Genomic DNA, 56024 nt, shown 5'->3' with positions numbered 1-56024 from the left:
TTGCCGACGCCGGCGCCGCCCAGCTCCTTGGGCGTGCCCAGGGCGACATCCAGAGCGCCGTCGGTGGTGGCGGCGCGGCCGTCGCGGCCGCCCGTGGCGACGGCGGTGGTGCGGTACAGGGTGTTGATGGACATGGGGATCAGCTCCGGGAGGTCATAAATATCGCGCGCGATTTAATCGCTTAACGCTATTTAGTGCGTCGTGTCAGAGGCGTCAAGCTTGCGATTGTATCGCGTGCGATTATTATTTGCCTATGACCTCACCCGCCCCCTCCCCCGCCGCCATGCCCGTCGATGACATGCTGTGTTTCGCCGCCTATTCGGCGAACCTGGCGTTCAACCGGTTCTACAAGCCGCTGCTGGACCGGATGGGCCTGACCTATCCGCAGTTCCTGGCCATGGCCCTGCTCTGGCGTGAGGACGAACAGACGGTCGGCCGGCTGGGTGAGCAGCTGTTTCTCGAATCCAATACCCTGACCCCTCTGATCAAACGACTGGAGGCGGCCGGGCTGGTGACGCGCGCCCGCGACAAGGCGGATGAGCGGGTGGTGCGCGTCAGCCTGACCGAGGCAGGACGGGCGTTGGCTGTCGAGGCCGCCTGCCTGCCGCAATCGGTATTGGACGCCACCGAGATGACGCCCGAGGCCCTGACCGACCTGCGCCAAGGCCTGGGGGCGCTGCGCGACAAGCTGCGTGCCGCCCAGCCGCCGGCCGAGAGCTAGGCCAGGTCTTCGATCTCGTCTTCGGTCAGTTCGCCGGGGACGATGGTGACGGGCAGTTTGCGGCCGCCGATCTGCGCACCCTGTTTGATGATGGCCGAGACCAGCGGGCCGGGGCCGCGCGAGCTGGTTCCGGCGGCCAGGACCAGGATCTTGATCTCAGGGTCGGCGGCGACGACCTTCTTGATTGCGGCCTGGGCCTCGCCCTTTTCAATCAGGAAGACCGGCGCAGCGCCGGAGCGGGTCTGCGCCTCCTCGCCCAGGCGGTTGAGCAGGATTTCCGCCTCCTGGCGCTGCTGGCGTTCGATTTCCTCGCGCACGCCCGACCAGTGGGCGTCGCTGTCGGTCGGCAGGACGCGCAGCATGACCACGCGCCCGCCCGTCGATTTCGCCCGGCGCGAGGCGAACCGCAGGGCGGCCTCGAACTCCGGACTGTCGTCGACGACGACGAGGAACTTTCTCGGCATTGCGGCCTCCCCAGCCTGATCAGCGGTTGAAGAGGCCGTGCGACGACGGCTTCGTCAAGCGAAGACCCGCTGCTCAGCCATTCACGGCCGCCGTCGCCAGATCGCGGATCGTCGCGTTGGCGATCGTCAGTTTGGCGAAGGTCCAGCCCGAGCCGGACTGTTCGATCTCGTCCACCGAGGCGCGCACGCCCTCGACCGTCGCCTGTTTGGAGCCGATCCAGGCGTCCACGGCGGCCTCCGCCGCGTCCTCGCTGACGCCAACCGACGGATCGGAGGCGCGGGCGACGGCGCGGGTCAGGGCCGCCTGCTCGTTCATCAGGTCCTCGATCAGACGACGGACGGCGAGACGATCGAAATGATCCGCAGACGGAATGGAGCCGGCGGCGGCGCGCAGACGGTCGAAGTCGAAGGCGGCCCCGACCTGGTGATACAGGCGCGCCATGGCTGCGACAGGCCAGTTCGCTTCCTGCGCCAGATCCCCGATGTCGGAGGCGGCGACGAGGGGGCGCATGATGGCGATGCTGCGGGTCAGATCCTCAGGCGCGCCATGGTCGGCGAAACGTTTGACGCGCGCATCCAGGCGCCCCTGTTCGAAGCGCGACAGGACCGGCGCGCCCTCGGCCTGCAAGGCGTCGGCGATCGGACGATAGCGCTCGATCAGGGCCTGAACCGACAGACCGCCCTTGGCGCGGCTGGCCAGCCAGAAGGTCTGACGACGCAGGACGACGGCGATCTCCTGATAAAGGGCGATCTGGGCCTCGGCCGAGATCTTCAGGTCCAGGGCCGAAACGGCGTCCCAGGCTTCGTCCAGACGGAAGACGCGGCGGGCCGCCTCGAAGGCGATGATCAGGGCGGTGGTGTCGCATTCCGCCGAGCCGCGCAGGCGGTCGGGGAAGGTCGGGCCGCACATGTTGACGACTTCGTTGGCCATGACGGTGGCGATGATCTCGCGCCGCAGACGGTGGCTCTTCATCTCCGGCTCGAACCGGGCCAGGGCCTCTGGGAAGTAGCGGACCAGGATCTGTTCGAAGAAGGGATCCTCGGGCGCCTGAGAGGCGACGATATCGTCCGACAGCTCCAGCTTGGCGTAGGCCATCAGGACGGCCAGCTCCGGCCGGGCCAGCGGAATGCCCGCCGTCATCAGCTCCTTGACGCGGGCGTCGCTGGGCAGGCCCTCGACCTTGCGGTCCAGCTTTCCACGCGCCGACAGGCTCTGCATGAACCGCTGCTGGGCGTTCAGGGCGCCGACGCCTTCGGCCTGTTGCAGGGTTAGGGCCAGGGTCTGGTCGTAGTTGTGAGCCAGCACCTTGAGGCCGACCTCGTCGGTCATGGAGGCCAGTAGCGGCGTGCGCTCCTCGGCCGGCAGGACGCCGTTGGTCACGGCCGAGCCGACCAGGATCTTGATGTTGACCTCGTGGTCGGAGGTGTCGACGCCGGCGGAGTTGTCGATGGCGTCGGTGTTGATGCGGCCGCCGGCCTGACCGAAGGCGATGCGTCCCGCCTGGGTGAAGCCGAGGTTTGCGCCCTCGCCCACCACCTTGACCCGCAGTTCGTCGGCGTTGATGCGCAGGGCGTCGGTGCCCTTGTCCCCGACCTGGGCGTCGGTTTCGGCCGCCGATTTCACATAGGTGCCGATGCCGCCCAGATAGAGCAGTTCGACCGGCGCCTTCAGGATGGCGCGGATCAAGCTGACGGGGTCCAGTTCGTCCTCGGCGATGTCCAGGGCCGCCTTAATCTGCGGCGTCAGCTGGATCGACTTGGCCGAGCGCGAGAAGACGCCGCCGCCCTCCGAGATCAGCGCCTTGTCATAGTCCTGCCAGGACGAGCGCGGCAGGTCGAACAGACGCTTGCGTTCGGTCCAGCTGGTCACATGATCCGGGTTCGGATCAATGAAGATGTCTCGGTGATCGAAGGCGGCGACCAGACGCGTGGCCTTGGACAGGAGGACGCCGTTGCCGAAGACGTCACCGGACATGTCGCCGACGCCGACCATGGTGAAGAGCTGGGTCTGGATGTCCTTGCCCATCTCGCGGAAGTGGCGCATGACCGCCTCCCATGCGCCGCGCGCCGTGATGCCCATGGCCTTGTGATCATAGCCGATGGAGCCGCCCGAGGCGAAGGCGTCGCCCAGCCAGAAGCCGTAGGAGGCCGAGACGCCGTTGGCGATGTCGGAGAAGGTCGCCGTGCCCTTGTCGGCGGCCACGACCAGATAGGGGTCGTGGCCCTCCCAGGCGATGACATTGGCCGGATGGGTCACCGAACCATCGGCGGCGATATTGTCGGTGATGTCCAGAAGGCCGGACAGGAAGGTGCGATAGGCGCGGATGGCCTCGCCCTGGATGGCCTCGCGGTCCGTCGTGCGGGGCAGTTGCTTGGGATAGAAGCCGCCCTTGGAGCCGACCGGCACAATGACCGCGTTCTTCACCTGCTGCGCCTTGACGAGGCCCAGGACCTCGGTGCGGAAGTCGTCGCGACGGTCCGACCAGCGCAGACCGCCGCGCGCGACGGGACCAAAGCGCAGGTGCACGCCCTCGACGTGCGGCGCCCAGACGAAAATCTCACGATAGGGTTTGGGCAGGGGCAGATCGTCCAGCTCGCGCGAGGCGATCTTGATCGAGATGTGCGGCTTGGGCTGACCGTCGGCGTCCAGCTGGAAATAGTTGGTGCGCTTGATCGCGCCGATCAGGGCGGCGATGCGGCGCAGGGCCCGGTCGTGATCGAGGCTCTTCACGTCCTGCAACAGGGTGACGATCTTAGCGTCCAGCTCGGCGACAGCCGGCGCGCGGTCGTCAGCCGAGCCCCCTTCGGGCGCGAACTTGGCCTTGAACAGCGACAGCAGGGCGCGCGCCACGTCGGGATATTCGCGCAGGGCCTCTTCCTGCACCGTTTGGGAGGGGTCGAGACCCGTCTGCTGGCGATAGTGGGCCAGGGTGCGGATCAGGGCGGCGTCGCGCCATTCCACGCCCAGTTCGATCACCAGGCGGTTGAAGCCGTCGCTTTCGTTGCGGCCGGTCCAGACGGCGGCGAAGGCGTCCTCGAAAGGCCCCTTCACGTCATCGAAGACCAGCGCTTCGCCGCGCGGATCCTCCATCAGGAACTCGTGGACGTGAATCTCCTCCTCGCCCATCGGACGGATCGGATAGCCGTATTCCTCCAGCGTCTTCAGGCCCATGTCGGCCAGGATCGGCAGGACGTCGGACAGGGGAACGGCGGGGCCGCGACGATAGAGTTTGAAGCGGAACTGCAGGCGGCTGTCGTCCGGCGTGCGGAAGGCGCGCACGGCGACGGCCTTGCCCTCGCCGGGCAGACCGGTCTCGTTCAGCCGGTTTACGTATTGCAGGTCGGTCGCGGCCTCATCGGCGTCATAGCGATCGCGATAGGCGGCGCCGAAGGCGCGGGCCCATTGGGCGCTCAGCGGCCCGACGGCGACTTCCTCGACGCCCGAGCGACGCAGAGCGCCTTCGAAACGATCGACCCAGCCGCGACCGGCCTCGGCGACGTCGGCCTCCAGCTGGGCGGCATCCGGGATCGGGTGGGCGCCGGGCTCCACGCCGATGATGTAGTGGATGCGCACCAGCGGCGCGTCGGACAGTTGCGGATACCATGCCGAGATGCGGCCGCCCCAGGCGCGGGCGACGATCTGGCCGATGCGTTCGCGCACGGCGGAATCGAACTTCTCGCGCGGGATGAAGCACAGAACCGAGACGAAGCGGTCGAACGGATCCTGGCGCGAGAACAGGCGGATGCGCGGCCGGTCGTAGAGGTGAAGGATGCCCAGGGCGATGGACAGCAGCTCGTCCTCGCTGACCTGGAACAGCTCGTCGCGCGGATAATTCTCAAGGATGTTCTTGAGGCGTTTTTCGTTGTGGCTGCCGGGCGCCTTGTCGGCGCGGGCCAGGGCGTTGGCCACCTTGCGACGCAACAGCGGCACTTCAGTCGCAAGCTGGTCGTAGGCTTCCGACGTGAACAGGCCGACGAAACGGGTCTCGCCCGTCGCCTTGCCGTCCGGGCCGTAACGCTTGACCCCGACATAGTCCATGTAGGCGCGGCGGTGGACGCGCGAGCGGGCGTTGGCCTTGGCCACCGTCACCGGTTCGCTCAGATCCAGCTGGCGGCGCATCTGGCGCGTCAGGACGGCGGGTTCCGATGCGCGACGCAGCACCGTGCGCTCGGGATCGGCCAGAATGCCCAGGCCGTCGGTGGACAGGCCCAGCGGGGCCTCGGCCTCGTAGTCGCCGTCGGCGTTCAGCGGATAGTCGTAGTCGCGCGCGCCCAGGAAGACGAAATGGTCGCTCTTCAGCCATTTCAGGAAGGCGATGTTCTCGGCCAGAACGGCGGGATCGACCGGGGGCGGGGTCTCTTCCAGACGCTGTACGGCCTGGCGCATCAGAGACGTCATGGCGTCGTGATCGGCGACGGCGGCGTGAACGTCCGCCAGGCTCTGGGCCAGGCCTTCGCCCAAGGCGTCGCGGCGCTCCTGAGGCACGCTGTCGATGACCAGCATGATGATCGACAGGCGGCGGCCGTCCAGCTCGACCACCGGGTGGAACAGGGCGCGCACGGACACGGCGGCCTCAGCCAGGGCGCCCATGACGCTGTCGACCAGGAAGGGAGCGTCGGACTGGACGATGCGCACCAGATCGTAATCCAGCACCTTGTCCGATGCGCCGTGCAGCGGGCCGACCGTGATGGCGGGCGCGGCCGCGTCGGTCGGATAGGACTTGGCGGCGGTCCAGGAGGCGGCGAGCAGGGCAGCCAAATCCTCGCCGCTCAGCTCAGGCGTCTCATCGGCGGAATAGTCTTCGTGCGCCTGGGTCAGATAGGTCTGTTCGACTGCGCCGGGCCCGGTCCCCACGATCTTGGCGAAGGCCGCCTCCAGCGCGGCCTTGGTGATCGGCTGAACGGGTTGGCGCAGATCGTGGGCGGTCATGGACGAGCAGTCTCGAACGACGCGGCAGGGCCGCAAGGGATGCGGCGCGACGGGGCGCCACCCCCGCTGACTAGGCCAGGTCCGGTCGCTCGGGAAGCCCCTGGCGACCGTTCATTGTAATGATCAGTGATCAGGTTGGAATTATTGTGCAGCGCCACAAAGCAGAAAGCCGCCGGACTGGGGGAGTCCGGCGGCCTGCGCGAGCGGCGCCTGGAGGGGAGGGGAGGGCGCCGGCTTCGCTTCGCTGCGGTTCGGAGGGGGAGTGTCCCGCAGCGTCGAAATCGGAAATGGGAAGCCCCCTGCGCCGTTCAAGAGTGGATCGGCCGGAATCTTTCGCGACATTTTGGCGCCTCTGAGCGGCGATGACGACGTCGGCGAATGCGGGCGACAACGGATTCCGATGCTATGCGTTAGGATGGGTCAACGGTGAAGCTGGAGCACCCGATTACATGCGTCGCTTTTTGATGGGTTCGATCGTGGCGGCCGTGGTCGGCCTGCTGCTCGCCGGCGCCGGATACTGGGCCTATTGGAACTTCTATTCGCGGTTCCAGCCGGTCACGATCAGCCGCAATCAGGCCGAGGTGCAACAACTGCTGGACGAGGCATCCTGGGTGTCGGACGGCAGCGGGGGACAGGCCCTGTATATCGTCACCTATCGCGACAGCGCTTCAGCCCTGCGTTACGCGCGCGACGAAGCGCCCAAGCTGAAGGCGGCGGGGATCGAGACGCGCTACATCCTGTTCGCCCGCCCCGATCTGGAAGGCGCGGCGCAATCGACGGCGGCGGAGCGGGCGACGGTCGCGGAGCTGTGGCTGACGCGGGATTGGCCGCTGTATCAACGCTGGATGGCGACGCCGGCGAACAGCTGGACCGCCGCCGGCGTGCCGCAAGCGGACGGCAATCTGGCGCGCACCGCCGTGGTCGAGGCCGGACGTCGCTTCAACGAGCGGCTGAGCCAGCTGCTCAAGGAGTCCGGCGTCGACATCAGCTATCCGCTGATCCTGTGGCGTGACAAGCAGGGCTTCCTGAAGGCCTGCGGCTGCTCGGACCGGCAGGCCTGGGCCTTCATCCGCGACGATGTCGGCGCGCCCGACCGGTTGGGCCAGTCCGATGCGGGACCGATCGCGCCCGATGAAGCGGCGCCGGCGCAGGACGCCCGCCCTTCGGCCATGCCCTATCCAGATTTGCCGGCGATCCCTCCGGTGGATGCGCCGGCGGGCGGGACCACGCCGACGCCGCCCTCGCCTCAAGCCCGCCCGGCGACCCCGCCCGCATCGAACCGTCCGACGCCGCCGCCGCGCACGGCCCCGGCGCCCAGCAAGCAGGACGACACGACCTTCTACTGATCAGAGGGATCGGCAGGCCGCGATCAGGCGATCGACGTCCTCGGCGTCCTGATACAGACCGAAGCCGAAGCGGATGACGTCCTCGCGCACGTCGGTGACGATGTTCGCCGCCCGCAGACCCGCGCACCAGGCCTGGGCGTCGGGATGACGCAAGGCGAGGAAACGGGCGCGCGGCGCATCGCCCTCGACCGGATTGAGGATTTCGGCCTGAGACAACAGCCCCGCCTGTCCAGCCTGAACGGCCTGCTGGAACGTGGTCGCCAGATCGCGCGCATGGGCGGCGACGGCGGCGGTGTCGATCCCCTGCTGATCCAGCATTCGGCGCACGGCGTTGAAGCGATACAGCGGCGTGCAGTCGAAGGTGGCGCCCCAGAAGCGACCGCCGTCGCTGCGGTATTGGACGCCGCCGGGAGGCCCCGACAGGTCGCCGAACTCCGCGAACCAGCCGGTGACGACAGGACGCGGGCAGAAGCCGGGCGGGGCGTGCAGAAAGCAGACGCCCTCGCCCGACATGGCGTATTTGTAGCCGCCGGAGACATAGAAGACCCGGTCCGCCACCGCCGACAGGTCGGTCGGTGTCGCCATGAAGCCGTGATAGCCGTCGATCAGCACCCAAGGCCCTTCGGGTCTCGCCAGGGCGGCAAGCTCCTCGATCCGGTTGAACAGCCCCCCGGTGCGGAAGAAGACCTGGCTGACCACGATCCAGTCGTAACCGCCCCTTGACGCCTCGGCGATAAAACGCTCGGCGAAGGTGTCGAAGGGCGCGAGCGCAACGCGCGTGACCACCGCCGCCCCGACCTCTTCCCACCGTTCGGCCTGACGACGGAAGGAGTGGAACTCGCCATCGGTCGCCAGAATACGGACCGGCGTGGTCTCCACGCCCGAAAACAGGCGCAGCAGGAAGTCGTGGGTGTTGGAGGAAAAGACGATGCTGTCGGGCGAGGGCAGGGCCAGCTCGGCCGCGACATGGGCCTGGGCCTCGGGGATCACCTGACCGAAGACGAGATCCCACTTGTGGTCGGCATGCAAGTTGGCGTCGAGCCAGGTCTGCTGCTGCGCCTCGAAACTGGCGTCGGGCCACAGGTGATGGCTGTGCGCGGCGAAATGCAGCCGACCGGGCGCCGCTGACAGGGCGCGGGAGAAGAGGGACTTGTAGGTCATCCCTCTTCTTTAGGACATCTCACCCAGCGCTCAAGCAGCGAGCCGCCACGCGGCGAGCGATAGCGCTGCGAGTCGCGCGCCTCTTAAACGAGAGCCCCGTGGCAGTGTTTGAACTTGCGGCCCGAGCCGCAGGGGCAGGGGGAGTTGCGGCCGGTCATTTCCCAGCCGGGCGGCAGGGCCTCGATCGGCAGTTTGGACCGGTCGTCGCCGATCAACGTGCCTTCGGGGTTCTGCGCCGACGGATCAGCCATCTCGTTCTCGCCGGTGCCGGGGTTCAGGTGGATTTCCTGGAACTCGGGCAATTCGGGCGGAGCCTGGAAGCGGAACTCGACCGTCATCAGCCAGCGGGTCACGTTGTGGCGCAGGTCGTAGAGCAGGTTCTCGAACAGCGAGAAGGCCTCGGTCTTGTACTCGTTCAGCGGGTCGCGCTGGCCATAGCCGCGCAGGCCGATGACGCCGCGCAGGTGGTCCAGATGGACCAGGTGCTCGCGCCACTGCATGTCGATCATCTGCAGCATGAACTGCTTTTCCAGACCGCGCGTCTGGTCGGCGCCGATCTGTTCCAGGCGTTCGGCGGCGCGGGCGTCGGCGGCGGCCAGCAGCCGCTCCTCGATCTCCTCGTTCGACACGCCTTCCTCGGCGGCCCAGTCGTGCAGCGGCAGCTCCAGACCCAGGGTCGAGCGGACCTTTTCGTCCAGGCCGTCGATGTCCCACTGCTCGGCATAGGCCTTGGGCGGCATGTAGCGTTCGACCAGGTCGGACACGACGTCGCGGCGGAAGTCGCCGACAAGCTCCGACAGATCCTCGGAGTCCATGAACTCCTGACGCTGTTCGAACACGGCCTTGCGCTGGTCGTTCACGACGTCGTCGTATTTCAGCAGGTTCTTGCGGATGTCGTAGTTGCGGGTCTCGACGCGCTTCTGGGCGGTCTCGATGGCGCGGTTCAGCCAGGGGTGGGTGATGGCCTCGCCCTCCGCCACGCCGAAGGTCTTCATGATCGAGTCGAGGCGGTCGCCAGCGAAGATGCGCAGCAGGTCGTCTTCGCAGGACAGATAGAATTTCGAGGTGCCGGGGTCGCCCTGACGGCCGGTGCGGCCGCGCAGCTGGTTGTCGATGCGGCGGCTCTCGTGGCGCTCGGTGCCCAGAACGAACAGGCCGCCGGCCTCCAGCGCGATCTTCTTCTGGACGGCGATCTCGGCCTTGAACTCGGCCTCCTTGGCCGCTTCCATTTCCGGTGTGACCTCGACGGCCATGTTGCGTTGTTCCAGCAGCCACTTCTGCATCTTCATCTCGAGGTTGCCCCCGAGCTGAATGTCGGTGCCGCGGCCCGCCATGTTGGTGGCGATGGTCACCACGCCCGGCAGGCCGGCGTCGGCGACGATGTAGGCTTCCTGTTCATGCTGGCGCGCGTTCAGGACGCTGTGCGGAATGCCGCGCAGCTTGGTCTCGTAGGTGATGTCATAGGCGGCGTCGCCGATCTTCTCGGCTTCCTTGGCCTTGCCCGCATATTCCGGCTTCAGCGTGCGCGAGGTCTCGACCTTGTATTCGAAGCGGCTCAGCAGGTCCGACAGCTGTTCCGAACGCTCGATCGATACGGTGCCGACCAGGATCGGCTGGCCGGCGAGGTGGCATTCGGCGATCTGGCGCGCGATGGCCTGGTTCTTCTCGGCGTGGGTCCGATAGACCTCGTCGTCATAGTCCTTGCGCTGGATAGGCCGGTTGGTCGGCACTTCCAGCACGTCCATTTTGTAGATGTCGCCGAATTCCTGGGCTTCGGTCGCGGCCGTGCCGGTCATGCCCGACAGCTTTTCGTACAGGCGGAAGTAGTTCTGGATCGTCACCGAGGCCAGGGTCTGGTTCTCGGGCTGGATCTTGACGTCTTCCTTGGCCTCGATAGCCTGGTGCAGGCCTTCGGACAGGCGGCGTCCGGTCATCATGCGGCCGGTGAACTCGTCGATCAGGACGATCTCGCCGCCCTTGATGATATAGTCCTTGTCACGCTGATACAGGGTGTTGGCCCGCAGGGCCTGGTTGGCGTGGTGAACCAGGCTGATGTTGGCGGCGTCGTACAGGCCGGTGGTGTCGGCGGCGAAGTGACCGCCGGCCTCCAGGGCCTCTTCCATCCGCTCGGAGCCCAGCTCGGTCAGCAGGACCTGCTTCTGCTTCTCGTCGAGCTCGAAGGTGTCCTTGTCCTTGATCAGATCTTTAATCAGGCCGTCGAGGATTTTGTAGAGATCCGAACGGTCCTCGGTCGGGCCTGAGATGATCAGAGGCGTGCGCGCCTCGTCGATCAGGATGGAGTCGACCTCGTCGACGATGGCGAAGTTGTGCGGACGCTGCACCATCTCGCGCCGGTCATAGACCAGGTTGTCGCGCAGATAGTCGAAGCCGAACTCGTTGTTGGTGCCGTAGGTAACGTCGGCGTTGTAGGCCTGCTGGCGCTGGCCCTGGCTGAGGCCGTTGACGATGACGCCGACCTCAAGACCGAGGAAGCGATAGACCTTGCCCATCGTCTCGGCGTCGCGGCGGGCCAGGTAGTCGTTGACGGTGATGACGTGCACGCCCTTGCCGGGCAGGGCGTTCAGATAGACCGGCGCCACGGCGACCAGGGTCTTGCCTTCGCCGGTCCGCATCTCGGCGATGCCGCCTTCATGCAGGATCATGCCGCCGGCCAGCTGAACATCGTACTGGCGCTGGCCCAGCACGCGCTTGGAGGCCTCGCGCACGACCGCAAAGGCTTCGGGCAGGATCTTGTCCAGGGTCTCGCCGTTCGCCAGCCGATCGCGGAAGGCGTCGGTCATCATCCGCAGTTCGTCGTCGGACAGGGCGGCGAACTTGGGCTCCAGCGCATTGATGCGCTGGGCGTGGTCCTGGAAGGCCTTGACCTTGCGGTCGTTGGAAGAGCCGAAAAGTTTCTTGGCGAAGCCGAGCATATTGGATCCGGTAAGCGGTCGAGCGTCTGCGAGCTGAGCGGCTCTGAAATCCCGTGAGGGGCGGCGATACGGACGCCGTGAGAGAGGCCCTGACCGACCGCAGCCCCGGAGCGCCGCATCAGGCGCGCGCGAAGGGCCGCGCAGACGATCAAAACCCCTCGACTTGGGCGCAGGCGGGACTTAAGCACCGGCCTAACCCCTGTCAACGCGAGGGGCTTTCGGCCGCCTTCGACGGAGCGCCCCCTTGACCCCATTCCGGCGATCTTCACGCATTCTTACGGCGGCCTTGCTGACGGCGGCGCTTTCGACCGCCGCCTGTTCGCGCGGCGGCGACAACCGGCCGCCGGAACAGGGGGACCAGGCCGTGGCCACGGTCCAGGACGAGACCATCTGGGCCTCGGACGTGAAGCGCGAGGCGGTGGCCCAAGGTTTGATCGGCGAGGACGAGGCGCTGGATACGACGTCGGATCTCTTCCGCCGGGTGCTCGACGAGGTGATCGACCAAAAGCTGCTGGCCGGAGAGGCGCAGCGGCGGCGGCTGGACTCCTCACCCTTGGCGCAGCGGCGTCTGGAAGCGACGCGCGAGCGCATCCTGGGCGACATGCTGGTCGAGAGCGTGGTCAACAAGGCCGTCTCGGACCAGGCGGTGCAGACCCTGTATAATGAGCAGCTGCGGCTGGCGAAGACCTCGGAAGAGATCCGCGTGCGGTTGATCCTGTCGCGCACCAAGCCTGAGGCGGACGCGGTGATCGGCATTCTGGGCCAGGGCGCCGGCTTTGAAGCGGTCGCGGCGGAACGGTCGATCGACGAGGCGACGCGGTTCTCCGGCGGGGATCTGGGCTATTCGACTCTGGACGTGATGCCCCAAGCCTATGCCGACGCCCTGCGCGACAAGCCGGCCGGTTCGACCGTCGGGCCCTTCCAGACCGAGGGCGGCTGGGCCGTTCTGAGGGTCGAGGACCGGCGCAAGGAAAACCCGCCGACGCTGGAACAGGCCCGACCGCAGATCGTGCGCTATCTGACCTATGAGGGCGTGCGACAGTTGCTGGAACAACTGCGCGGCAAGGCCAAGGTCGATGTCCGCCTGCCCGCACAGACGCCGCCCGCGTCGCCTGCTCCTTCCGCCCCTTCCGCCCCTTCCGCTCCTCCGGGCGCCTGACATGACCAAGCCTCCCTCCACGACCGGCCAAAAGATCGAGCATGCGTTCGAAAAGGCGCTGGACCCGTTCGCTACGGCGCTGAAGCGCGCCACCCGCACGCCGGGATCGGATGCCGCCCCGGCCGCCGCGCCTGCGCCGGCCGCCGCCGGCAAGCCGGGTCTGGCCATCTCGCCCCTGGCCGTGCCGTTCCCGACCATTCCGCCGATCGGCGGGGTCGAGATCGCGACCGCGCGCGCCGGCTTCTACAAGCATGAACGTGACGATCTGGTAGTGTTCCGGTTCGCGCGCGGGACCAGCTGCGCCGGGGTCTTCACCCGCCACAAGATCGGCTCGGCGCCCGTGGACTGGTGCAAGAAGCATCTGGCCGGGGCCGAGGGCGGCAAGGATGTGCGCGCCCTAGTGATCAACGCCGGATGCGCCAACGCCTTCACCGGCAAGGCCGGCGCGGACGCGGCGCGGCGCACGGCCTCGGAGGTCGCCAAACGGTTCGGCTGTCGCCAGCGCGACGTCATGCTGGCCTCGACCGGCGTGATCGGGGTGGTGCTGGACGACAAGAAGATCGTCGCCAAACTGCCTGAAATCGAGAACGGGCTGGAGGCGGACGCCTGGGCCCGGGCCGGTCGCGGCATCATGACCACCGACACCTTCCCCAAGGGCTCTTACGCCGAGGCCGAGATCGAGGGCTACAAGGTCCGGATCGCCGGTATCGCCAAGGGATCGGGCATGATCGCGCCGGACATGGCGACCATGCTGGCCTTCATCGTCACCGATGCAGACATCCATCCGAACGTGCTGCAGGCGCTGCTGGGCCTGCACGTGCGCACCACCTTCAACAGCGTGACCGTGGATGGCGACACCTCGACCAACGACACGGCCCTGCTGTTCGCCACCGGAACCTCGGGCGCGCCGCGCATCGGGCGGGTCGGGGATCGCCGGCTGAAGAGCTTCTCGGCCGCCCTGGACAAGGTGATGCTGGACCTCGCGCACCAGCTGGTGCGCGACGGCGAGGGCGCGACCAAGTTCGTCAAGGTGACGGTGGACGGGGCCGCCAGCCCCGCCTCGGCCCGCAAGCTGGCCAAGTCCATCGCCGACAGCCCCCTGGTCAAGACGGCGATCGCCGGTCAGGACGCCAACTGGGGCCGGGTCGTCATGGCGGTGGGCAAGACGGAGGAGCCGGTCGACCGCGACCGCCTGGCCATCAAGTTCGGCCCGCACCAGGCCGCCATCGACGGCGCCCCGTCCCCGACCTACGACGAGGCCAAGATGACCGCCTATATGAAGAACCCCGAGATCGACATCACCGTCGATGTGGGTTCGGGCCGGGCATCGGCGACCGTGTGGACCTGCGATCTGACCAAGGGCTACATCGAGATCAACGGCGACTATCGCTCGTGACCGCTGCGCCCCTTCCGACCGTCCTGGTCGTCGCCGTCGCCCTGATTGACGTGGATGGGCGGGTGCTGATCGCCAAGCGTCCCGAGGGCAAGAAGCTGGCCGGTCTGTGGGAGTTTCCGGGCGGCAAGGTCGAGCCCGGAGAGCGGCCGGAACAGGCCCTGACCCGTGAGCTTAAGGAAGAGCTGGGCATCGACGTCAGCGAAAACTGTCTGTCGCCGTTCGTTTTCGCCAGTCACGCTTACGATTCGTTTCACCTGTTGATGCCATTGTATCTGTGCCGACGGTGGGACGGCGTGGTCACGGCGCGTGAACACGACGGCCTGGCCTGGGTGAAGCCGAGCAAGCTTTCGGACTATCCCATGCCGCCGGCGGACGAACCTCTGGTCGCCTGGTTGCGCGACCTGCTCTGACCACCGCCGACCAGGGAGGCCGGCCATGCGACGTCTTATCGACCGGTTCCTGCGCAATGAGAGCGGGGCCACGGCTATCGAATATGGTCTGCTCTGCGCCCTGATCTTCCTGGCGATCGTGACCTCGATCAGCGCCTTGGCGAACAGCCAGAACGGCGGCCTGGCCGCGACGGTGAACAAGCTGAGCGCCGCCATACAGGCCGCGATCAGCTAGTCCGGCTCTTCGCCCGTCATTTCCTTGACGCCCAGCGCATCGGCCAGCCGCGTCTTGGCCGAGCCGCGCGGCAGAGGCTTCTGCTGGCTGTCGTGAGGTTTCCAGCCGGCCAGATGGATGATCTCGAACGTCGCCGGGATGCGGCCGTCGTCGAGACCGTATCGCTCGGCATAGAGGGCGGCGGCGCGCGCCACGATGCGGCGGCTTAGCGGCCGAACGGGTCCGTGCAGCACGTTGGTCTCGCCCATGGCGCGCAGGTCGCGGATCAGGGCGAACAGGTCGGTGTAGCGGACGGTGAAGCGGTCCACGTCCGACACCGGCAGGGCGAACCCGGCGCGCTGCAACAGGGCCGCCCCGTCATAGCCGTCAGCGAAGGGCGAAACACGCGCCTGGGCGCCGCCGCGCTCCTCCAGTTCGACCTCGGTCAGGACGGCGCGTAGCTCTTTCAGGGTGCCCGCGCCGAACAGCGTGCCGATGAACAGGCCGTCCGGTTTCAACGCGCGCCGGATCTGGGCCAGGGCGCCCGGCAGATCATTGGCCCAGTGAAGGGTCAAAAGGGAGACGATCAGATCGGTCGAGGCGTCGGCCAGCGGCAGCGCGTCCGCACCCGGCGCTGCGCGCTGGGCCAGGGAGACGGGCGTCTGGATAGGACCGACGCGTCCGGCGGCGTCGCTGGAGCGAACCGCCACATCGAACACGCCTGAATGGGCGGACAGATCGACCGCAACGGGAAAATCGCGCAGTATGGCTTCCAGGCTCTCGGCGGCGTTGGCGGCGGCGCGGGCGTGCAGGAAGTCGGCTTGGGGGAACCGGGCGGCGGACCGCGCCAGCCGCGCCTGACGTCGAACGGCGTCGAAGATGCGCGGGGGGGCGTCGGAATGGGACTGGGGGGCGGTCATGGACGCACAGGATGGGGGCTGGCGGCGCGCCTGGGAAGGGGCGGGCCGTCACTTGCGCGGAGCGGGGCGGGGACTGGCCGACCTGATCCTGCCGCCGATGGCGCATGACAGCCGAGAGGCGACGGCTGCGGCCGGCCTGACGCCCGACGCCTGGAGCCGGATCAAATTTCTGGAAGCGCCGGTCTGCGACGGCTGCGGGGCGGCCTTCGACTTTGACGGCGGCGCCTTCGCCGAGGATCGCTGCGCCGCCTGTATCGCCAAGCCCTATGCGTTCGAGAGAGCGCGGGCGGCCTGCCTGTATGATGAGGCGTCGCGCAGTCTGATCCTGAGGTTCAAGCACGGGGACCAGCAACAGTTCGCGCCCCTGTTCGCGCGCTGGATCGAACGCGCCGCCGCCGATCTGGTCCAAGGCGCGGACGTGATCCTGCCCGTGCCGCTGCATCGGTTGCGCCTGTTGTCGCGACGGTTCAACCAAGCGGCCGAGATCGCCCGGCCGCTGGCCCGGCACGCCGGCCGCGACTATTTGCCCGACGGTCTGGTCCGCACGACCCACACGACCAGCCAGGGCGGCAAGAGCCAGCGCGGGCGGCGGCTGAACGTCAAGCAGGCCTTCGCCGTGACCGAGGCGGGCCGGCGTCGGATCCGGGGGCGACGCATCCTTCTGATCGACGATGTGTTGACCACGGGCGCGACCGGAGAGGCCTGCGCGCGCGCCCTGATCGACGCCGGTGCGCGCGCCGTGGATCTCGCCGTCATCGCGCGGGTGCGAAACGCCCGTGAACTGACTATGTGAAGAGCGCCCTATCGCTCGCCGCTCGGCGGCTCGCTGCTCGAGGGCGCTGGATTTTATTTGGAGATCTGAACTTGGCCGACGTCGTCATCTACACCAAGCCTGGCTGCCCCTACTGCTTCAGCGCCATGTCGCTTCTGAAGAAAAAAGGCGTGGACTATACGGAAATCGTCGCGTCCAACGATCCCGACAAGAAGGCCGAGATGATCGAGAAGTCAGGCGGCCGCATGACCTTCCCGCAGATCTTCATCGACGGCCAGCACGTCGGCGGTTCCGACGACATCCACGCGCTGGATCGCGACGGCAAGCTGGACGGACTTCTGGCCGCCTGATCCATGAGCAGCGGGCTCGACATCGTCCTGATCCAGACGCGCACGCCGGCGACGGCGCGAGAGGCGTTGGCCCATGTCGAGCCCCTGATCCGCGAGGCGGCGTCGGGCGGGGCGAAGTTCGTTTTGACCCCCGAGGGGACCAATGTCCTGGAGCAACGCCGAGACCGGCGCGATGCGGCGATCACGACCGAGGACGAGGACGTCGCCGTTCTGGGTCTGCGTCGTCTGGCGGCGGAACTGGGCGTCTGGCTGCTGACCGGTTCGGCCATAGTCCGGTCAGGCCGGGCGGGAGACGGACGCGCCGCCAATCGATCGCTGCTGATCGATGCGTCGGGCGGGATCGTGGCCCGATACGACAAGCTGCATGTCTTCGACGTGAACCTGCCCAATGGCGAAACCTATCGCGAAAGCGCGACGGTGCGGCCCGGCGATGGGGCGGCTGTGGCGTACACGCCCTGGGGTCGGCTGGGCCTGACCATCTGCTACGACATCCGCTTTCCCCACCTGCATCGCCAGCTGGCCAAGGCGGGGGCGTCGATGATCGCCGTCCCGGCCGCCTTCACTGCCCCGACAGGCGAGGCGCATTGGGAAACCCTGTTGCGCGCCCGCGCCATCGAGACGGGGGCGTTCGTTCTGGCGCCGGCGCAGGGCGGACTGCACGAGGACGGTCGCCGCACCTGGGGGCGATCGACCGTCGTCGGCCCTTGGGGCGAGATCATCGCCAAGGCGGATCACGACGAACCTTGCATCGTGCGTGCGAAACTGGACATGGAGGCCGTGGCCAGGGCGCGCGCCGCCGTGCCCAGCCTGACCCACGATCGCGATTTCCTGCCCGCTGTTTGACGCCCCATGATCCGCTACGCCCTGAAATGCGACCAGGCCCACGCCTTCGAAGCCTGGTTCGGCTCCTCGACTGACTATGACGATCAGGCGGCGCGGGGGCTGGTGGAATGCCCGTTCTGCGGTTCGCACGTGGTCGAAAAGGCGATCATGGCCCCGGCCGTGAGCGGTGCCCGCAAGGCCGATCCCGCCTCCGACGTCGCCGCCAAGATGCAGACGATGATGATGGCCGCCGCCCGCGAGGTCCGCGCCCATGTCGAGGCCAACTTCGATTACGTCGGCGACACCTTCGCCCGCGAGGCGCGCGACATCCACGAGGGCCGATCCGAGAAGCGCGAAATCTATGGCGAGGCCACGCCCGCCGAGGTGAAGAAGCTGAAGGACGACGGCGTTCCGGTATCCGCCCTGCCTGACGCGCCGCCAGACCCGTCCAAGGTGAACTGATGACCCTGCAATGGCGGCCCATGCGGCCGACGGACATCGATGCGGTGGTGGAGGTGGCGCGGCTGTCGTTTCCCGACCATTTCGAGGATCGCACCTGTTTCCAAAACCGGCTGGCGCTTTATCCGCGCGGCTGTTTCGTGCTCGCGGGAGGCGAGGGCGCCGCGCGGGGCTATCTGATCGCCTATCCGTGGAGGGCCGAGAGCGCGCCGCCGCTGAACACGGTGATCGAAGGCCTGCCGGCCGAGCCGGATTTGATCTATCTGCACGATCTGGCCCTGCACCCCGAGGCGCGGGGCGGGGGCGTGACCGGCGCCATCGTCGAGCGACTGGCCGAACAGGCGACGGAAGACGGCTGGCCCGCCATCGCCCTCGTCGCGGTCAACGACGCGGTCGGCTTCTGGTCACGACACGGCTTCGTCGAGCAGCCCGCCGAGGGCATGGCGGCCAAACTGGCCAGCTACGGCGCCGACGCCCGCTATATGCTGCGGCCGCTCTAGCGCCGATTGAGGGCGGTCTGGCCGCCCGCACGCACGAAATGCATGCGTTGAGGACGGGGCAGGGCGACATAGGCCCGGCGTCTCATTTCACGCTCGCAGACGCTGGCGTCGCCAAGGCTGTCGGGGGTCAGGACGGCGCGATGGACGGCGCACCAGTCACGGCTGGCGGCGCGGATGCGGCCGGCCAGGATCATCGCCTCGCCCGGTCAGGCCATGTTCAGCCCCTCGGCATCCACATGCATGTCCGGCGCCTCGCCCGCGGCCAGGGCGGCGGCAAGCGCGGCTGCAATCATCAAACCCATCGTCATCTCCCATCGGAATGGGCCTGTGTCAGGCCCGTCGTGGGAAGGAGGCGTCCGTCAGCAGCGTCGGATGCGGCGTCGGGGATGAAATATCGGTAAGGCGGCGATCAGCGCGGCGAACGCCCGCTCTGGCCTTTCTGTCCACATGCCTGTAAGAGGCGCGCGCCTCCCGCATGCCTTTTCATGACCAGCGGCCGCCCGTATGCCGGCCGCGCCTTTTCGCGATACTCAAATGAACCTGCGCAACGTCGCCATCATCGCCCACGTCGACCACGGCAAGACGACCCTGGTGGACCAACTGCTCGCCCAATCCGGCGTGTTCCGAGCCAACGAGGCGCAGACCGAGCGCGCGATGGACTCCAACGACCAGGAAAAAGAGCGCGGCATCACCATCCTGGCCAAGTGCACCTCGGTGCTCTGGAACGGCAAGGCGGGCGAAACCCGCATCAACATCATCGACACCCCCGGCCACGCCGACTTCGGCGGCGAGGTCGAGCGCATCCTGGGCATGGTGGACGGCTGCGTCATCCTGGTGGACGCCGAAGAGGGCGTCATGCCCCAGACCAAGTTCGTGCTGACCAAGGCGCTGAAGATGGGCCTGCGCCCGATCCTGTGCATCAACAAGGTCGACCGCGCCCACGCCGATCCGGACCGCGTCCACAACGAGACCTTCGACCTGTTCGCCGCCATAGGCGCGACGGACGAGCAGCTGGACTTCCCGCACATCTACGCCTCGGGCCGCAACGGCTGGGCGACGCTGGACCTGAACCAGCCCAACGACAATCTGGCCCCGCTGTTCGACCTGATCGTCGATCACGTCCCGCCGCCCGCCGTCCAGGCCAACCGCGACAAGCCCTTCCGCATGCTGGACGTGCTGATCGAAAGCGATCCGTTCCTGGGCCGTCTGCTGACCGGCCGCATCGAGAGCGGCAAGGCCGTTCCCGGCATGGCGATCCACGCCCTGGACCGCGAAGGCAAGGAAATCGAACGCGGCCGCATCACTAAGGTGCTGGCCTTCCGCGGCCTGAAGCGTCAGGCCCTGGACGAGGGTTCGGAAGCGGGCGACATCGTCGCCATCGCCGGCATGTCCAAGGCGACCGTGGCCGACACCCTGTGCGCCATGGAAGTCACCGAGCCTCTGCCCGCCCAGCCGATCGATCCGCCCACCATCTCCATGACCGTCTCGGTCAACGACAGCCCCCTGGCCGGTCGCGAAGGCGACAAGGTCCAGTCGCGCGTCATCCGTGATCGCCTTCTGAAGGAGGCCGAGGCCAACGTCGCCATCCGCGTGACCACGACCGAAGGCGGCGACGCCTATGAAGTCGCCGGCCGTGGCGAACTGCAGCTGGGCGTTCTGATCGAGAACATGCGCCGCGAAGGCTTCGAGGTTTCGATCTCGCGTCCGCGCGTGGTGTTCCAGACCGGCGAGAACGGCGAGAAGCTGGAGCCGATCGAAGACGTCATGATCGACGTCGACGACGAGTTCTCGGGCATCGTCATTGAGAAGCTGTCGGCCCGTAAGGCCGAAATGACCGACATGGGCCCGTCGGGCGCCGGCAAGACCCGCATCAGCCTCAAGGCGCCGTCGCGTTCGCTGATCGGCTATCAGGGCGAGTTCCTGACCGACACCCGCGGTTCGGGCGTGCTGAACCGCGTGTTCAGCCACTATGAGCCGCACAAGGGCGCGATCGCCGGTCGTCTGAAGGGCGTTCTGATCTCGAACTCTGACGGTGAAACCGCCGCCTTCGCACTGTGGAATCTGGAAGACCGTGGCATCATGTTCGTCGGCGCCGGCGAGAAGACCTATCAGGGCATGATCATCGGCGAGAACGCGCGCTGGGACGACCTGGACGTCAACCCGATCAAGGGCAAGCAGCTGACCAACGTCCGCGCCTCCGGCAAGGACGAGGCCGTGCGCCTGACCCCGCCGCGCCAGATGTCGCTGGAACAGGCCATCGCCTATATCGACGACGACGAGCTGGTCGAGGTGACGCCCAAGTCCATCCGCCTGCGCAAGCAGGTGCTGAACCCGTCGTTCCGCAAGAAGCGCGTTCGCCCGGAGTAGTCAGCAATCCCTGACTGACGTGCGGTGGGATGCGGCCTATAGACGGCTGACATGAACGCCTCGCCCAGTCTGGATGACCGCCTTGACGAGGCCGCCCGCGCGGAAGACCCGCGCGCGGCGGTCTCTGTCGTTTTGCGCGAGACCTATGACGCCGCCCGCGCCCGGGCGGAGCGCAAGCTGGATGGCGGAGTGAAGGGCCGCGATGTGGCGCGTCTGTACGCCGCCGCTGCCGACGAGATGCTGGCCGGCCTGTGGCGGGTGGCGACCCAGACGCTGTGGCCGACCTCGCCGGTCGAGGCCGAGCGGCTGGCCCTGGTCGCGGTCGGGGGCTACGGCCGGGGCGTGCTGGCGCCCCATTCCGATCTCGACCTGCTGTTCCTGAGATCGTCCAAAGCGACGCCGCGCGGCGAGCAGGTGATCCAGTTCGTCCTCTATGTGCTGTGGGACCTGGGGGCCAAGGTCGGGTCGGCGGTGCGCTCGGTCGAAGAGTGTCTGAGCCTGTCGCGCACCGACATGACGGTGCGGACGACCCTGCTGGAGGCGCGTCCGCTGGCGGGGGACGAGGCGCTGGCCCAGCTGATGATCGGCCGGTTTCGCGACATGGTGTCGAAATCCGATTCGCGCCCCTTCATCGCCGCCAAGCTGGAGGAGCGGGCCGCCCGGCACGAAAAGGCTGGCTCGACCCGCTACAAGGTCGAACCCAACGTCAAGGACGGTAAGGGGGGCTTGCGCGACCTGAACACCCTGTACTGGATCGCCCGGTCCCTGGCGCCCGAAAGCCGTCTCGGCGCGACGGTGATGGACGAGCTGTTCACCCCGCGCGAGCGACGGACGTCGGACGAGGCGTTCGACTTCCTGTGGCGGGTCCGCATCCATCTGCATCTGATCGCGGGCCGGGCCGAAGAGAAGCTGACCTTCGACATGCAGCCCGAGGTGGCCCGACGCATGGGCTGGCGCGGGCGCGGCGACGAGCCGGCGGTCGAGCGGTTCATGCGGCGATACTTTCTGGTGGCCCGCGACGTCGGCGCCCTGACGCGCGCCATGTCGGCCAAGCTGGAGGCGCGCCACCAGAAGACGGCGCACGGCCTGTCGCGTCTGATGGCGCCGTTCCGGCCCGCCCCCCGGCGCAAGCTGGAGGTCGAGGGGTTCTGGATCGATCAGGGGCGTCTGTCGGTCGAGGGGCCGGAGGTGTTCGCCGCCGATCCGGTCAAGCTGCTGACCCTGTTCGTCTGCGCCGACAAGCACGACCTGGACCTGCATCCGGACGCTTTTTCGGCGGTGACGCGGTCGCTGTCGCTGGTGACGCCCCGACTAAGGCGCGATCCGGCGGCGACGCGGGCGTTCCTGGACGTTCTGGCGCACGGGCAGAGGCCCTATCGCGTCCTGACTATCATGAACGAGACAGGCCTGCTTGGCCGGTTCCTGCCCGAATGGGGGCGGATCGTCGGCCAGACCCAGTTCAACATGTACCACGCCTATACGGTCGACGAGCACACGCTTCAGGCCATCGGCATCATCAACGACATCGCGCGCGGCAAGCTGAAGACCGACCACCCGATGGCCAGCGAGATCGTGCATCTGATCTCGGACATGGAAGCCCTGATGCTGGGCATGCTGTTGCACGACGTCGGCAAGGGCGGCGAGCGGGGGCAGCTGGAGGATGGCGCCATCGCCGCGCGTCGGGCGTGCGAGCGGCTGGGAGTCGATCCGCGCCGGATCGAACTGGTCGTCTGGCTTGTGCGCAGCCATCTGGCGCTGTCGGACTATGCCCAGAAGCGCGACCTGTCGGACCCCGCGACCATCCGCGCCTTCGCCGAACTGGTCGGCGACCCCGAGCGACTGCGGATGCTGCTGGTTCTGACCGTGGCCGATATTCGGGCCGTGGGGCCGGGCGTGTGGAACGGCTGGAAGGGTCAGCTGATGCGCACCCTCTACAACCAGGTCGCCGCCCTGTTCCGGGGCGAGGACGTGACGCGCGAGGATCCGCTGGCGGCGCATCCGGCCTTGGTCCAGCGGGCGCGAGAGACGGGCGCCGCCGCCGAGAGCGCCCCAACCGCGCCGGTGCAGGGGCTGACGGTGCAGACCACCGAAATCTCCATCGCAGCGGCCGACCGGCCGGGCCTGTTCGCCGATCTGGCCCAGACCATGGCCGCGCTTGGGGCCGACGTGACCGACGCCCGCGTGGCGACCGAGGACGGCGTCGTTCTGGACGTGTTTCGTGTTCAGGACGGAGCGGGCCTGCCTTATGGCCAGGCCGAGCCGCGTCGCCTGAAGGCTTTGGTCGAGGCGCTGGAAAAGGCCGCGCGGGGCGAGGGCCGTATCGGCCAGGCGCCCGATCCGACCGGCAATGCGCGCAAGGCGGCCTTCGAAGTCCGGCCCGTGGTTATGGTCGATCACCACGCCAGCGAGGCCGCCACCGTAGTCGAGGTGTCCTGCGCCGACCGGCCGGGCCTGCTGGCGGACCTGTCGCGCGTGTTCAACGACGAAGGCCTGAGCATCCGCTCCGCCCATGTCGCCAGCTATGGCGAGCGGGCGGTGGACAGTTTCTACGTCGTGGATCGCAGGGGGCGGAAGATCACCTCGGAACAGCGGATCGCCGAACTGCGCACCGCGCTTGAGGCCGTGCTGGACAGCCGCGCGCCCGCGCCCGCCGGACGCAAGGTCGCCTCGGCCCGCGCCAGCGCACGCGACGTCTCCGACCTGGGCCGCCGCAGCCCGCGCGCAAAGCCCGTATCGCCCGGCGAACAAGCGCGCTAAGCGACAACCTTCCTCCGCGCCCTGTCGAATGTCCGCATGAGCCTCGCCCGAAACACCCTGGTGCAGTCGACCCTGACGCTGGGCAGTCGAATTCTCGGCTTCGTGCGCGACATGGCGCTGGCGGCGCGCTTCGGCCAGGGGCCGATGATGGACGCCTTCACCACGGCGTTGATGCTGCCCAACATGTTCCGCCGCCTGTTCGCCGAGGGCGCCTTCGCCCAGGCCTTCGTGCCGGTCTATGGCGGGGTTCGGGCGCGCGAGGGCGAGGAAGCGGCCGCCGTCACGGCGTCCGAGGCGCTCAGCTTCATGCTGGCGGTCGTCGCCGGCTTCTGCATCCTGCTGCAGGTCGTGATGCCGTGGATCATGCCGTGGCTGCTGTCGGCGTATCAGGGTCAGCCCGAGGTGCTGCGCGCCGCCGTGATCGCAACCCAACTGGCCATGCCCTACCTGGCCTGTATGACCGTGGCCTCGCTGCTGTCGGGCGTGTTGAACACCGGCGGTCGGTTCGCCCTGTCGGCGGCCGTGCCGGTGTTCCTGAACCTGTGCACCCTGGCCGCCCTGATGCCGCCGCTGATCTTGCCGATCCCGCAAGAAACGGTGCTGCTGATGGTGACGGCGGCGGTGACGGTTTCGGGCCTGATCCAGGCCGGTCTCTTGTGGTGGGGCGTGCGGCGTCTGGGCGTTCGGCTGAAGATCGGCCTGCCGCGTATCACGCCGAATGTGCGTCACACCCTGGCGCTGGCCGTGCCCGGCGCCCTGGCGGGCGGGGCGCTTCAGATCAGCTCTCTAGTGTCGCAGTTCCTGACCGGCTCCGACGAGGGCGCGCGCTCGGTGCTGTATAACGCCGACCGGCTGTATCAACTGCCGCTGGGCCTGGTGGGGGTCGCCATCGGCCTGGCCTTGGTGCCGCGCCTGACCAAGGCCTTCGTCGACGGCGATCACGAGGGCGGGCAGAAGACGCTGGACGACGGCATCAACCTGGCCATGGCCTTCACCCTGCCGGCGGCGGTGGCCTTGTTCGTCATTCCCTTCTTCATCATCGACGCGACGGTGACGCGGGGCGCCTTCACCTCGGCCGACGCCGCCCGCACCGCCGACGTTTTGCGTCAGTTCGCCTGGGGCGTGCCGGCCTTCGTCCTGGCCAAGGTTCTGACCCCGCCCTTCTTCGCGCGCCAGGACACGCGCCGTCCGATGATCTTCGCCGTGGCCAGCGTGGTCATCACCGTCATCCTGGGCTCGGCCCTGTTCTTCTGGTTCCGCCGTCAGGGCTGGGACGGAGTGCTGGGCCTGGCCATCGCCACCAGCACCTCGGCCTGGGTCAATGTCGCCCTGTTGGGCGGGGTCCTGATCCGCGAGAACAGCTGGCGGCCGTCGCCGGCCTTTTTGTCGCGCATCGCCCGCGTGATCGCCGCCAGCGCCATGATGGCCGCCCTGCTGTTCGCCGCCGACGTCTTCTATCCGCAGCTTAGCCGCCTGTTCTTGGCCAAGGAGATCGCCGTCCTGGTGGTCTGCGGCGCCGGGGCCGGGCTTTACGGCTTCTGCCTGCTGGCGTTCCGGGCCGTCACCATCTCCGAACTGAAGGCCACGCTGAAGCGCGAGCCCGGCGGCGGCGCGGTCTCCGGTCTGGACTGACAGGCGGCGAACCGATAAGCGCGAGGCCATGACGACCTCGGGCCTGATCCATGACCTGCGATGGCGCGGCTGAACCGCCGCCTGCCTCGCCACGCCTGCCTTTCGACCTTCCGAGACCCGATCCCATGACCGACCAGACCCCGGACGTTGCGACCCCCGTCCCTAACTATGACGGCCCGCGCCGCATCCTGTCCGGCATCCAGGCCTCAGGCGCGCTGCACCTGGGCAACTACCTCGGCGCCTTGAAGCGGTTCGTGGAACTGCAGGACCAGGGCGCGCCGGTCTATGTCTTCGTCGCCGACATGCACGCCATCACCGTGTGGCAGGATCCCGCCAAACTGACCGCCCAGACGCGCGAGATCGCCGCCGCCTATCTCGCCTCGGGCCTGGATCCGGAAAAGGCGATCATCTTCCCGCAGTCGGCCGTACGCGCCCATGCGGAACTGGCCTGGATCTTCAACTGCGTCGCCCGCCTCGGCTGGCTCGACCGGATGACCCAGTTCAAGGAGAAGTCGGGCAAGCACAAGGAACGCTCCTCGGTCGGTCTCTATACCTATCCCGTGCTCCAGGCGGCCGACATCCTGCTGTACAAGGCGACCGAAGTGCCGGTCGGCGAGGACCAGAAGCAGCATCTGGAGCTGACCCGCGACATCGCCGCCAAGTTCAACAACGACTTCGGCGTTCCCGGCTTCTTCCCCGTGCCTGAGCCGATCATCCAGGGACCGGCGACCCGCGTCATGTCCCTGCGCGACGGGGCGGCCAAAATGTCCAAGTCGGATCCGTCCGACAACAGCCGCATCAACCTGACCGACGACGCCGACACGATCGCCTCCAAGATCAAGAAGGCCAAGACCGATTCCGAGCCGTTGCCGGAAACCCTGGAGGGCCTGAACGAACGGCCCGAGGCCAAGAATCTGGTCGCCATCTATGCGGCGTTGGCGGGCCTGACCCGCGAACAGGTGATCGCACAGTTTGGCGGCCAGGGCTTCGGCGCCTTCAAGCCGGCGCTGGCGGACCTAGCGGTGTCGTCGCTGGCGCCCGTGACGGCCGAGATGCGCCGTCTGATGGACGATCCGGCCGAGATCGACCGTGTGCTGAAGGCCGGCGCCGAACGCGCCGCCGAGGTCGCTGATCCTGTGGTGGACGAGGTCAAGAAGATCGTCGGCTTCTGGAGGGCGTAATGGGGGTCTATGAAGCCAAGGTCGTCTGGAACCGCGGCGACCAGCCCTTCCTGGACAAAGGCTACAGCCGCGCCCATTCCTGGAGCTTCGACGGCGGAGCGGTGGTGCCGGGGTCGTCGGCGCCCTCCAGCGTGCCCGTGCCGATGTCCGATCCGGCCGGCGTCGATCCGGAAGAAGCGATGATCGCCTCTCTGTCCAGCTGCCACATGCTGTGGTTCCTCGCCTTCGCCGCCAACGCCGGCCTGGTGGTCGACACCTATGTCGACGAGGCGTCGGGAAAGATGGGCAAGGACGATAATGGCAAGCGCTACCTCGCCGAGGTGACGCTGCGCCCCTTCACCAGCTTCACCGGCCGCGAGCCCGATCAGGCCGAGATCGACGCCCTGCACCACCAGGCCCACGACCATTGCGAAATGGCCCATTCGGTCCGCGCGACCATCACGGTAGAGGCGACGATCGGCTAGGCGGCGACCGCCGTCTATTCCTCAACCAAGGACCGGAACAGAGCGTGGGCGGCGATCATGCCGTCCGAGGTCGCCAGGGTGATGTTGGACGCGGCGCGCGCCAGATCGCCGGCGGCGAAGACGCCCGGCTGGGTCGTCTGCTGCATGGCGTCCACCTTGATCACTCGCCCCATCGGGGTGTCGGTCATCTCGCAGCCCAGCCGCTCGGCGAAAGGGCTGGCGACGCGCACATTGGCGCCGACGAACATGGCCTTCAGCTCGACGAACCGTCCGTCGGTCAGCCGCGCGCCACTCAGGCCCGGTGCCTCGCCCTCAAGCCGCGCGATGGACGTGGCCTCGATGGTGACCCCGCGTCGCTCCAGCAGATGGGCGTCTTCGGGCGACAGGCTCACGTCGAGATCCATGAACAGGGTGACCTGGCCCCATTCGGCGACCGTCGCCGCATACGGGACCGCGTGATTGCCGCGCCCGAGCACGCCGATGGGGCCGCCGCCGATCTCATAGCCGTGGCACCACGGACAGTGCAGGGCGGTGCGGCCCCAGCGTTCCTTCACCCCCGGGATATCGACCAGCACGTCCTCGACCCCGTGCGACAGCAGCAGCCGGCGGCCGCGTGTCCGTGTGCCGTCAGCGAAGGCGACCGAGAAACCGCCATCGATCCGTTCGACCTCGACCGCCTCCGCCATGCGGAAGGCGGCGGTCGGATAGGCCGCGACCTGGGCTCGAGCCGACGCCGTGATCTCAGCGCCGGGCTTTCCGTCATTTGTCAGGACGCCATGGGCGCGGGCGGCGAACCGATTGCGCGGCCGGCCGTCGTCGATGACCAGAACGCGGCGGCGCGCGCGGACCAGCTGCATGGCTGCGGATAAGCCGGCATAGGAGCCGCCGATGATCAGGGCGTCGTGCGGCATGTCGTCAGGACTTTCGAGCGTGGGCATGCAGGAGGTCTTTCTTGGGATGTTCGGCCATGCGGCGCGAGAAATCCGCCGCCAGATCGGCCAAGGTTATGTCGTTCAGGCGCGCGATCAGCAGGGCGCGGGCGGCGGCGTAGGTCTCGGCGAGGGCGTCATTGACCGCCGCCTCGACCAGGCAGCCGTCGGCCTCGATAGGCGGAGCGGCCGGAAACAGATCCGCGCCGCCGAGGGCCGCGTTCACCTGGCCCAGGGTGACCTGATCCAGCGGTCGCGACAGACGCCAGCCGCCGCCATGTCCCTTTTCCGACGCCACCAATTCCTGCTCGCGCAGGCCGGCCATTGTTCGGCGCACCACCACGGGATTGGTCGAAAGGCAGACCGCCAACTGGTCCGAGGTCATCGGCGAGCCGGTGCGTGTCTCATGCTCGGCCATGTGCAGCAGAGCGTGGAGAATGTTGGACAGACGAGAATCCCTTTTCATGTAACCGCAATTGTTACGTGATGGATCGCCCGTCAAGAGCGCGGGTCAGTTTTCTTTTCAGCTGTGTGGCACGGCGTCGGTCAGGAAGGCGCCGAAGCGGCGCAGGGCCTCGGTCGTCAGTTCCGGGTCGTGGCGCATGGGGCCGTTGTTGGTCGGTTCGTCGAAGGCGTGAGTGCCCCCGGCGATCCAGCTTTCGACCTCGGAGCCGCAGTTGCGGATCATGGCGTTGACCTGTTCGGCGTTGCGGACGGTGGTCAGGTGGTCGCGCTTGCAGGTGACGGCCAGGACGCGCGGGCAATGCCGCCAAGGCTTCAACCGGTTGAAGGCGAACGGGCCGATATAGGGATAGGCCAGCCAAACCGCCTTGACGCCGGACAGGTCGGCCTCGGCGGGATCGATCACGCCAAAGGCGCCGGGCGTCGGCGCGCCGCTCATCATCTCCATGATCGACCAGCCGCCGTGGCTCCAGCCGGCCAGGGCCAGCTTTGTCGCATCGACATCAGGGCGGGCCGAAACGCCCCGGATCGCCGCCAGCACGTCGCCCACCCGCTCATAGCCCCGGAACGACAAGCCCGTGCAGACCGCCGCCAGGGTGAAGGCCCGGCCCCAGCCGCGCGGGCCGTAGGAATCGACGATGAAGGCGCGCCAGCCCGCCGCCTTGGCGACCTCGGCATAGCGGGGCAGGTGATCGCGCAGACCTCCGCAGCCGTGGAACAACAGCACCGCCGGCCGGGGCCGGTCGTCGTCCGGGCCCACGACGGTGATGTGGGGCTCCAGCCGGGCCCAACGGCGCTTCAGATCATCCATCTCCGACATACGCCGCAGCTTGTCGGCGAAAGCCAGTCCAAAAATCCGGTGCTCAGCCAGCGCAGCGCAGCGTCAAGTTCAGCCGGCCGCCGCCGGGGATCAGGCGCGACGATCCGGCCAGCACGCGGTCGACGCCGTGACGGGCCAGGCGCGCGGGTCCGGTCAGGGCGCAGACATCGCCGCTGTCCAGCCTCAGCGTCGTGGTGCGTCCGCCCTCCGCCGCGCCGATGCGGAACGTCGCCGTGTCTCCCAGCGAGACCGACAGGACGGGCGCGCCGAGGTCGGCCTCGTCCTTGTCCTGGTGCAGGCCCATCTTGGCCGCATCGCGATACAGATTGACCAGACAGGCGTCCGGCAGCGTGGGCCAAGCGACCGTGGCGTCCCACAGGTCGAGCAGCATAGTCGGGATCGCGGGCCAGGGTTGCCTGGTCTCGGGATGGGTCGACTGATAGCGATAGCCGCCCCGGTCAGAGACCCACCCCAGCGGCCCGAAGTTGCTCATCTGAACCGAGAACGGCCGACCGCCCGGCGTGGTCGGCCGATAGAGGGGCGCATCATCCAGCCGGGCGAACACCTCCCCGATCAGATCGGCCTGCGCCGCTGCATCGAGCGCCCCCGGCCAGAGCCGGAAGCCCTCGACGGCGGTCTTCACCTCAACGGGTGTAGGTGTATTCGCTGACCTCACAGACATTGATGCGCGACCGCGTCAGCTCCTGACCGTTGGTGAACTCGGCCTTGAAGTCATAGATGCAGGCGCCCGAGCCGTCATCGATGTTGATGCGCACATCCTGCCCGCTTTCCAGAACGTCCGAGCCCAGGATGTCCTCTTCCCAGTCGTCGCTGCGTGAATCCGACGCGTAGAAGCGCAACATGGTCCAGCCGGTGCGGTTCTTGATGGTGACGTGCCGATCATAGCCGTCACGCGACTGGATGGCCGGCGCCCCAGCAGGCGGCGCGGCGGCCGCCGCAGAGCCGATCAGAACGGCGGCGGCGACGGCGGCCTTGAGCATGATCTTGATCATTGTTTCCTGTCCCTTCCTTCATCGCGGTCCCCAGAGCGCGATGGGAAATCTTATGCCCGACGATCGCTGTCTCCGCATCTTCGAATTTCAGCGTTCTTCGAAAGGGTTGAATCGCATAACGCCCTTGCGGGCCAGGGGGATTTTCCCATATCGGGGCCAGCTTCGGAGAAACCCCGCGAAACTTGGGGCTATCCAGCCTGATCCACGCCAACCCAACCGGGGGCGGTCACGCGCGGCGCTTCGTCGAAGGCCGCCGCATCGCCCGCCGAACCAGAGAGACTGAAGAACACATGGCCAAGATTATCGGCATTGACCTGGGCACCACCAACTCGTGCGTCGCCGTCATGGACGGCAAGACGCCGAAGGTGATCGAAAACGCCGAGGGCAACCGCACGACCCCGTCGGTCGTGGCGATCCAGGACGGCGCGGAAGTGCTGGTGGGCCAACCCGCCAAGCGCCAGGCCGTCACCAACCCGTCCAACACCTTCTTCGCCATCAAGCGCCTGATCGGCCGCAACTTCGATGATCCCGTCGTCGCCAAGGACAAGGGCATGGTGCCCTATGAGATCGTCAAGGGCCCGAATGGCGACGCTTGGGTGCGCGCCTTCGGCAAGGACTATTCCCCGCAGCAGATTTCGGCCTTCACCCTGACCAAGATGAAGGAAGCGGCCGAGGCCTATCTGGGCGACAAGGTCACCCAGGCCGTGATCACCGTGCCGGCCTACTTCAACGACAGCCAGCGTCAGGCGACCAAGGACGCCGGCAAGATCGCCGGCCTGGAAGTGCTGCGCATCATCAACGAGCCGACCGCGGCGGCCCTGGCCTATGGTCTGGAAAAGAACGACGGCCAGAAGATCGCCGTCTATGACCTGGGCGGCGGCACCTTCGACGTCTCGATCCTGGAGATCGGCGACGGCGTGTTCGAGGTGAAGTCGACCAACGGCGACACCTTCCTGGGCGGCGAGGACTTCGACCTGCGTCTGGTCGACTACCTGGCCGACGAGTTCAAGAAGGAGCAGTCGGTCGACCTGCGCCAGGACAAGCTGGCCCTGCAGCGCCTGAAGGAAGAGGCCGAAAAGGCCAAGAAGGAGCTGTCGACCACGACCCAGTACGAGGTCAACCTGCCGTTCATCACCATGAACGCCTCGGGTCCGCTGCACCTGAACATCAAACTGACGCGCGCCAAGCTGGAAAGCCTGGTCGAGGATCTGGTCCAACGCACGATCGAGCCGTGCAAGAAGGCTCTGGCGGACGCCGGCCTGAAGGCCTCGGACATCGACGAAGTGGTTCTGGTCGGCGGCATGACCCGCATGCCCAAGGTCGTGGAAGCCGTGAAGGCCTTCTTCGGCAAGGAACCGCACAAGGGCGTGAACCCTGACGAAGTCGTGGCCCTGGGCGCCGCCGTTCAGGCCGGGGTTCTGCAAGGCGACGTCAAGGACGTGCTGCTGCTGGACGTGACGCCGCTGACCTTGGGCATCGAAACCCTGGGCGGCGTCTTCACACCCCTGATCGAGCGCAACACGACGATCCCGACCAAGAAGAGCCAGACCTTCTCGACCGCCGACGACAACCAGTCGGCCGTGACGATCCGGGTCTTCCAGGGCGAGCGTCCGATGGCGTCGGACAACAAGATGCTGGGTCAGTTCGACCTGATGGGCATTCCGCCCGCACCGCGCGGCATGCCGCAGATCGAGGTCGCCTTCGACATCGACGCCAACGGCATCGTCAACGTCTCGGCCAAGGACAAGGCGACCAACAAGGAGCAGTCGATCCGCATCCAGGCGAACGGCGGCCTGTCGGACGCCGACATCGACAAGATGGTCAAGGAAGCCGAAGCCAACGCCGCGACCGACAAGGCCAAGAAGGATCTGGTCGAGGCGCAGAACGCCGCCGACAGCCTGATCCACTCGACCGAGAAGGCCCTGGCCGAACACGGCGACAAGGTCGGCGCGGACGAGAAGACGGCTATCGAGACCGGCCTGGCCGAGCTGAAGACCGCGCGCGAAGGCACGGACCCGGAAGACATCCGCGCCAAGACCAACACCCTGGTCCAGGCCTCGATGAAGCTGGGTGAGGCCATGTACGCCCAGCAGCAGGGCGACGCCGCCGCCGAAGGCCAGCCGGCCGACGACGGCGTGGTCGACGCCGAGTTCGAGGAAGTGTCTGACACGGACGGCGACGACAAGAAGAGCGCCTGATCCGTCACAGGTCGCTGAAATGATACGGCCCCGCTTGTCTTGCGATAGGCGGGGCCTTTTCATGAAACTTGCATCATTGGTCCCGGACCCCATGTCAGCCGGGACATCGATTTCGACCAACGCTCGATAAGAGGCGAGGCGAAAGCGAACGGGGAAGTATGAGGACGAACGCCCGATGGCGCGTGATTATTACGAAGTTCTGGGTGTCGAACGCACGATCGACGCCCCCGGCCTAAAAGCCGCCTACCGCAAGCTGGCCATGATCCACCACCCGGACCGCAACGGCGGCTCGGAAGAGTCGATGGCCAAGTTCAAGGAGTTGTCCGAGGCCTATACGGTGCTGTCGGATGACAACAAGCGCGCGGCCTATGATCGTTACGGCCATGCGGGCGTGAACGGCGGCGGGGGCGGCAATCCCTTCGGCCAGGGCGGCCAGGGCTTCTCGGACATCAATGACATCTTCTCCCAGGTCTTTGGCGATGCGTTCGGGGACGCGTTCGGCGGACGCCAGGGCCGGGGCCAGCAGGGCGGACCGCGCCGGGGCTCAGACCTGCGCTACGATCTGGAGATCACCCTGGAGCAGGCCTACAAGGGCGAGGACGTCGAGATCGACATCCCCTCGACCATGACCTGCGACACCTGCGAGGGGTCGGGGGCCAAGCCGGGCACCAAGCCTGTCACCTGCACCACCTGCCAGGGCGCCGGTCGCGTGCGCCAAGCGAACGGCTTCTTCCAAGTCGAGCGCACCTGCCCCCGTTGCCACGGCCAGGGTCAGATGATCGCCGATCCCTGCACCACCTGCCACGGGCATGGCCAGGTGCGCAAAACCCGCACCCTGAACCTGAAAATCCCCGCCGGCGTGGACGACGGTTCGCGCATCCGTCTGTCGGGCGAGGGCGATGCGGGCCAGCGCGGCGGACCGCGCGGCGATCTATACGTCTTCATCTCGGTCACGCCGCACGACCTGTTCGAGCGCGACAACCTGGACCTGCTGGTCACCGTGCCCGTGCCGATGACGGTGGCGGCCCTGGGCGGCGAGATCGACGCCCCTTGCCTGGTCTCAACGGCCTGCGACGGCAAGTGCAAGGCCTCGGTCGCCGTGCCGGCCGGCGCCCAGACCGGCAAGACCGTACGCATCAAGGGCAAGGGCATGCCCCATCTGAACGGCCGCAACCGGGGCGATCTGGTGGTCGAACTGTTCGTCGAGACGCCCACCGATCTGACCGCGCGCCAGCGTGAGTTGCTGGAAGAGCTTGCCCTGTCGTTCGGGGAGGGGCAGAACCCCAGGAATTCCAGCTTTGCCGGAAAGGCGAAGCGTTTCTGGGCCGACATCCTGGGCAGTCAGGACGCGGACGGGTCGAAAGAGAACGCGGTTTGAGCGCAATCTTCCACGCCGGCATTTCCGGCTATCGCGGCCGGATGGGGCGTGCGGTCTCTCAGGTTCTGGATGCCCGCGAAGACGTGGTGGTCGCCGCCCGCTTCGATTGGGGCGAAACCGCCGACCTGTCGCTGTGCGACGTGATCATCGACTTCTCGACCCCGGCCGCCTCGGTGGCCCTGGCCCAAAGCGCGGCCGAGCGCGGCGGCCCGGCCTTGGTGATCGGTTCGACCGGCTTCACGGACGAGCAGGAGGCCGACCTGATGAAGGCCGCCGAGAAGGTCGCCATCGTCAAAAGCGGCAACTTCTCCCTGGGCGTGAACATCCTGATCGGCCTGGTCCAGCACGCGGCCCAACGTCTGGACGCCCAGGATTGGGACATCGAGATCACCGAGGCCCACCACCGCCGCAAGGTCGATTCACCCTCGGGCACGGCCTTGATGCTGGGCGAAGCCGCCGCCGAGGGGCGGTTCGCGGATCTGGATGACCTGCGCTCCAAACCCTATGACGGCGTGCAGGGCGAGCGCGAGAGCGGCAAGATCGGTTTTTCCTCCATCCGCGCCGGCGGCATCATCGGCGAGCATACCGTGCTGTTCGCATCGGAAGACGAGGTGCTGACCCTGAGCCACTCGGCGATCGATCGGTCGCTGTTCGCCAAGGGCGCGGTGGCCGCCGCCGCCTGGGTGCGGACGCGGGGCCCCGGTCTCTATGACATGCAGGACGTGTTGGGCTTCCGGCAGGCTTAAGCCTGGGGCGCTGCGCGCCGCGCTATGTTCGCGACGCGGTCGCTCACGACTTGAGCGCTAAAAAGACACTAAGCCGCGTCTTCCTGCGCCGGCAGGCCGTAGGCGTCCCATAGTGAGCGGTCCTTCAGCGCCTTGGCGAGGAAGGCGACGTGGGCGGCCTGTTCCTCGGGCGTGGAGCGCGGCGCCAAGGGGCGGGGACGCTGGCCGTAGGCGGCGGTTTCGATGACGCCGCCAGGACCACGACCGACCGGCGCGGAGGACAGGTCCAGCACCCGTTCCTTGCCGCCGCGAAGCTCCAGATAAACCTCGGCCAGCAGACGGGCGTCGATCAGGGCGCCGTGCAGCGTCCGCTCGACCAGCGACACCTTATAGCGTTTGCACAGGGCGTCCAGCGAGTTGGGCATGCCCGGAAACCGGGTCTGGGCCAGTTTCAGCGTATCGATCCAGCGCGCCTCGCCGGTGATCGGCCGGCCGCACCGCGCATATTCGAAGTCGATGAAGTTACGGTCGAAGGCGGCGTTGTGGGCGATCATCTGCGCATCGCCTATGAATTCGATCAGCTCGTCGGCGATCTCGGCGAACTTGGGCGCATCCTTGACCTTTTCGTCGGTGATGCCGTGAACCCGGATGGCGTCGGGCGGGATCAGCCGCTCGGGATTGACGAACCGATGGAAGGTCCGCCCCGTCGGCAACAGATCCTGGATCTCGATACAGCCGACCTCGATCAGCCGGTCGCCCGTCTTGGGGTCGAAGCCGGTGGTTTCCGTATCCAGAACGATCTCGCGCGCCATTCGCCCTTAATGGCGGCATTCGCCTCAGCGCGAAAGGCTCGCCGCGCCGCGCCGGGGAGATATCCACGACGGGTCCAGAACGGCGGCGACGATCGCCTCGACCTCGGCCCGCGCGGCCTCCAAACCCCGGCCGGTGTCGATGACGAAATCGGCGCGCGCGCGCTTTTCGGCGTCCGGCATCTGGCGCGCCAGGATGACGTCGAACCGTTCGCGGGTCATGCCGGGACGAGCCAGGACCCGCTCCGCCTGGATGGCCGGATCGGCGGTGACCACGACAACGGCGTCGACAGCCCTGTCTCCGCCCGTCTCGAACAGCAGGGGGATGTCCAGAACCGCCAGTTTCACACCCGCTGTGCGCGCCGCCTCCAGATCGGCCGCGCGCCCCTGGGCGACCAAGGGGTGGACGATGGCCTCCAGACGCCGAAAGGCGGTCTCGTCTTTCCCAAGCGCCTCAGCCAGACGCGTGCGATCGACCGCGCCGTCCACGACGACGCCGGGAAAGGCTTCGCCCACAGGACCGACCGCCTCACCGCCGCGCGCGTAGAGGCGGTGAACCGTGTCGTCGGCGTTCCAAACGACGGCCCCCAAATCGGCGAACATGGCCGTCGTCGTCGACTTGCCCATGCCGATGGAGCCGGTGAGACCGAGCAGGATCATGCCGTCTCGCACAGATGTTTCATCAACAGGGCGCGAAGATCGAGAGGCGGCGGCGCGCGGCGGAACAGGGATTCGAACGACGGCGCCGCCTGGCCGATCAACATGGCCAATCCATCCACCGTCGGCAGGCCGCGTTCGCGCGCTGCCGTCAGGAACGGCGTGGACAGCGGCTTGTAGGTCATGTCCATCACCACCGTGCCGGGCGCGATCCGGTCGAAGTCAATGGTCGGCGGGACGCTGAGCGCATTGATGACCAGGGCCGCGCCGTCGAAGGCGTCGCCGTCCGCCATGACCCGAACCGAGGGTCCAAGATCAGCGGCCAGGGCCTCGGCGCGTTCGGGCGAACGGTTGACGATCCGCACCTCGGCGCCCGCCTCGACCAAGGCGCCGCAGCCTGCACGGGCGGCGCCGCCGGCGCCCAGCATCACCACAGGTCGCCCTCCCACGTCCAGGTCCGCCGCCTGTTCGTTCAGGCCGCGGATCAGGCCGATCCCGTCGGAACTGTCGGCCAGCACCCGGCCGTTTTCGAACTGCAGGATATTGGCCGAGGACGTCAGCCGGGCCGCCCCCGTCGCCTGATCCGCCAAGGCGAAGGCCTGTTCCTTGAACGGGGCGGTGACGTTCAGCCCCATGATCAGACCCGCACGCCCCGCCGCGACCAGCGCCTCGAAACCGGCCGCATCGGCAGGGGCGAAGGGGACATAGGCGCCGTCGATGTCGCCCGCCGCCAGCCAAGCGTTGTGAATGACCGGGCTGAGCGAATGGGCGACAGGATTTCCGGCGATCCCGGCGACCATGGCGGCCCCGGTTATGCGGTGCGTGCTCATGCCGCGATCACCCCCGCCCGACGCAATTCTTTCAGCACCGGCCAGAGCGGCAGGCCCAGCACCGTGAAATAGTCGCCGTCCACCGCCTCGAACAGCTGCGAGCCCAGCCCCTCAAGCCGGTAGGAACCGACGCAGGACAGCAGGGCCTCGCCCTCGGCCGCCAGATAGGCGTCGAGGAAGGCGTCCGAGAAATCGCGCATCCGCATCTGAACCGTATCGACGCCGGACCAGACGATCTGGCCCTTGGTCGCCAATGCTGCGCCGGAATGCAGCTGGTGCGACTTGCCACGCATAGCTTTCAGCCGCTCGCGCGCCGCATCCAGAGACCTGGCCTTGGAGACCAGGCCGCCGTCGAAGGCCAGGGTCTGATCCGAGCCCAACACCCAGGCGGTCTCGTCGTCGCGCGAGACGGCCAGGGCCTTGGCTTCCGCAAGACGAACGGCGAGGGCGGCGGCGTCCAGATCGGTCGAGACGGTCTTGATGGCGTCCTCGTCCACATCGGCGACGCGCACCTCGAAGGCGACGCCGGCGTTTTCCAGCATGGCGCGCCGGGCCGCGCTCTTGGACGCCAGGATCAGGGTTCCGCGCTCAAGCAGCCCGGAGGGCGATAGCGCAACAGAAACGCTCATCACCAGGTCGTCCCGATCTTGTGGTTGCGATGCTCGCTCAGAAGATTGGTGATCGCCGCCGCCGTCTCTTCCACCGAACGGCGGGTCACGTCGATGGTGGGCCAGCCGCGCCGCTCGAAAGCGCGGCGCGCCTTGATCGTCTCGTCGCGCACAGCGTCCTGATCGGTGTAGTTCGACGACTGGCTGGCGTTCAGATTGTCGATGCGGTTGCGCCGGATCTGAACCAGCCGATCGGGCGACACGGTCAGGCCGATCACCAAGGGGTTCTTCAGCTTGGTCAGCCGCTCGCCGTCCTCCTGGCCCGGCACCAGAGGCACGTTGGCCGCCCGGATGCCCCGGTGGGCCAGATAGATGCAGGTGGGGGTCTTGGATGTCCGGCTGACCCCGCACAGAACGACGTCGGCGCCCTCCAGCTGATCCAGAGAGCCTTGGCCGTCGTCGTAGGCCATGGCGAAGTCCAGCGCCGCGATCCGGTTGAAATAGTCGTGGTCCAGCGCGTGCTGGGCGCCGACGCGGGTGGACAGGGCCGCGCCGAGATAGCGCGACATGGCCCCGACCAGCGGATCCAGCGCGCCGATCTGGGGCATGTCCAGGCGACGGCAGCCTTCTTCCAGCTGCTCGCGCAGATCGCGGTCGACCAGGGTGTGGAGAACGACGCCCGGCGCGGATTCAACTTCCTGCAGCACCCGCTCCATCTGCTTTTCGGACCGGACCAGCGAATAGATGTGCTCGATCGGAATAACGCCGTCGAAGCGTGCGGTCACCGCCTTGGCCATGGCGTTCAAGGTCTCGCCGGTGGAGTCCGACACCAGGTGAACGTGGAAATAGGTGGCCAGACGGGCCGGTCCCGAGGGTCTCGCAGGGCTCATAAGACTGTCTGTCTCCCTGTTGAAAGTTGGGGGACGGCGTTGGACCGTCGGGGCGCCGTTTTTCTTAGCCGCTGATCGATCCGCCCGCGAGCGGGGATGATGGTGGATCGCGTTGGTCGTCGGCCGCCGGATCATCCCAAGGCGGAAAACCGAATTTCCAACCGCTGTGGAAAATCCTAATGAAAGGTTAACGGCGCTTAAACGCGTTCACAGCCGCAAGTCCCCGCAAACCCTTGCCCGTTAAGGTTTCGTTAGGGATTGTCCACTGGCGGGATCAGCCGTTTCGACATCCCCGTTAACGACACGCCAGGCGTGGATATCCGCTTTTGTTCCGCCGCCTCCGATCGAGTCATCCCCGCCATTCCACCGCCCTACCTGCCACTTCGAATCTTTTAATTCTTAATCTGATTAGGGATTGAGAGCGGGGGGCTGTGACCTTAATCCTCCGGGATGACCGATCAGACCCAGACTGCCGATCCGACACCCTTGGTGCTCCGGGCTATCCGCGGGGAGACGTTGGAGCGTCCGCCGGTGTGGTTCATGCGCCAGGCCGGTCGGTATCTGCCGGAATATCGCAAGCTGAGGGCCGAGGCGCCCGACTTCATCGCCTTCTGTCTGAACCCCGAAATGGCCGCCGAGGCGACGCTTCAGCCCATGCGCCGGTTCGGCTTCGATGCGGCGATCGTCTTCGCCGACATTTTGCTGATCCCGCGCGCCTTGGGCCAGGACGTCTGGTTTGAGACGGGGGAGGGGCCCCGCCTGGGCGAAATGCCGATCCCGGGTCGGATGGCCGAGCTCGCCCCGGCGGCGGGCGAGCATCTGTCGGCGGTAGGTGAGACCCTGTCGATCGTGCGCGCGGCCCTGGAGCCGGAACGGGCCCTGATCGGCTTCGCCGGCGCGCCCTGGACCGTGGCGACCTATATGCTGGACGGCCAGGCGCGCAGCATCGGCAAGGGCGAGCGCGCCCAGGCCCGCACCTACGCCTATGCCGATCCCGAGCGCGTCGACGAGACGCTGGAGGTTCTGGTCGAGGCCACGGCCCGATATCTGAAGATGCAGGCCGACGCCGGCGCCCAGGTTCTGAAGATCTTCGAGAGCTGGGCGGAGGGTCTGCCGGATGATCTGTTCGAAAGATTGGTCCTGAAGCCCCACCAGGCGCTGGTGAAGCGCACGCGGGAGCTGGGTGTCACTGTACCCCTGATCGGCTTCCCACGGGGCTCTGCGGCGCTCGCAGAGAAGTATGCCGAGGCGGTCGAGGTCGACGCCGTCGCCCTGGACACCGCCTGCCCGCTCGAGGTCGGCAAACGGGTGCAACAGATCAAGCCGATCCAGGGGGCGCTCGACCCGCTGTTGCTGCGCGCGGGCGGGGATTTGCTGGACCGACGCGTCGATCAGCTGATGGAGGCCTGGGGGCAGGGGCCTTGGCTGTTCAACCTCGGCCACGGCATCCTGCCGGACGTGCCGATCGACCATGTCGAACAGGTTCTGAGACGGATCGGCGCCCAATGAGCGAGGCGAACCCCGGCCGCCGCATTGCGGTGGTGCTGTTCAATCTGGGCGGGCCGGACGATCAGGCTTCGGTCAAGCCGTTCCTGTTCAACCTGTTCAACGATCCGGCCATCATCGGCCTTCCGGGGATCTTCCGCACGCCTCTGGCCAAACTGATCTCCAGCCGGCGCGAAACCAGCGCCCAGGCCAACTACGCCCTGATGGGCGGGGGATCGCCGCTGCTGCCCGAAACCCGTCGTCAGGCCGAGGCTTTGCAGGCGGTGCTTGGCGCGCGGCTGGGCGGCGATGAGGTCAAGGTCTTCATCGCCATGCGTTACTGGCATCCGTTGACCGAAGAGACGGCGGCCGAGGTCGCCGCCTTCGGACCCGACGAAGTCGTCCTGCTGCCGCTCTATCCGCAGTTTTCGACCACGACGACGGAATCCTCGCTGAAGGCTTGGAACGCCGCCTATGCCGGTCCGGGCGTCAGCCGCGCCGTCTGCTGCTATCCGGCCGCGACAGGCTGGGTTGAGGCCCAGGCCCAGGCGATCGGCGAGAAGCTGGACGAGGCGGTTGGTCAGCCGGTGCGGGTGCTGTTCTCCGCCCACGGCATCCCCGAGAAGCTGGTGACCGGCAAGGGCGATCCCTACCAGGAGCAGATCGAGACGACCGTCGCCGCCGTCGTCGCCGCCATCGCGGCGCAGCGCGGGCCAATCGACCACGCCATCTGCTACCAAAGCCGGGTCGGGCCGATGAAATGGCTGGGCCCGTCAACGCCCGAGGCCATTGAAGCCGCGGCCAAAGATGGCGTCGGCGTGGTTGTCACGCCCATCGCCTTCGTCTCGGAGCATATCGAGACCTTGGTCGAGTTGGATATCGAATACGGCGAACTGGCCCACGAAAAAGGGGCCAGTCCCTATTTGCGGGCGCCGGCGGTCGGGATCGAGCCGATGTTCATCGACGCCTTGGCCGACGCAGCCGTGAGCGCATTGTCGCATAAGGGCGTCGCCCCGTTCGGCCAGGGGTGCAAGGCGGATTGGAAGGCCTGTCCGCATCGCAAGGGAAGGCAGGCGGCATGAACACCTACGATCTCGCACGCGGACTGCACATTCTGGCGGTGATCGCCTGGATGGCGGGCCTCCTGTTCCTGCCTCGGCTCTACGCCTATGACGCCGAGCAGAACGCCAAGCCTGAACCGCTGAAAAGCGAAATGCAGATCCTGTTGCGCCTGTGGCAGACGCGGCTGCTGCGCATCATCCTGAACCCGGCGATGATCCTAGCCTGGGTGTTCGGCCTGTGGCTGATCCACATCGACGTCTCGGCGCGCGGCGCCGCCTTCCTGGGCGAGCCGTGGATGGTCGCCAAGCTGGCGGGTGTCTTCCTGCTCAGCGGCTGGCACGGCTTCCTGGCGGCCCAAAGAAAGAAGATCGCCGCCGGCACGTCGAAGTATTCAGGCAAGTTCTGGCGCATGACGAACGAAGTGCCCTTCGTTCTGGCGATCATCATGGTGCTGTCGGTGACGACGGAGTGGACGTTCCGGTAAGCGGCTCCGCTTGACCTGACCCGCCGCCTGTGGTTCCGCTGGCGGTGAACCGTTTGGCGTGTTGCGTCGGCGGTCCCTCTCTTTCGTGACGCCTGCAGGCCTTGGAGCCAGCGGGAGCCCGTCGCACCTCCCTTCGGCCTTCCGGCCAGACATTTTCAGAGACCCGCGCCGCAGCCGTCTGGCCGTGTGCGCCCGCGAGCCTGCATCATGACCGACGTCCGCGACACCAATCCCGAGACCCCCGAGAACGAAGGTGTGGAGGTTGAAGCCCCCACCCATCACGGCGCGGCGCATGAAGCGGGCGAGGCGGCGGGCGCCGATTCCGGCGTGGACACGACGGCGGATGACGAAGAGGACGGTGATCCCGTCGTCGCCAACGGCCGAATCACGCTCGCCGAACTGAACGAGAAGACCCCGGCCGACCTGGTCGCCTTCGCTGAACAGCTGGAGGTCGAGAACGCCTCGAACCTGCGCAAACAGGATCTGCTGTTCGCCATCCTGAAGGCCCTCGCTGACGAAGAAGTCGAGATCATCGCCGACGGCGTACTGGAAATCCTGCCGGACGGCTTCGGCTTCCTGCGCAGCTCGGACGCCAACTATCTGCCGGGTCCGGACGACGTCTATGTCTCGCCGTCGCAGATCCGCCGCTTCGGCCTGCGCTCGGGCGACACCGTCCATGGGGCCGTGCGGGCGCCGCGCGAAGGCGAACGCTACTTCGCCCTGCTCAAGGTCGATACGATCAATCTCGAAGACCCCGAAGCGGTCAAGACCAAGGTCCTGTTCGACAACCTGACGCCGCTCTATCCCGAAGAGCGACTGCACATGGAAATCCAGGATCCGACGCTGAAGGATCGGTCGGGTCGGGTCATCGATATCGTCGCGCCCTTGGGCAAGGGCCAACGCTGCCTGATCGTGGCGCCGCCGCGCGTCGGTAAGACAGTGATGCTGCAGAACATCGCCAAATCGATCGAACGCAACCACCCGGAAGTCTTCCTGATCGTCCTGCTGATCGACGAACGCCCCGAAGAAGTGACCGACATGCAGCGCACGGTGAAGGGTGAGGTCGTCGCCTCGACCTTCGACGAGCCCGCCACCCGCCACGTCGCCGTCGCCGAAATGGTGATCGAAAAGGCCAAGCGTTTGGTCGAACACAAGAAGGATGTGGTGATCCTGCTGGACTCCATCACGCGTCTGGGCCGAGCGTACAACGCCACCGTCCCCTCGTCGGGCAAGGTGCTGACGGGCGGTGTGGACGCCAACGCCCTGCAACGGCCTAAGCGCTTCTTCGGCGCCGCGCGTAATGTGGAGCAGGGCGGTTCGCTGACCATCATCGCCACGGCCCTGATCGACACCGGCAGCCGGATGGACGAGGTGATCTTCGAAGAGTTCAAGGGCACCGGCAACTCGGAAATCGTGCTGGACCGCAAGGTCGCAGACAAGCGCATCTTCCCCGCCATCGACGTGCTGAAGTCCGGCACCCGCAAGGAAGACCTGATCACGCCGAAGGATCAATTGGCCAAGACCTATGTCCTGCGCCGCATCCTGAATCCGATGGGTCCGCAGGACGCGATCGAGTTCCTGCTCGACAAGCTGCGTCAGTCCAAGAACAACTCGGACTTCTTCCAGTCGATGAACACCTGATCCGTCGTCCTCAAGCAGCCACGCGCCGCGCGCGTGGCGTTAGGGTAGAAATGGCGTTTCACGTGAAACAGGAGACCGTGCGATGAAGGTCAATGTGGTAGTCGATTGCACGCCGGCGGAGGCGCGCGCATTCCTCGGTCTGCCGGACGTGACGCCGCTGAACGAGGCCATGGTCGCGGAGATGCAGAAGCGGATGGAGGCCAATGTCGCCGCGATGCAGCCCGAGGAGTTGATGAAGACCTGGACCAGCTTCGGCCTGCAGGCTCAGGACCAATTCCGACGCCTGATGGAAGCGGCGGTAAAGTGAGCATCCGCCCTCTCCGGAGCCGCTCGGTCTGAGTTCATGATCGACACCATCTTCGCCCTGGCGACGCCGCCCGGCCGAGGCGCCATTGCGGTTCTCCGCCTGTCGGGCCCCGGCGTCGAGGCCGCGTTGACGGCGCTGGGCGCAACCCGTTTAAAGCCGCGCATGGCTTCGGTGCGTGACCTCAGCCATGCCGGCGAGCACATCGATCAGGCGTTGGTGCTGCGTTTTGTGGCGCCTAACAGCTATACGGGTGAGGACGCCGCCGAACTGCATCTGCATGGCGGTCGTGCCGTCATCGAGGCCGCCAGCCGGGCCTTGATTGCGTTGGGCTTGCGCCCGGCGGACCCCGGCGAGTTCACACGCCGCGCGTTTCAAAATGGCCGCATGGACCTGGCGCAAGCCGAGGCGGTCGCCGATCTGATCGATGCGGAAACCAGCGCCCAGGCCAAGCAGGCGCTGGGTCAGTTGGACGGCAAGCTCAGCGAGACCTATGCCGGTTTCCGCCGTGATCTTCTTCACGCCTTGGCTCTGGTCGAGGCCGAGATCGATTTTCCCGATGAGGAGGTGCCGGACAACCTGGCCCGTACGGCGGGGCCGGTGCTGGACCGACTTGGAGCCGACCTGAGACGCGCGGTCGATACGGGGAGGCGTGGCGAACGGGTCAGGGACGGTTATCGCATCGTCCTGATCGGAGAGACGAACGCCGGCAAGTCGTCGCTGTTCAATGCGTTGGTTGCGCGTGAGGCGGCCATCGTGACGCCGATCGCCGGCACCACGCGGGATGTGCTGGATGCCGATCTGGTGATCGGCGGCTATGCCGTGACCTTGTCGGATACGGCCGGCTTGAGAGACAGCGACGACCCGGTCGAGGCCGAGGGCGTGCGTCGCGCCCGGGTGCGCGCTGAACAAGCCGACCTGCGTCTTTGGGTCCGCGCGCCTGGCGACCCGGCCGGGGTGGCTGCGAATTACGTCAAGGATGGCGATCTGATCGTGGCGACCAAGTCCGACCTTGGCGTCAATTCAGGGCACGGCCGTCATGAGGCTCTAGCGGTCAGCACTGCAACTGGCGACGGCCTGGCCGAACTTCGCGGTTGGATCGCCGCGCGTCTTGCGAAGGATCTGTCCGGCGCCGACTTCCCAGCCGTGACCCAGGAGCGGCATCGGCTGCGTTTGCTTGAGGCGCAGGAAAGCGTCGATGCGGCGCGCGCTGCGCTCGATGTAGCGCCGGAAATGGCTGGCGACGATCTGAGACGGGCTGCCGACGCTCTGGCGCGTGTCACAGGCGCGATCGGTATCGAGGACATTCTCGGCGAAGTATTTTCGACCTTCTGCATCGGAAAGTAGGTCTAGCCATACCGGTGTTTCACGTGAAACAGAGGTGCCTCACAGCGTGATGCAGTTGGCCTGGCTCTGGCGATCGCACCCGTTTTGCCCTATGTGGCGGCGATGATTTCTACCCCCGAACTCCTATTCGACGTCGTCGTCATTGGCGGCGGCCACGCCGGCTGTGAAGCGGCGGCGGCCTCGGCACGGGCTGGTGCCCGCACTGTTTTGTTGACCCAGAAGTTGGAGACGATCGGCGAGATGTCGTGCAATCCGGCCATCGGGGGGCTGGGGAAGGGGCATCTCGTTCGCGAAATCGACGCCATGGACGGCGTGATGGGGAGGCTGGCCGATGCGTCAGGCATCCAATTCCGCCTCCTGAACCGATCCAAGGGCGCCGCCGTTCGGGGCCCGCGCAGCCAGATCGACCGCCGCCTCTATCGCGAGGCCATGCAGGCCGAACTGCAAGGGACGCCCAATCTGACCCTGATGGCAGGGACGGCCGAGCGGCTTGTCCTTGAAGGCGACCGGGTCGTCGGCGTCGTAACAGGCGGCGGAGAGACGGTTCGCGCTGGGGCGGTTGTCCTGACGACCGGCACCTTCCTGAATGGCGTCATCCATCGCGGCGATGAACGCATCCCGGCGGGGCGGCATGGTGAGGAGCCCTCGACCGGTCTGGCCGCCGATCTTCATGCGGCCGACCTGATGATGGGGCGTTTGAAGACGGGCACGCCCGCACGCCTGGACGGGCGGACGATCGCCTGGGACCGGCTGGAAATGCAGGAAGCGGACAATACGCCGTCAGCCTTTTCCTTCCTGACCGACCGGATTGACGTGCCCCAGATCGCCTGCGGCGTGACCCACACGACGGAGGAGACCCACCGGATCATCGCTGAGAATCTCGGCGAGAGCGCGGTCTATGGCGGCAAGCTGTCGGGGCGAGGCCCGCGGTATTGTCCCTCGATCGAAGACAAGGTCGTTCGGTTCGCCGACAAGACGAGCCATCAGATCTTCCTGGAGCCGGAAGGATTGGACGATCCGACGGTCTATCCGAACGGGATCTCCACCTCGGTGTCGGAGCCGACGCAGCTCGCCTTCCTGCGAACTATCCCGGGATTGGAAGCGGTCGAGGTGTTTCGATACGGCTACGCCATCGAATACGACTATGTCGACCCGCGCGAGCTGACGGCGGCGCTGGAGGTGAAGAAGCGTCCCGGACTGTATTTGGCCGGACAGATCAACGGCACCACGGGGTATGAGGAGGCGGCGGCTCAAGGGCTGATGGCGGGGCTGAACGCCGCGCGCTCGGCGGCTGGGCAGGAGCCGGTGATACTGGGGCGTGATCAGGCCTATATCGGCGTCATGATCGACGATCTGGTGACGCGCGGTGTCACCGAGCCGTACCGAATGTTTACCAGCCGGGCGGAATATCGGCTGACGCTGCGAGCCGACAATGCCGACCTTCGGCTCACACCCCTTGCAATCGAGCTGGGTATCGTTGGTGACGAGCGGCGCATTCGTTTTGAAGGCAAGGCCTCGGCGCTTGCGGCAGCGAGCGCTGTTTCACGTGAAACACTGTTCACGCCCAATGAGGCCGGGGCGCTCGGCATTTCGGTCAACGCTGATGGTCGTCGGCGCTCGATGCGCGAACTGCTGGCCTTCCCGGATGTGACTTTGGATCAGTTTGTTTCGGCAGTGCCCGTCATCGCCGACTGGACCGATGAAATCCGCGAGCAGGTTCAAATCGACGCTGCCTACGCCAACTACCTGGATCGCCAATCGCAAGATGCGGACGCTCTGAAGGCGGAGGAGGAGCTGATGCTCCCGACCGATCTCGACTATGGCGCCGTTGGCGGTCTGTCGAATGAGGTCAAGGAAAAGCTGGCGCGCGTCCAACCTCGAACCTTAGGCCAGGCCAGTCGGATCGAGGGCGTGACGCCCGGCGCTTTGACGGCGCTGCTGGCCTATGTGAAGCGCGCACCCAAGGCGTCGGTCGCGGCCTGATGTTGGAGGCTGAACAAAAGGCGTTCCGCGCACGCGCCAATGCGTCAACGGAACAGATCGCCGACCTCGAAGCCTTTCGATTGCGATTGGTCGAGGCCAATGCGGTGATGAATCTGGTGGGTCCGGACAGTCTGCAGGACTTCTGGAACCGCCATGTCTGGGACAGTGCTCAACTGCTCGATCTGGCTCCAGAAGCGAAGACCTGGGCAGATCTGGGGGCGGGAGCTGGCTTTCCCGGACTGGTCCTTTCCATCATGCTCAAGGGGCGGGAGGGTGCGCATGTCTGGCTGATCGATAGCCTGGCCAAGCGCTGCCGATTTCTTCAGGAGGTCGTGAATGCCTTGTCCCTGCCGGCGACGGTCATCGTCGGTCGGGCTGAGGCGCAGTCTGTGACGTGTGACATCGTCACCGCCCGCGCCGTCGCGCCGATGGAGAAACTGCTGGGTTATGCACAGCCCTACTTCCAAAGGGGTGCACAAGGTCTGTTCCTGAAGGGGGAGCGTGCCGAATCCGAGTTGATCGAAGCGCGCAAATCCTGGCATTTCGAGGCTGAACTGGCCCCGTCGCAAAGCGACGTGCGCGGCCGCATCGTGACAATCCGGAGCCTCCGCCGTGCCCGCTCAACGCGCTAGAAAGCCCGCCCGCGTCCTCGCCGTGTCTAACCAGAAGGGCGGGGTCGGCAAGACGACGACAGCGATCAACCTCGGCACCGCATTGGCCGCCATCGGGGAGCGCGTGCTGATCGTGGATATGGACCCGCAGGGCAATGCCTCAACGGGCCTGGGTGTTCCACGTGAAACACGGCGCGTCACCATCTATGATGTCGTCGTGGATCAGCGCTCCATCGCGGATGCATCGGTGCAGACGACGGTGCCGGGTTTGTGGATCGTACCCGCTGATGCCGACATGTCGGGCGTTGAGATCGAACTGAGCCAGGCTGATCGCCGGTCGTATCGGCTGCGTGATGCTCTTCGCGCGCACGACGATGGCCCTACCGCGTATGACTACGTCCTGATCGACTGCCCGCCGTCGTTGAACCTGCTGACGTTGAATGCGATGGCGGCTGCGGACGCGGTGCTGGTGCCGCTGCAATGCGAGTTCTTCGCCCTGGAAGGTTTGAGCCAGCTGATCCGCACCATCGACATGGTCAAGCACAGCCTCAATCCATCGCTGGAAATCCAAGGCTTGGTTCTGACCATGTTCGATCGGCGCAGCGCCCTGTCGGGCCAAGTGGCCAACGACGTGCGCGCTCACTTTGGCGACAAGGTCTATGAGAGCGTGATTCCGCGTAACGTCCGCGTCGCCGAGGCGCCGTCGTTTGGCAAGCCGGCGCTGATCTATGACCTGAAGTGCGCCGGCAGCCAGGCTTATCTGCGGCTGGCCAAGGAAGTGGTGAAGCGCGAACGCCAGCGCCTGAAGCTGGCCGCCTGAGTTTTATTGGAAACGGAACAGTATCTTGGCTGAACGACAAAGAGGTTTGGGCCGCGGCCTGTCGGCGTTGATGGGACAGGACGCCGAGGCACCTGTCGCGTCGGATGTACCCGCGCCCGCCGGCGTGCAACGCGTGCCGATCGAAAGCCTGAAGCCCAATCCGGACCAGCCGCGCAAGACCTTCCGCCAAGAGGATCTGGAGGAACTGACCGCGTCGATCCGCGACAAGGGGGTTCTGCAGCCAATTTTGGTGCGGACCCAACCGGGTGAGGAGGGCGTCTGGCAGATTATCGCCGGCGAGCGCCGCTGGCGCGCGTCACAGGCGGCGCGCCTGACCGAGGTGCCGATCGTGGTCCACGAGATGGACGACGTCGAGGTGTTTGAGGTCGCGATCGTCGAGAATGTCCAACGCGCGGACTTAAATCCTCTGGAAGAGGCTGAGGCGTACCGCGTTCTGATGGAGCGCTTCGGGCGGACGCAGGATGCGGTGGCGGGCGTGGTCGGCAAGAGCCGCAGCCACGTGGCCAACACCATGCGCCTGCTGCAACTGCCCGAGCGGGTGCTGTTCTACGTGCGCGAAGGCAAGCTGTCCGCGGGTCACGCCCGGGCCCTCATCAATACGCCCGATCCGGGCCAGTTGGCGGACATCGCCTTCGTGGATGGTCTCAGCGTCCGTGAGACAGAGGCCCTGGCGCGCCGTGCGGTCGAGGGGCCGAAGCCGACGAAGACCAAGTCGGCGTCGGCGGCCGTCGGCGGGGAAGGGGCGGCCGATGTCGCCGCCCTGCAGCAGGATCTGGCCGATGCGCTGGGCCTGAAAGTGCAGTTGTCGGACAAGGGCGGAAAGGGCGAACTGACGATCGGCTACGGCTCGCTGGAGCAGCTCGACGACCTGTGCCGCCGTTTGATGCGCGGCTGAGCGCTAGACTGTGCTAGGGTGTCGATATGACTGAAGACACGACACCCACAGCCGCCGACAAGCTGAAACAGGCGCTCGCCGCCAAGAAGGCCAAGGCGGGTCATGGGTTCAACGCCCAACCGGGCGCCAAGGCCGAAGAGAAGGCTGTGTCGGCGCGCAATGTCGCCATGGCCCAGCCCGCCTTCCGCAAGGCGTCAAAGCGCGGCTAGGGCTACAGGCCCAGGCGTCTGGCGCGACCTGCGATTTCCAGCAGCAGGCGTTCGGCGATCAGTTGGTCCGGCATTCCGGTCGTCTTGGTGGCGACATCGGCCGTGTTGATGCTGTCCAAGACCTCGTCCAGGGCTTCGAGCCGCCAGGACCGCGCCTGACGCAGCATTTCCGCCTCCTGTTTCCAGAAGACGCCAGCGGCCTTGGCGGCCTCCTTGGCGTTCGCGCCGCTGGCCTGCAAGATATTGATCCGACGTAGCTTTCCGAGATGGATCGCGGCGGAGCGAACGGCGAGCACCGACGATTCGCCCTCGGCGAAGGCGCGCCTAAGCCCCGCCTGCGCCGGACCGGGCCGCGCGCCGAAGGCCTGAAGCGCCGCATCCGACAGGGAGGCGTCCGGCTCGACGCCGAGATGATGCTCGAGCGCATCCATATCCAGAGTCTTGCTGGAGCCGGGGCCGATGAACAGGGCCAGGCGCTCGATCTCTTGCCGCATCAAGCCCCGCTCGCGCGGCAGGCGCGCGACGAAACGGTCCAGGGCGTCGGACGTCAGGCCCACCTTGTCGGCAGCCATGGCCTCACGGACCATGCGGGCGACATCGCCGGTCTCGTCCTCGTAGCAGACGATGCCGACCGCGCCGTTCTCCTTCTCGGCCGCCTTTCTGAGCGCGGATTCGCGGCCCAGCTGGTCGGCCTCGACCACCATCATGGCGTCGGGATTGTAGCCGCCGTCGGCGTGAATCTTCAGCGCGGCGGCGACAGCCTTGTCCACGCCGGGCTTAAGCGTCGACAGACGGATGCGCACCAGACGACGGCCGCCCATCAGGGACATGGCCGTCAGCGCCTCTTCCAGCTTTGTTTCGTCGCCATCGATGTCGCTGTCGGTCAGGACGGTGACGTTGAAGGGGTCGTTCAGATCGGGCGTGACCGTCTTGCAGAGCACCTCGGCCCGCTCAGCGACGCCGGACCGGTCCTTGCCGTGGATCACCGCCGCCCGGATCGCCGGATCGGGCGCCTTCAGGAAGCGATCGATCTCGGGGCGTTTGGCCAGGATCACGGGTTCGACAGCGCCTGCATCAGATCCAGTCGGATCAGGCGAGCCAGTTCGGCTGCGGCGCGCTCCTCTCCGTCCTGCTGGGCGGCGATGGCGGCATAGGGCTGGTCGGCGGTGGCGTAGGTCGTGGTGACCGTTTCCGTGCCGCTGACAGGCGTTCCCCCGGCAGCCGGGGTCAGGGTCCAGGTCGCCTTGACCGTCAGTTCATAGCGGGTGGCGGTGTCGTCGATGCGGCGACCCAGCGAGCGGCGGTTCTGCTGGACCTCGGTCGTCAGGCGATACAGCGGCGTCGCGCCGCGATCCCAGGCCAGGACGTCTTCCAGCTGCTCGCGCAGGCGATAGCCCAGACGGTCGTCCTGGGTCGTGACGGCGATCCGGCGCAGGGATGAACCCACGGCCGGCTCGGCGTACATGGGCGTGAAGCCGCAGGCGGAAACCGCCAGAGCCGCGAGAATCGCGCAAGTCGCCCCAATACGCATCAGCCGGCCACCAGATTGACGATGCGGTCCTTGACCACGACGATCTTCTTCACGCTCAGACCCTCCAGCCGCGCCTTGACCGTTTCGTCGGCCAGGACCAGCGCTTCGACCTCGGACGGCTCCATGCCGCGCGGCACGCGGATTTCCGCGCGACGCTTGCCGTTGATCTGGATGGGCAGGACCACCTCGTCGTCGGCCGCGAGCGCAGCGTCCCACACGGGCCACGGCGCGTCCAGAACCATCCCGTCCTCACCCAGCCGCGTCCAGGCTTCTTCGGCCAGGTGCGGGGTGAAGGGGGCGATCAGACGGGCCAGCGCCGAAAGGGCTTGACGCTTGGCGTCGCCGCCGGCCTGGGCATTGTCGCGAATGGTGGCGACGAAGGCGTAGAGCTTGGCGATGGCCGAGTTGAAGCGGAAGCCTTCGACCCCTTCCGACACGGCCTTTATGGCCTTGTGCGTTTCGCGCAGCAGCTCGGCGTTGGCCTTGTCTTCGCCGGCAAAACCGGCGTCATAGGTGTCGAACAGGGTCCAGGCGCGCTGGACGAAGCGGCTGGCGCCTTCGACGCCGCCAGGGGTCCACTGCACGTCCCGCTCGGGCGGGCTGTCGGACAGGACGAATAGGCGACCGGCGTCCACGCCGTGGCTTTCCAGGATTTCGGCCGGCGCGACGACGTTCTTCTTGGACTTGGACATCTTTTCGATGTCGCCGATGACCAGGGTCTCGCCGGTCGACAGCTGGCGGGCCGAGCGGACGCCGTTGTCGTTCTTCAGCTCCACGTCGGTCGGCTCGACCCAGGCGCCGTCGGCGCGGCGGTAGGTCTCGTGGACGACCATGCCTTGGGTGAACAGGCCGGCGAACGGCTCCTTCACCGACAGCATGCCGGCGTCAGACAGGGCGCGGGTGATGAAGCGGGCGTACAGCAGGTGCAGGACCGCGTGTTCGACCCCGCCGATATATTGATCGACAGCCAGCCAGCGGTCGGCGGCGGCCTTGTCGATCGGCGCCTCGGCCGTCGGATCGGTGAAGCGGGCGAAATACCAGCTGGAATCGACGAAGGTGTCGAGCGTGTCCGTTTCGCGCGTCGCATCCGCGCCGCACGACGGGCATTTGACGTGCTTCCAAGTGGCGTGACGCGCCAACGGGTTGCCGGGCACGTCGAAGGTCACATCGTCAGGCAGGACCACCGGCAACTGATCGGCGGGAACCTCGACGACACCGCAAGTCGGACAGTGGATGATGGGGATCGGGCAACCCCAGTAGCGCTGGCGCGAAACGCCCCAGTCGCGCAGGCGATAGATGGTCTCGGCGCGGCCCTGGCCGGCGGCCTCGACCTTGGCGATCGCGGCGGCCTTGGCGGCCTCGACGTCCATGCCGTTCAGGAAGTCAGAGTTGAAGATGCGGCCGGGGCCGACATAGGCCTCGGTTCCGATTTCGACTGTCTCGGCGTCGTCGGGTTTGACCACAGGCGTCACCGGCAGATCGTATTTGCGGGCGAAGTCCAGGTCGCGCTGGTCGTGGGCCGGGCAGCCGAAAATGGCGCCCGAGCCATAGGTCGACAGCACGAAGTTGGCGGCCCAGACGGGCAGGGTCTTGTCCGGATCGAAGGGATGGCGGACGCGAACACCCAGATCCACGCCCAGCTTCTCGGCCTTTTCGATCTCGGCTTCGCTGGTGCCCGTCTGAGCGCAAGACCTGATGAAGTCCGCCACGTCCGGCCGGTGTTCGGCGATGGCCTTGGTCAGGGGATGGTCGGGCGCCAGGGCCAGGAAGCTGGCCCCGAACAGGGTGTCAGGGCGGGTGGTGTAGACCTCGATCGGATCGCGGGCGTGATTGGGTTCGCCCTCGGGGGAGGGGGGCAGGAAGGCCGGCGCCTCGGCGATATCCCACCACAGGGTCGCGCCCTTGGACTTGCCGATCCAGTTCTCCTGCATCAGCCGGACCTTTTCGGGCCATCGGTCCAGGGTCTTCAGGCCGTCGATCAGGTCGTCGGCATAGTCGGTGATGCGAAGGAACCACTGGTTCAGCTTGCGCTTCTCGACCAGGGCGCCTGAACGCCAGCCGCGTCCATCGATCACCTGTTCGTTGGCCAGGACCGTGTTGTCGACCGGATCCCAGTTGACCACCGCATCCTTGCGATAGACCAGACCGCGCCGATACAGCTCCAAGAACCAGGCCTGCTGCTTGCCGTAGTATTCCGGGTCGCAGGTGGCGAACTCACGCGACCAATCCAGCGACAGACCCAGCAGCTTCAGCTGTTCGCGCATGTTGGCGATGTTGGAATAGGTCCAGCCTTTCGGGTGGATGCCGCGCTCCATGGCCGCGTTCTCGGCCGGCATGCCGAAGGCGTCCCAGCCCATCGGGTGCAGAACGTCGTACCCTTGCGCGCGCTTGGACCGCGCCACCACGTCGCCCATCACATAGTTGCGGGCGTGACCCATGTGAATGTTGCCCGACGGATAGGGGAACATCTCCAGCACATAGTATTTCGGCCGGCCGGTGTCCTTCGTGACGAAGGCGGAAGCCTCGGCCCATCGGGCCTGCTGGCGGGGTTCGGCGGTCTTGGGTTCGTAACGGGCCACGGTCGTCCTGAAAGTCGAAAGGGCGCTGACGCCCTCCCGGCTCAACTAGCCCGAAGGACGACAGCGCCCAAGAAGTAATGCGTCCTAAAAACTCTTGGACGCGTCGCGCTCAAGCAGCCCGAAGGGCGGTAGCGCCTAGAAATAAAAGCGAGCGCCGGCTTTAACCGGCGTTCGACAGGTTCAGCTGGCGCGCCTTTGTCAGGATGGCGTTTTCCAGATCGGCCTCGGTCTGGGCGGCGACCGGGGCGGCGGTCCACTGACCATCGGCGCCCTTCACTTCCTTGGTCACCGTGACGTTCAGCGCGTCGGCGCGCAGACGGGTGTCCAGGATGAAGACGGTCGCCTTGAAGCGCTCGTTCGGCGTCTGGGGGTTGATGTACCAGTCATAGTTGATGACGCCGCCCCACGGATCGGCGGTCAGCAGCGGCATGAAGCTGAGGGTGTCCAGCGAGGCGCGCCACAGGAAGGCGTTGACGCCGATGCCCTGTTGCACGTTCGTCTTGGGCGCAGACTTCTTGCCGCCGACGAAGGGAATGCTCGAGCAGGCCGACAGGGACGCGCCCAGGGCCACGCCCGAGACCAGCACGACCGCGACGTTCCGAACCAGGGCCTTGTTGAGGCTCATCAAGAGAAGTCTCCGTAAACTCAGGGACGTGAGAGCCCTCGCCCGCACGCGCGCACGGCATGGGGAATGCCGACTGCCAGGCTCTATAACACGGCGAAAAGGGGCGATGACAAGGCGAAGTCGGTTCCCGCCGCATCGCGCGTCGCTGTGTTTTGTGAAGGGCATGTGAGATTTCGCCGGAATCCGCCCGAATCCCGTGACGCTTGAGACACATACGCCGACAACAATGCGCGGGAACCTTGTTATCGCCGGCTCATTGCGTTGACCGCGCAGACACCCGGTGTCTAATCGCGGGGCTCACGACCATATAAGGTCGGTTCAGGGTTGAAACGCCGCCTCATGGCGGGGTTTGAAGGATTTGGTATGCGGTTCGGTGGTTTCCTGGCTGTGATGATGGCGACGACGGCGATGGCCGCGTCGACGTCGGCGCTTGCCCAAAGCACATCCACCGTTTCCCTTTCGGAAGCCCAGGCGGCGCAGCGCAATGCGCCGGCGCCGCAGCGTCGCGGCCTGCGCCTGAACGACCGTGGCCGCTGGGGTCTGGATTTCAACCTGAACCAGCCCGTGGGTCGCGAGACCGACTGGGGTGATGTCGAGGCCGGGGCCTATTACCGCCTGAACGACCGTCTGCGTGTCGGCGCCGCCGCCGCCGTCAGCACGCCGGAAGCCGATCCGGCCCGTGCGCCCGAAACCAACGGCCGGGCCCAGCCCCGCGTCCGTCTGGAAACCATCTTCAAGTTCTGATTTCGATCGGTCAGCGAAACGCTGACTGGATCGCACTTACCGCCGCCAGGCCGCAGGCGCCTGTGTGTGCGAGCGTTGCGGCGTTCTCTGGCGTGACGCCGCCCAGCGCATAGACCGGAAGGCGGGCGGCTTTCACATGCTGTTCGAATGCAGTGACGCCCAATGCGGGTTTGCCGGCGGACGCACCGCCCGCCGGAAACACCGGCGACAGGATCAGGGCGTTCAGGTCTTCGGGCGGCGGGGATAGGCCGTGCCAAGCCGCTGTCAAAATCCAGTCGGGTCGGTCCGAGCGAATGCGCGCGGCCTGCTCAACCGCACGTTCGGGCAGGTGTAGCCCGTCGGCGTCGATCGCCTCGGCCAGATCAGGGTCCAGCCCGACCAACAGTTTCACGCCCCGATCGGCCGTCTCTTCCCGAAGCCGATGCCCCGTTTCTACGGCGTCGGAGGCGCCAAAGGCGCGATAGATCACCGCCGAGCCGGCGGGCAGGCGCGCCGCCGTATCCCACGGTCGGGGCGTGCGATCCGGGTCGGTGAAGAACAGCATCGGCGGCAAGGCCGCGGCGGCCGGGCTGACAGCGGCGGCGGCGCGGTTTAGAGCGGTCGCGGCGTTCCAGATCGCGCGCGCATCGTCGCTGTAACCGGCCGGCAGGATCATGACCTCTTCTTCCTCCGCTTTTTCCGCCCCGTCCATCGCCGAAAGGATCGCCGAGGTGCGGGCGCGCATCGACGCCGCTTGCCATGCGGCCGGTCGGGATCCAGCGGGCGTGACCCTGACCGCCGTCTCCAAGACGCAAGCCCCAGAGGCCATCGACGCCATCCTTGCGACAGGTCAGCGGATCTTCGGTGAAAACCGGGTGCAGGAGGCGCAGGGACGGTGGGCGGACCGTCGCGGAGCCTTGCCGGGCCTGGAGTTGCGGCTGATCGGCCCCTTGCAGACCAATAAGGCCGAGGATGCGGTCGCTCTGTTCGACGTGATCGAAACCCTGGACCGCGAAAAGCTGGCGCGCGCCCTGGCGCAGGCGGGCGAAAAGCGCGGCCGATCGCCGCGCGTCCTGGTCCAAGTGAACACGGGCGCCGAGCCCCAGAAGGCCGGGGTCCTCCCCGATGCCGCCGACGCTTTGATTGCGGCGGCCCGCGACACCTACGGGCTGACGGTCGAGGGTCTGATGTGCATTCCCCCGGCGGATCAGGACGCAGGGCCGCATTTTCAGATGTTGCGGGACATGGCCGAACGAAACGGTTTGCCGGTCCTGTCGATGGGCATGAGCGGCGATTATGAAACTGCCATCCGATGCGGCGCGACGCACGTCAGGGTCGGAACGGCCTTGTTCGGGGAACGAAATCGACCCGAAACGCCCTCTAGCTCGTAACCCGATGTGAATATTCGCACCCCCAAGCCTTGGCGCGGGGGCCAAGCCTCGCCATTG

54 protein-coding genes (1 of these 54 running past the window's edge) are annotated in these 56024 nt (G+C 66.8%); 32 read left to right on the top strand and 22 right to left on the bottom strand.

Annotated elements, in window-relative coordinates; genetic code table 11:
- Positions 1–128: the beginning of an organic hydroperoxide resistance protein gene (locus tag E4341_RS01920; RefSeq protein WP_320442876.1), read on the bottom strand. It extends 292 nt beyond the left edge of the window; the window shows 128 of its 420 coding nt (coding positions 1–128); the start codon lies at positions 126–128; its stop codon lies off the left edge, out of view.
- A 125-nt stretch (positions 129–253) separates the two neighbouring features.
- On the opposite strand from E4341_RS01920, the gene E4341_RS01915 reads away from it, so the two are divergent.
- Positions 254–721 (top strand): MarR family winged helix-turn-helix transcriptional regulator, encoded by a 468-nt coding sequence (locus E4341_RS01915; protein ID WP_165114754.1) that lies wholly within the window; start codon positions 254–256, stop codon positions 719–721.
- Here the strand turns inward: E4341_RS01915 and E4341_RS01910 are convergent.
- Positions 718–1185 carry a universal stress protein gene (locus E4341_RS01910; protein WP_039246719.1) on the bottom strand — a complete coding sequence of 156 codons (468 nt, stop codon included), beginning with the start codon at positions 1183–1185 and terminating at the stop codon, positions 718–720. The genes E4341_RS01915 and E4341_RS01910 overlap by 4 nt on opposite strands.
- Before the next feature lie 73 nt (positions 1186–1258).
- Positions 1259–6115, bottom strand: coding sequence for an NAD-glutamate dehydrogenase (locus tag E4341_RS01905; protein ID WP_165114752.1), 4857 nt, complete (start codon positions 6113–6115; stop codon positions 1259–1261).
- 449 nt (positions 6116–6564) lie between these two features.
- Here E4341_RS01905 and E4341_RS01900 point away from each other — a divergent pair, with 449 nt between their 5' ends.
- The gene (locus E4341_RS01900; protein WP_165114750.1) at positions 6565–7461 is read left to right on the top strand and encodes a hypothetical protein; all 897 of its coding nucleotides are present in this window, start codon (positions 6565–6567) and stop codon (positions 7459–7461) included.
- Here E4341_RS01900 and E4341_RS01895 read toward each other — a convergent pair whose 3' ends face one another.
- Entirely contained in the window at positions 7462–8622 is a 1161-nt protein-coding gene (locus E4341_RS01895) for an aminotransferase class V-fold PLP-dependent enzyme (RefSeq protein WP_165114748.1), read from the bottom strand. It abuts the gene before it with no gap.
- A gap of 83 nt (positions 8623–8705) precedes the next feature.
- A complete protein-coding gene (gene secA, locus E4341_RS01890) occupies positions 8706–11555 on the bottom strand; it encodes a preprotein translocase subunit SecA (RefSeq protein WP_165114746.1) in 2850 nt (949 codons plus the stop codon).
- A 244-nt stretch (positions 11556–11799) separates the two neighbouring features.
- On the opposite strand from secA, the gene E4341_RS01885 reads away from it, so the two are divergent.
- Genes E4341_RS01885 through E4341_RS01870 form a run of 4 tightly spaced genes read left to right on the top strand, consistent with a single transcriptional unit; the run spans position 11800 to position 14734 of the window.
- The gene (locus E4341_RS01885; protein ID WP_240893598.1) at positions 11800–12714 is read left to right on the top strand and encodes a peptidylprolyl isomerase; all 915 of its coding nucleotides are present in this window, start codon (positions 11800–11802) and stop codon (positions 12712–12714) included.
- 1 nt (position 12715) lies between these two features.
- Positions 12716–14110 carry a bifunctional glutamate N-acetyltransferase/amino-acid acetyltransferase ArgJ gene (argJ, locus tag E4341_RS01880; RefSeq protein ID WP_055809669.1) on the top strand — a complete coding sequence of 465 codons (1395 nt, stop codon included), beginning with the start codon at positions 12716–12718 and terminating at the stop codon, positions 14108–14110.
- A complete protein-coding gene (locus tag E4341_RS01875) occupies positions 14107–14520 on the top strand; it encodes a (deoxy)nucleoside triphosphate pyrophosphohydrolase (protein ID WP_165114744.1) in 414 nt (137 codons plus the stop codon). Before argJ ends, E4341_RS01875 begins: the two co-directional genes overlap by 4 nt.
- 25 nt (positions 14521–14545) lie before the next feature.
- Positions 14546–14734 (top strand): Flp family type IVb pilin, encoded by a 189-nt coding sequence (locus E4341_RS01870; RefSeq protein ID WP_165114742.1) that lies wholly within the window; start codon positions 14546–14548, stop codon positions 14732–14734.
- Here E4341_RS01870 and E4341_RS01865 read toward each other — a convergent pair.
- Positions 14731–15633 carry a methyltransferase domain-containing protein gene (locus tag E4341_RS01865; protein WP_165114740.1) on the bottom strand — a complete coding sequence of 301 codons (903 nt, stop codon included), beginning with the start codon at positions 15631–15633 and terminating at the stop codon, positions 14731–14733. The two genes, E4341_RS01870 and E4341_RS01865, sit on opposite strands and share 4 nt — an antisense overlap.
- On the opposite strand from E4341_RS01865, the gene E4341_RS01860 reads away from it, so the two are divergent.
- From E4341_RS01860 to E4341_RS01840, 5 genes are all read left to right on the top strand, one after another.
- Entirely contained in the window at positions 15632–16426 is a 795-nt protein-coding gene (locus E4341_RS01860; protein ID WP_165114738.1) for a ComF family protein, read from the top strand. The genes E4341_RS01865 and E4341_RS01860 overlap by 2 nt on opposite strands.
- A 71-nt stretch (positions 16427–16497) precedes the next feature.
- Positions 16498–16755, top strand: coding sequence for a glutaredoxin 3 (gene grxC / locus E4341_RS01855; RefSeq protein WP_165114734.1), 258 nt, complete (start codon positions 16498–16500; stop codon positions 16753–16755).
- 3 nt (positions 16756–16758) lie between these two features.
- A complete protein-coding gene (locus E4341_RS01850; RefSeq protein ID WP_165114732.1) occupies positions 16759–17598 on the top strand; it encodes a carbon-nitrogen hydrolase family protein in 840 nt (279 codons plus the stop codon).
- 6 nt (positions 17599–17604) lie between these two features.
- On the top strand, positions 17605–18039 hold the full coding sequence (locus tag E4341_RS01845; RefSeq protein WP_165114730.1) for a DUF1178 family protein: 435 nt from the start codon (positions 17605–17607) through the stop codon (positions 18037–18039).
- Positions 18039–18536: a GNAT family N-acetyltransferase gene (locus tag E4341_RS01840; protein WP_165114728.1), complete on the top strand. Its 498-nt coding sequence runs from the start codon at positions 18039–18041 to the stop codon at positions 18534–18536. Before E4341_RS01845 ends, E4341_RS01840 begins: the two co-directional genes overlap by 1 nt.
- On the opposite strand, the gene E4341_RS01835 is transcribed toward E4341_RS01840, so the two are convergent.
- Positions 18533–18730: a hypothetical protein gene (locus tag E4341_RS01835; RefSeq protein WP_165114726.1), complete on the bottom strand. Its 198-nt coding sequence runs from the start codon at positions 18728–18730 to the stop codon at positions 18533–18535. The genes E4341_RS01840 and E4341_RS01835 overlap by 4 nt on opposite strands.
- A gap of 340 nt (positions 18731–19070) precedes the next feature.
- Here E4341_RS01835 and typA point away from each other — a divergent pair, with 340 nt between their 5' ends.
- From typA to E4341_RS01810, 5 genes are all read left to right on the top strand, one after another.
- Positions 19071–20903, top strand: a complete 1833-nt coding sequence (gene typA, locus E4341_RS01830) for a translational GTPase TypA (protein ID WP_165114724.1) — start codon at positions 19071–19073, stop codon at positions 20901–20903.
- A gap of 51 nt (positions 20904–20954) precedes the next feature.
- Positions 20955–23660 carry a [protein-PII] uridylyltransferase gene (gene glnD / locus E4341_RS01825; RefSeq protein ID WP_165114722.1) on the top strand — a complete coding sequence of 902 codons (2706 nt, stop codon included), beginning with the start codon at positions 20955–20957 and terminating at the stop codon, positions 23658–23660.
- A 36-nt stretch (positions 23661–23696) separates the two neighbouring features.
- Positions 23697–25292, top strand: coding sequence for a murein biosynthesis integral membrane protein MurJ (gene murJ, locus E4341_RS01820; RefSeq protein ID WP_165114720.1), 1596 nt, complete (start codon positions 23697–23699; stop codon positions 25290–25292).
- A 125-nt stretch (positions 25293–25417) separates the two neighbouring features.
- A complete protein-coding gene (gene trpS / locus E4341_RS01815; RefSeq protein WP_165114718.1) occupies positions 25418–26473 on the top strand; it encodes a tryptophan--tRNA ligase in 1056 nt (351 codons plus the stop codon).
- Complete coding sequence (locus E4341_RS01810) at positions 26473–26937, top strand: OsmC family protein (RefSeq protein ID WP_165114716.1); 465 nt, start codon at positions 26473–26475, stop codon at positions 26935–26937. The genes trpS and E4341_RS01810 overlap by 1 nt, the downstream gene beginning before the upstream one ends.
- A gap of 14 nt (positions 26938–26951) precedes the next feature.
- On the opposite strand, the gene E4341_RS01805 is transcribed toward E4341_RS01810, so the two are convergent.
- Genes E4341_RS01805 through E4341_RS01785 form a run of 5 tightly spaced genes read right to left on the bottom strand, consistent with a single transcriptional unit; the run spans position 26952 to position 30161 of the window.
- Positions 26952–27875 (bottom strand): NAD(P)/FAD-dependent oxidoreductase, encoded by a 924-nt coding sequence (locus E4341_RS01805; RefSeq protein ID WP_240893597.1) that lies wholly within the window; start codon positions 27873–27875, stop codon positions 26952–26954.
- Entirely contained in the window at positions 27853–28332 is a 480-nt protein-coding gene (locus E4341_RS01800; protein WP_165114714.1) for an Rrf2 family transcriptional regulator, read from the bottom strand. Before E4341_RS01800 ends, E4341_RS01805 begins: the two co-directional genes overlap by 23 nt.
- Before the next feature lie 57 nt (positions 28333–28389).
- Positions 28390–29148 carry a dienelactone hydrolase family protein gene (locus E4341_RS01795; RefSeq protein ID WP_240893596.1) on the bottom strand — a complete coding sequence of 253 codons (759 nt, stop codon included), beginning with the start codon at positions 29146–29148 and terminating at the stop codon, positions 28390–28392.
- A gap of 43 nt (positions 29149–29191) precedes the next feature.
- Entirely contained in the window at positions 29192–29830 is a 639-nt protein-coding gene (locus E4341_RS01790; RefSeq protein WP_165114712.1) for an alpha-ketoglutarate-dependent dioxygenase AlkB, read from the bottom strand.
- Positions 29793–30161 (bottom strand): hypothetical protein, encoded by a 369-nt coding sequence (locus E4341_RS01785; RefSeq protein WP_066553572.1) that lies wholly within the window; start codon positions 30159–30161, stop codon positions 29793–29795. The genes E4341_RS01790 and E4341_RS01785 overlap by 38 nt, the downstream gene beginning before the upstream one ends.
- Before the next feature lie 290 nt (positions 30162–30451).
- Between E4341_RS01785 and dnaK the strand changes: the two genes are divergently transcribed.
- From dnaK to dapB, 3 genes are all read left to right on the top strand, one after another.
- The gene (gene dnaK, locus E4341_RS01780; RefSeq protein WP_039246674.1) at positions 30452–32359 is read left to right on the top strand and encodes a molecular chaperone DnaK; all 1908 of its coding nucleotides are present in this window, start codon (positions 30452–30454) and stop codon (positions 32357–32359) included.
- Between the two features lie 175 nt (positions 32360–32534).
- A complete protein-coding gene (gene dnaJ / locus E4341_RS01775; RefSeq protein ID WP_055755084.1) occupies positions 32535–33737 on the top strand; it encodes a molecular chaperone DnaJ in 1203 nt (400 codons plus the stop codon).
- Positions 33734–34483, top strand: coding sequence for a 4-hydroxy-tetrahydrodipicolinate reductase (gene dapB, locus E4341_RS01770; RefSeq protein ID WP_066553577.1), 750 nt, complete (start codon positions 33734–33736; stop codon positions 34481–34483). The genes dnaJ and dapB overlap by 4 nt, the downstream gene beginning before the upstream one ends.
- A gap of 68 nt (positions 34484–34551) precedes the next feature.
- Here dapB and dnaQ read toward each other — a convergent pair whose 3' ends face one another.
- Genes dnaQ through E4341_RS01745 form a run of 5 tightly spaced genes read right to left on the bottom strand, consistent with a single transcriptional unit; the run spans position 34552 to position 38256 of the window.
- Positions 34552–35274 carry a DNA polymerase III subunit epsilon gene (dnaQ, locus tag E4341_RS01765; protein WP_165114710.1) on the bottom strand — a complete coding sequence of 241 codons (723 nt, stop codon included), beginning with the start codon at positions 35272–35274 and terminating at the stop codon, positions 34552–34554.
- A 24-nt stretch (positions 35275–35298) separates the two neighbouring features.
- Complete coding sequence (gene coaE / locus E4341_RS01760) at positions 35299–35931, bottom strand: dephospho-CoA kinase (protein WP_165114708.1); 633 nt, start codon at positions 35929–35931, stop codon at positions 35299–35301.
- The gene (locus E4341_RS01755) at positions 35928–36758 is read right to left on the bottom strand and encodes a shikimate dehydrogenase (protein ID WP_165114706.1); all 831 of its coding nucleotides are present in this window, start codon (positions 36756–36758) and stop codon (positions 35928–35930) included. The genes coaE and E4341_RS01755 overlap by 4 nt, the downstream gene beginning before the upstream one ends.
- The gene (locus E4341_RS01750) at positions 36755–37387 is read right to left on the bottom strand and encodes a nucleoside triphosphate pyrophosphatase (RefSeq protein WP_165114704.1); all 633 of its coding nucleotides are present in this window, start codon (positions 37385–37387) and stop codon (positions 36755–36757) included. The genes E4341_RS01755 and E4341_RS01750 overlap by 4 nt, the downstream gene beginning before the upstream one ends.
- The gene (locus tag E4341_RS01745) at positions 37387–38256 is read right to left on the bottom strand and encodes a pyruvate, water dikinase regulatory protein (protein ID WP_165114702.1); all 870 of its coding nucleotides are present in this window, start codon (positions 38254–38256) and stop codon (positions 37387–37389) included. Before E4341_RS01745 ends, E4341_RS01750 begins: the two co-directional genes overlap by 1 nt.
- Before the next feature lie 450 nt (positions 38257–38706).
- On the opposite strand from E4341_RS01745, the gene hemE reads away from it, so the two are divergent.
- The 11 genes from hemE (at position 38707) to E4341_RS01690 (ending at position 49118) form a co-directional block, all read left to right on the top strand.
- On the top strand, positions 38707–39765 hold the full coding sequence (gene hemE, locus E4341_RS01740; protein WP_165114700.1) for a uroporphyrinogen decarboxylase: 1059 nt from the start codon (positions 38707–38709) through the stop codon (positions 39763–39765).
- Entirely contained in the window at positions 39762–40823 is a 1062-nt protein-coding gene (gene hemH / locus E4341_RS01735; RefSeq protein WP_165114698.1) for a ferrochelatase, read from the top strand. Before hemE ends, hemH begins: the two co-directional genes overlap by 4 nt.
- Positions 40820–41287 carry a CopD family protein gene (locus E4341_RS01730; RefSeq protein ID WP_165114696.1) on the top strand — a complete coding sequence of 156 codons (468 nt, stop codon included), beginning with the start codon at positions 40820–40822 and terminating at the stop codon, positions 41285–41287. The genes hemH and E4341_RS01730 overlap by 4 nt, the downstream gene beginning before the upstream one ends.
- 207 nt (positions 41288–41494) lie before the next feature.
- On the top strand, positions 41495–42928 hold the full coding sequence (gene rho, locus E4341_RS01725; protein ID WP_165114694.1) for a transcription termination factor Rho: 1434 nt from the start codon (positions 41495–41497) through the stop codon (positions 42926–42928).
- An 82-nt stretch (positions 42929–43010) separates the two neighbouring features.
- A complete protein-coding gene (locus E4341_RS01720) occupies positions 43011–43235 on the top strand; it encodes a DUF6489 family protein (protein ID WP_165114692.1) in 225 nt (74 codons plus the stop codon).
- Positions 43236–43271: 36 nt separating this feature from the next.
- The gene (gene mnmE / locus E4341_RS01715) at positions 43272–44579 is read left to right on the top strand and encodes a tRNA uridine-5-carboxymethylaminomethyl(34) synthesis GTPase MnmE (RefSeq protein ID WP_165114690.1); all 1308 of its coding nucleotides are present in this window, start codon (positions 43272–43274) and stop codon (positions 44577–44579) included.
- A gap of 102 nt (positions 44580–44681) precedes the next feature.
- Positions 44682–46562: a tRNA uridine-5-carboxymethylaminomethyl(34) synthesis enzyme MnmG gene (mnmG, locus tag E4341_RS01710; protein WP_205751335.1), complete on the top strand. Its 1881-nt coding sequence runs from the start codon at positions 44682–44684 to the stop codon at positions 46560–46562.
- On the top strand, positions 46562–47194 hold the full coding sequence (rsmG, locus tag E4341_RS01705; RefSeq protein WP_112863044.1) for a 16S rRNA (guanine(527)-N(7))-methyltransferase RsmG: 633 nt from the start codon (positions 46562–46564) through the stop codon (positions 47192–47194). Before mnmG ends, rsmG begins: the two co-directional genes overlap by 1 nt.
- Positions 47175–47993: a ParA family protein gene (locus E4341_RS01700; protein WP_165114686.1), complete on the top strand. Its 819-nt coding sequence runs from the start codon at positions 47175–47177 to the stop codon at positions 47991–47993. Before rsmG ends, E4341_RS01700 begins: the two co-directional genes overlap by 20 nt.
- Positions 47994–48018: 25 nt before the next feature.
- Positions 48019–48909, top strand: a complete 891-nt coding sequence (locus E4341_RS01695) for a ParB/RepB/Spo0J family partition protein (protein ID WP_165114684.1) — start codon at positions 48019–48021, stop codon at positions 48907–48909.
- A gap of 26 nt (positions 48910–48935) precedes the next feature.
- Positions 48936–49118, top strand: a complete 183-nt coding sequence (locus E4341_RS01690) for a hypothetical protein (RefSeq protein ID WP_055755069.1) — start codon at positions 48936–48938, stop codon at positions 49116–49118.
- Positions 49119–49120: 2 nt separating this feature from the next.
- Here E4341_RS01690 and holA read toward each other — a convergent pair whose 3' ends face one another.
- From holA to E4341_RS01670, 4 genes are all read right to left on the bottom strand, one after another.
- Positions 49121–50173, bottom strand: a complete 1053-nt coding sequence (gene holA / locus E4341_RS01685) for a DNA polymerase III subunit delta (protein ID WP_165114682.1) — start codon at positions 50171–50173, stop codon at positions 49121–49123.
- The gene (gene lptE, locus E4341_RS01680) at positions 50170–50649 is read right to left on the bottom strand and encodes an LPS assembly lipoprotein LptE (protein ID WP_165114680.1); all 480 of its coding nucleotides are present in this window, start codon (positions 50647–50649) and stop codon (positions 50170–50172) included. Before lptE ends, holA begins: the two co-directional genes overlap by 4 nt.
- Positions 50649–53228 carry a leucine--tRNA ligase gene (gene leuS, locus E4341_RS01675; protein WP_165114678.1) on the bottom strand — a complete coding sequence of 860 codons (2580 nt, stop codon included), beginning with the start codon at positions 53226–53228 and terminating at the stop codon, positions 50649–50651. The genes lptE and leuS overlap by 1 nt, the downstream gene beginning before the upstream one ends.
- A 160-nt stretch (positions 53229–53388) precedes the next feature.
- Complete coding sequence (locus tag E4341_RS01670) at positions 53389–53853, bottom strand: DUF3576 domain-containing protein (RefSeq protein ID WP_017505409.1); 465 nt, start codon at positions 53851–53853, stop codon at positions 53389–53391.
- Between the two features lie 363 nt (positions 53854–54216).
- On the opposite strand from E4341_RS01670, the gene E4341_RS01665 reads away from it, so the two are divergent.
- On the top strand, positions 54217–54597 hold the full coding sequence (locus E4341_RS01665) for an NtrZ family periplasmic regulatory protein (protein ID WP_066627100.1): 381 nt from the start codon (positions 54217–54219) through the stop codon (positions 54595–54597).
- A 10-nt stretch (positions 54598–54607) separates the two neighbouring features.
- Here the strand turns inward: E4341_RS01665 and E4341_RS01660 are convergent, their stop codons facing one another.
- Positions 54608–55252 carry a thiamine phosphate synthase gene (locus E4341_RS01660; RefSeq protein ID WP_205751334.1) on the bottom strand — a complete coding sequence of 215 codons (645 nt, stop codon included), beginning with the start codon at positions 55250–55252 and terminating at the stop codon, positions 54608–54610.
- On the opposite strand from E4341_RS01660, the gene E4341_RS01655 reads away from it, so the two are divergent.
- On the top strand, positions 55251–55967 hold the full coding sequence (locus E4341_RS01655) for a YggS family pyridoxal phosphate-dependent enzyme (RefSeq protein WP_165114674.1): 717 nt from the start codon (positions 55251–55253) through the stop codon (positions 55965–55967). The genes E4341_RS01660 and E4341_RS01655 overlap by 2 nt on opposite strands.
- Positions 55968–56024 lie beyond the last annotated feature (57 nt).

It is taken from the genome of Brevundimonas sp. 'scallop', from assembly GCF_011045535.1.
GTDB classification, from domain to species: domain Bacteria; phylum Pseudomonadota; class Alphaproteobacteria; order Caulobacterales; family Caulobacteraceae; genus Brevundimonas; species Brevundimonas vesicularis.
This window is presented reverse-complemented; position numbering and strand designations above follow the sequence as displayed.

Bases quoted from the DNA above. Each gene is read 5' to 3' on its own strand.
- typA (WP_165114724.1), top strand. From the start codon at position 19,071: ATGAACCTGCGCAACGTCGCCATCATCGCCCACGTCGACCACGGCAAG.
- argJ (WP_055809669.1), top strand. From the start codon at position 12,716: ATGACCAAGCCTCCCTCCACGACCGGCCAAAAGATCGAGCATGCGTTC.
- hemH (WP_165114698.1), top strand. From the start codon at position 39,762: ATGAGCGAGGCGAACCCCGGCCGCCGCATTGCGGTGGTGCTGTTCAAT.
- E4341_RS01795 (WP_240893596.1), bottom strand. From the start codon at position 29,148: ATGTCGGAGATGGATGATCTGAAGCGCCGTTGGGCCCGGCTGGAGCCC.
- E4341_RS01805 (WP_240893597.1), bottom strand. From the start codon at position 27,875: ATGCCCACGCTCGAAAGTCCTGACGACATGCCGCACGACGCCCTGATC.
- E4341_RS01660 (WP_205751334.1), bottom strand. From the start codon at position 55,252: ATGATCCTGCCGGCCGGTTACAGCGACGATGCGCGCGCGATCTGGAAC.
- E4341_RS01900 (WP_165114750.1), top strand. From the start codon at position 6,565: ATGCGTCGCTTTTTGATGGGTTCGATCGTGGCGGCCGTGGTCGGCCTG.
- trpS (WP_165114718.1), top strand. From the start codon at position 25,418: ATGACCGACCAGACCCCGGACGTTGCGACCCCCGTCCCTAACTATGAC.
- dnaQ (WP_165114710.1), bottom strand. From the start codon at position 35,274: ATGGCGCGCGAGATCGTTCTGGATACGGAAACCACCGGCTTCGACCCC.
- E4341_RS01690 (WP_055755069.1), top strand. From the start codon at position 48,936: ATGACTGAAGACACGACACCCACAGCCGCCGACAAGCTGAAACAGGCG.
- E4341_RS01670 (WP_017505409.1), bottom strand. From the start codon at position 53,853: ATGAGCCTCAACAAGGCCCTGGTTCGGAACGTCGCGGTCGTGCTGGTC.
- mnmG (WP_205751335.1), top strand. From the start codon at position 44,682: ATGATTTCTACCCCCGAACTCCTATTCGACGTCGTCGTCATTGGCGGC.
- E4341_RS01665 (WP_066627100.1), top strand. From the start codon at position 54,217: ATGCGGTTCGGTGGTTTCCTGGCTGTGATGATGGCGACGACGGCGATG.
- E4341_RS01865 (WP_165114740.1), bottom strand. From the start codon at position 15,633: ATGACCGCCCCCCAGTCCCATTCCGACGCCCCCCCGCGCATCTTCGAC.
- mnmE (WP_165114690.1), top strand. From the start codon at position 43,272: ATGATCGACACCATCTTCGCCCTGGCGACGCCGCCCGGCCGAGGCGCC.
- E4341_RS01745 (WP_165114702.1), bottom strand. From the start codon at position 38,256: ATGAGCCCTGCGAGACCCTCGGGACCGGCCCGTCTGGCCACCTATTTC.
- murJ (WP_165114720.1), top strand. From the start codon at position 23,697: ATGAGCCTCGCCCGAAACACCCTGGTGCAGTCGACCCTGACGCTGGGC.
- dnaJ (WP_055755084.1), top strand. From the start codon at position 32,535: ATGGCGCGTGATTATTACGAAGTTCTGGGTGTCGAACGCACGATCGAC.
- E4341_RS01895 (WP_165114748.1), bottom strand. From the start codon at position 8,622: ATGACCTACAAGTCCCTCTTCTCCCGCGCCCTGTCAGCGGCGCCCGGT.
- rsmG (WP_112863044.1), top strand. From the start codon at position 46,562: ATGTTGGAGGCTGAACAAAAGGCGTTCCGCGCACGCGCCAATGCGTCA.
- dnaK (WP_039246674.1), top strand. From the start codon at position 30,452: ATGGCCAAGATTATCGGCATTGACCTGGGCACCACCAACTCGTGCGTC.
- E4341_RS01850 (WP_165114732.1), top strand. From the start codon at position 16,759: ATGAGCAGCGGGCTCGACATCGTCCTGATCCAGACGCGCACGCCGGCG.
- E4341_RS01750 (WP_165114704.1), bottom strand. From the start codon at position 37,387: ATGAGCGTTTCTGTTGCGCTATCGCCCTCCGGGCTGCTTGAGCGCGGA.
- glnD (WP_165114722.1), top strand. From the start codon at position 20,955: ATGAACGCCTCGCCCAGTCTGGATGACCGCCTTGACGAGGCCGCCCGC.
- E4341_RS01860 (WP_165114738.1), top strand. From the start codon at position 15,632: ATGGACGCACAGGATGGGGGCTGGCGGCGCGCCTGGGAAGGGGCGGGC.
- coaE (WP_165114708.1), bottom strand. From the start codon at position 35,931: ATGATCCTGCTCGGTCTCACCGGCTCCATCGGCATGGGCAAGTCGACG.
- E4341_RS01800 (WP_165114714.1), bottom strand. From the start codon at position 28,332: ATGAAAAGGGATTCTCGTCTGTCCAACATTCTCCACGCTCTGCTGCAC.
- rho (WP_165114694.1), top strand. From the start codon at position 41,495: ATGACCGACGTCCGCGACACCAATCCCGAGACCCCCGAGAACGAAGGT.
- E4341_RS01720 (WP_165114692.1), top strand. From the start codon at position 43,011: ATGAAGGTCAATGTGGTAGTCGATTGCACGCCGGCGGAGGCGCGCGCA.
- E4341_RS01730 (WP_165114696.1), top strand. From the start codon at position 40,820: ATGAACACCTACGATCTCGCACGCGGACTGCACATTCTGGCGGTGATC.
- E4341_RS01845 (WP_165114730.1), top strand. From the start codon at position 17,605: ATGATCCGCTACGCCCTGAAATGCGACCAGGCCCACGCCTTCGAAGCC.
- E4341_RS01840 (WP_165114728.1), top strand. From the start codon at position 18,039: ATGACCCTGCAATGGCGGCCCATGCGGCCGACGGACATCGATGCGGTG.
- E4341_RS01870 (WP_165114742.1), top strand. From the start codon at position 14,546: ATGCGACGTCTTATCGACCGGTTCCTGCGCAATGAGAGCGGGGCCACG.
- E4341_RS01785 (WP_066553572.1), bottom strand. From the start codon at position 30,161: ATGATCAAGATCATGCTCAAGGCCGCCGTCGCCGCCGCCGTTCTGATC.
- E4341_RS01835 (WP_165114726.1), bottom strand. From the start codon at position 18,730: ATGATCCTGGCCGGCCGCATCCGCGCCGCCAGCCGTGACTGGTGCGCC.
- lptE (WP_165114680.1), bottom strand. From the start codon at position 50,649: ATGCGTATTGGGGCGACTTGCGCGATTCTCGCGGCTCTGGCGGTTTCC.
- E4341_RS01755 (WP_165114706.1), bottom strand. From the start codon at position 36,758: ATGAGCACGCACCGCATAACCGGGGCCGCCATGGTCGCCGGGATCGCC.
- secA (WP_165114746.1), bottom strand. From the start codon at position 11,555: ATGCTCGGCTTCGCCAAGAAACTTTTCGGCTCTTCCAACGACCGCAAG.
- hemE (WP_165114700.1), top strand. From the start codon at position 38,707: ATGACCGATCAGACCCAGACTGCCGATCCGACACCCTTGGTGCTCCGG.
- E4341_RS01810 (WP_165114716.1), top strand. From the start codon at position 26,473: ATGGGGGTCTATGAAGCCAAGGTCGTCTGGAACCGCGGCGACCAGCCC.
- E4341_RS01905 (WP_165114752.1), bottom strand. From the start codon at position 6,115: ATGACCGCCCACGATCTGCGCCAACCCGTTCAGCCGATCACCAAGGCC.
- E4341_RS01790 (WP_165114712.1), bottom strand. From the start codon at position 29,830: ATGTCTGTGAGGTCAGCGAATACACCTACACCCGTTGAGGTGAAGACC.
- E4341_RS01915 (WP_165114754.1), top strand. From the start codon at position 254: ATGACCTCACCCGCCCCCTCCCCCGCCGCCATGCCCGTCGATGACATG.
- E4341_RS01655 (WP_165114674.1), top strand. From the start codon at position 55,251: ATGACCTCTTCTTCCTCCGCTTTTTCCGCCCCGTCCATCGCCGAAAGG.
- E4341_RS01910 (WP_039246719.1), bottom strand. From the start codon at position 1,185: ATGCCGAGAAAGTTCCTCGTCGTCGTCGACGACAGTCCGGAGTTCGAG.